Origin of the sequence: Ruegeria sp., assembly GCF_965199275.1 — a bacterium.
In the GTDB taxonomy this organism is placed as follows: domain Bacteria; phylum Pseudomonadota; class Alphaproteobacteria; order Rhodobacterales; family Rhodobacteraceae; genus Ruegeria.
On record NZ_CBDAQX010000023.1, the window covers coordinates 1 to 55711 of the forward strand.

55 protein-coding genes and 5 pseudogenes (1 of these 60 cut by a window edge) are annotated in these 55711 nt (G+C 57.8%); 26 read left to right on the forward strand and 34 right to left on the reverse strand.

Annotated features, from left to right (window positions below; genetic code table 11):
• Positions 1-562: Hsp33 family molecular chaperone HslO (locus tag ACOERD_RS22655; protein ID WP_419740572.1), on the reverse strand; the 562-nt coding region annotated here is incomplete at its 3' end.
• Between the two features lie 76 nt (positions 563-638).
• Here ACOERD_RS22655 and ACOERD_RS22660 point away from each other — a divergent pair.
• On the forward strand, positions 639-1082 hold the full coding sequence (locus tag ACOERD_RS22660) for an NUDIX domain-containing protein (RefSeq protein ID WP_170470733.1): 444 nt from the start codon (positions 639-641) through the stop codon (positions 1080-1082).
• Positions 1083-1181: 99 nt separating this feature from the next.
• Here the strand turns inward: ACOERD_RS22660 and ACOERD_RS22665 are convergent, their stop codons facing one another.
• Positions 1182-2393: a PP2C family protein-serine/threonine phosphatase gene (locus tag ACOERD_RS22665; protein ID WP_419739465.1), complete on the reverse strand. Its 1212-nt coding sequence runs from the start codon at positions 2391-2393 to the stop codon at positions 1182-1184.
• A 217-nt stretch (positions 2394-2610) separates the two neighbouring features.
• Here ACOERD_RS22665 and ACOERD_RS22670 point away from each other — a divergent pair, with 217 nt between their 5' ends.
• Positions 2611-2940: an Hpt domain-containing protein gene (locus ACOERD_RS22670; protein WP_419739459.1), complete on the forward strand. Its 330-nt coding sequence runs from the start codon at positions 2611-2613 to the stop codon at positions 2938-2940.
• Here ACOERD_RS22670 and ilvA read toward each other — a convergent pair.
• Both ilvA and ACOERD_RS22680 read right to left on the reverse strand, forming a co-directional pair.
• Positions 2937-4163: a threonine ammonia-lyase IlvA gene (gene ilvA / locus ACOERD_RS22675; RefSeq protein WP_419739458.1), complete on the reverse strand. Its 1227-nt coding sequence runs from the start codon at positions 4161-4163 to the stop codon at positions 2937-2939. The two genes, ACOERD_RS22670 and ilvA, sit on opposite strands and share 4 nt — an antisense overlap.
• Before the next feature lie 56 nt (positions 4164-4219).
• The gene (locus ACOERD_RS22680; protein ID WP_419739457.1) at positions 4220-5038 is read right to left on the reverse strand and encodes a hypothetical protein; all 819 of its coding nucleotides are present in this window, start codon (positions 5036-5038) and stop codon (positions 4220-4222) included.
• 91 nt (positions 5039-5129) lie between these two features.
• Here ACOERD_RS22680 and ACOERD_RS22685 point away from each other — a divergent pair, with 91 nt between their 5' ends.
• Positions 5130-6356 (forward strand): argininosuccinate synthase, encoded by a 1227-nt coding sequence (locus ACOERD_RS22685; protein ID WP_170640891.1) that lies wholly within the window; start codon positions 5130-5132, stop codon positions 6354-6356.
• A 139-nt stretch (positions 6357-6495) separates the two neighbouring features.
• Positions 6496-6777: an SCP2 sterol-binding domain-containing protein gene (locus ACOERD_RS22690; protein WP_170550796.1), complete on the forward strand. Its 282-nt coding sequence runs from the start codon at positions 6496-6498 to the stop codon at positions 6775-6777.
• Here ACOERD_RS22690 and ACOERD_RS22695 read toward each other — a convergent pair.
• From ACOERD_RS22695 to ACOERD_RS22705, 3 genes and pseudogenes are all read right to left on the reverse strand, one after another.
• Positions 6774-7115 (reverse strand): carboxymuconolactone decarboxylase family protein, encoded by a 342-nt coding sequence (locus tag ACOERD_RS22695; RefSeq protein ID WP_419739456.1) that lies wholly within the window; start codon positions 7113-7115, stop codon positions 6774-6776. The genes ACOERD_RS22690 and ACOERD_RS22695 overlap by 4 nt on opposite strands.
• Positions 7116-7126: 11 nt before the next feature.
• Positions 7127-7888: an amino acid ABC transporter permease gene (locus tag ACOERD_RS22700; protein ID WP_419739455.1), complete on the reverse strand. Its 762-nt coding sequence runs from the start codon at positions 7886-7888 to the stop codon at positions 7127-7129.
• Between the two features lie 6 nt (positions 7889-7894).
• Positions 7895-8254, reverse strand: a pseudogene (locus ACOERD_RS22705) (amino acid ABC transporter ATP-binding protein); the annotation flags it as partial.
• Between the two features lie 116 nt (positions 8255-8370).
• Here ACOERD_RS22705 and istA point away from each other — a divergent pair.
• From istA to ACOERD_RS22720, 3 genes and pseudogenes are all read left to right on the forward strand, one after another.
• Positions 8371-9879, forward strand: coding sequence for an IS21 family transposase (istA, locus tag ACOERD_RS22710; protein ID WP_419737605.1), 1509 nt, complete (start codon positions 8371-8373; stop codon positions 9877-9879).
• Positions 9866-10597: pseudogene (gene istB / locus ACOERD_RS22715) on the forward strand (IS21-like element helper ATPase IstB). The gene istA and the pseudogene istB overlap by 14 nt, the downstream one beginning before the upstream one ends.
• Before the next feature lie 182 nt (positions 10598-10779).
• Positions 10780-11046, forward strand: a complete 267-nt coding sequence (locus ACOERD_RS22720) for an amidohydrolase family protein (protein WP_419739454.1) — start codon at positions 10780-10782, stop codon at positions 11044-11046.
• A 122-nt stretch (positions 11047-11168) separates the two neighbouring features.
• Here the strand turns inward: ACOERD_RS22720 and ACOERD_RS22725 are convergent, their stop codons facing one another.
• On the reverse strand, positions 11169-12350 hold the full coding sequence (locus tag ACOERD_RS22725) for an ISNCY family transposase (protein WP_419737631.1): 1182 nt from the start codon (positions 12348-12350) through the stop codon (positions 11169-11171).
• A gap of 177 nt (positions 12351-12527) precedes the next feature.
• Between ACOERD_RS22725 and ACOERD_RS22730 the strand changes: the two genes are divergently transcribed.
• On the forward strand, positions 12528-13259 hold the full coding sequence (locus ACOERD_RS22730; RefSeq protein WP_419737869.1) for an ISAs1 family transposase: 732 nt from the start codon (positions 12528-12530) through the stop codon (positions 13257-13259).
• Entirely contained in the window at positions 13174-13656 is a 483-nt protein-coding gene (locus ACOERD_RS22735; protein WP_419737870.1) for an ISAs1 family transposase, read from the forward strand. The genes ACOERD_RS22730 and ACOERD_RS22735 overlap by 86 nt, the downstream gene beginning before the upstream one ends.
• 21 nt (positions 13657-13677) lie before the next feature.
• Here the strand turns inward: ACOERD_RS22735 and ACOERD_RS22740 are convergent.
• Positions 13678-14079: pseudogene (locus tag ACOERD_RS22740) on the reverse strand (ATP-binding cassette domain-containing protein); the annotation flags it as partial.
• Positions 14080-14201: 122 nt separating this feature from the next.
• On the opposite strand from ACOERD_RS22740, the gene ACOERD_RS22745 reads away from it, so the two are divergent.
• Complete coding sequence (locus ACOERD_RS22745; RefSeq protein ID WP_419740573.1) at positions 14202-14972, forward strand: transporter substrate-binding domain-containing protein; 771 nt, start codon at positions 14202-14204, stop codon at positions 14970-14972.
• Positions 14973-15132: 160 nt separating this feature from the next.
• Positions 15133-15804, forward strand: a complete 672-nt coding sequence (gene msrA, locus ACOERD_RS22750) for a peptide-methionine (S)-S-oxide reductase MsrA (protein ID WP_419740574.1) — start codon at positions 15133-15135, stop codon at positions 15802-15804.
• Here msrA and ACOERD_RS22755 read toward each other — a convergent pair.
• Both ACOERD_RS22755 and ACOERD_RS22760 read right to left on the reverse strand, forming a co-directional pair.
• Positions 15801-16673: a ribokinase gene (locus tag ACOERD_RS22755; RefSeq protein WP_419740575.1), complete on the reverse strand. Its 873-nt coding sequence runs from the start codon at positions 16671-16673 to the stop codon at positions 15801-15803. The genes msrA and ACOERD_RS22755 overlap by 4 nt on opposite strands.
• Positions 16670-18931, reverse strand: a pseudogene (locus ACOERD_RS22760) (NADP-dependent malic enzyme). Before ACOERD_RS22760 ends, ACOERD_RS22755 begins: the two are co-directional and overlap by 4 nt.
• A gap of 161 nt (positions 18932-19092) precedes the next feature.
• On the opposite strand from ACOERD_RS22760, the gene mutS reads away from it, so the two are divergent.
• A complete protein-coding gene (gene mutS, locus ACOERD_RS22765; RefSeq protein ID WP_419740830.1) occupies positions 19093-21705 on the forward strand; it encodes a DNA mismatch repair protein MutS in 2613 nt (870 codons plus the stop codon).
• Between the two features lie 58 nt (positions 21706-21763).
• Here mutS and ACOERD_RS22770 read toward each other — a convergent pair whose 3' ends face one another.
• Both ACOERD_RS22770 and hrcA read right to left on the reverse strand, forming a co-directional pair.
• Positions 21764-22327, reverse strand: coding sequence for a nucleotide exchange factor GrpE (locus ACOERD_RS22770; RefSeq protein WP_170470713.1), 564 nt, complete (start codon positions 22325-22327; stop codon positions 21764-21766).
• 10 nt (positions 22328-22337) lie between these two features.
• The gene (gene hrcA / locus ACOERD_RS22775; protein WP_419740576.1) at positions 22338-23402 is read right to left on the reverse strand and encodes a heat-inducible transcriptional repressor HrcA; all 1065 of its coding nucleotides are present in this window, start codon (positions 23400-23402) and stop codon (positions 22338-22340) included.
• A 112-nt stretch (positions 23403-23514) separates the two neighbouring features.
• Between hrcA and rph the strand changes: the two genes are divergently transcribed.
• From rph to ACOERD_RS22795, 4 genes are read left to right on the forward strand one after another with little or no spacing between them, the layout of a single operon-like run.
• Positions 23515-24228, forward strand: coding sequence for a ribonuclease PH (rph, locus tag ACOERD_RS22780; RefSeq protein WP_419740577.1), 714 nt, complete (start codon positions 23515-23517; stop codon positions 24226-24228).
• Positions 24225-24839, forward strand: coding sequence for an RdgB/HAM1 family non-canonical purine NTP pyrophosphatase (gene rdgB / locus ACOERD_RS22785; RefSeq protein WP_419740578.1), 615 nt, complete (start codon positions 24225-24227; stop codon positions 24837-24839). The genes rph and rdgB overlap by 4 nt, the downstream gene beginning before the upstream one ends.
• A complete protein-coding gene (hemW, locus tag ACOERD_RS22790; protein ID WP_419740579.1) occupies positions 24829-25983 on the forward strand; it encodes a radical SAM family heme chaperone HemW in 1155 nt (384 codons plus the stop codon). The genes rdgB and hemW overlap by 11 nt, the downstream gene beginning before the upstream one ends.
• Positions 25984-25986: 3 nt before the next feature.
• On the forward strand, positions 25987-26340 hold the full coding sequence (locus ACOERD_RS22795) for a YbaN family protein (protein WP_419740580.1): 354 nt from the start codon (positions 25987-25989) through the stop codon (positions 26338-26340).
• On the opposite strand, the gene ACOERD_RS22800 is transcribed toward ACOERD_RS22795, so the two are convergent.
• The 7 genes from ACOERD_RS22800 to ACOERD_RS22830 all read right to left on the reverse strand — a co-directional run bounded on the left by ACOERD_RS22800 (position 26330) and on the right by ACOERD_RS22830 (position 33705).
• Positions 26330-27226, reverse strand: a complete 897-nt coding sequence (locus ACOERD_RS22800; RefSeq protein ID WP_419740581.1) for a ParB/RepB/Spo0J family partition protein — start codon at positions 27224-27226, stop codon at positions 26330-26332. The two genes, ACOERD_RS22795 and ACOERD_RS22800, sit on opposite strands and share 11 nt — an antisense overlap.
• Before the next feature lie 20 nt (positions 27227-27246).
• The gene (locus tag ACOERD_RS22805) at positions 27247-28050 is read right to left on the reverse strand and encodes a ParA family protein (protein WP_419740582.1); all 804 of its coding nucleotides are present in this window, start codon (positions 28048-28050) and stop codon (positions 27247-27249) included.
• Positions 28043-28654, reverse strand: a complete 612-nt coding sequence (gene rsmG / locus ACOERD_RS22810; protein ID WP_419740583.1) for a 16S rRNA (guanine(527)-N(7))-methyltransferase RsmG — start codon at positions 28652-28654, stop codon at positions 28043-28045. Before rsmG ends, ACOERD_RS22805 begins: the two co-directional genes overlap by 8 nt.
• Positions 28651-30519, reverse strand: coding sequence for a tRNA uridine-5-carboxymethylaminomethyl(34) synthesis enzyme MnmG (mnmG, locus tag ACOERD_RS22815; protein ID WP_419740584.1), 1869 nt, complete (start codon positions 30517-30519; stop codon positions 28651-28653). Before mnmG ends, rsmG begins: the two co-directional genes overlap by 4 nt.
• Positions 30520-30531: 12 nt before the next feature.
• Complete coding sequence (mnmE, locus tag ACOERD_RS22820; RefSeq protein ID WP_419740585.1) at positions 30532-31818, reverse strand: tRNA uridine-5-carboxymethylaminomethyl(34) synthesis GTPase MnmE; 1287 nt, start codon at positions 31816-31818, stop codon at positions 30532-30534.
• A gap of 30 nt (positions 31819-31848) precedes the next feature.
• On the reverse strand, positions 31849-33120 hold the full coding sequence (gene rho, locus ACOERD_RS22825; protein WP_170462843.1) for a transcription termination factor Rho: 1272 nt from the start codon (positions 33118-33120) through the stop codon (positions 31849-31851).
• 135 nt (positions 33121-33255) lie between these two features.
• Positions 33256-33705 (reverse strand): CopD family protein, encoded by a 450-nt coding sequence (locus tag ACOERD_RS22830; protein ID WP_170720518.1) that lies wholly within the window; start codon positions 33703-33705, stop codon positions 33256-33258.
• 404 nt (positions 33706-34109) lie between these two features.
• Between ACOERD_RS22830 and ACOERD_RS22835 the strand changes: the two genes are divergently transcribed.
• Genes ACOERD_RS22835 through dnaQ form a run of 4 tightly spaced genes read left to right on the forward strand, consistent with a single transcriptional unit; the run spans position 34110 to position 36844 of the window.
• Positions 34110-34709 (forward strand): Maf family protein, encoded by a 600-nt coding sequence (locus ACOERD_RS22835; RefSeq protein WP_419740586.1) that lies wholly within the window; start codon positions 34110-34112, stop codon positions 34707-34709.
• Positions 34706-35539: a shikimate dehydrogenase gene (locus tag ACOERD_RS22840; protein ID WP_419740587.1), complete on the forward strand. Its 834-nt coding sequence runs from the start codon at positions 34706-34708 to the stop codon at positions 35537-35539. Before ACOERD_RS22835 ends, ACOERD_RS22840 begins: the two co-directional genes overlap by 4 nt.
• Positions 35536-36129 carry a dephospho-CoA kinase gene (gene coaE, locus ACOERD_RS22845; protein WP_419740588.1) on the forward strand — a complete coding sequence of 198 codons (594 nt, stop codon included), beginning with the start codon at positions 35536-35538 and terminating at the stop codon, positions 36127-36129. The genes ACOERD_RS22840 and coaE overlap by 4 nt, the downstream gene beginning before the upstream one ends.
• The gene (gene dnaQ, locus ACOERD_RS22850) at positions 36122-36844 is read left to right on the forward strand and encodes a DNA polymerase III subunit epsilon (RefSeq protein ID WP_419740589.1); all 723 of its coding nucleotides are present in this window, start codon (positions 36122-36124) and stop codon (positions 36842-36844) included. Before coaE ends, dnaQ begins: the two co-directional genes overlap by 8 nt.
• A 27-nt stretch (positions 36845-36871) precedes the next feature.
• Here the strand turns inward: dnaQ and secB are convergent, their stop codons facing one another.
• Together secB and ACOERD_RS22860 are read right to left on the reverse strand one after the other, a co-directional pair.
• On the reverse strand, positions 36872-37381 hold the full coding sequence (gene secB / locus ACOERD_RS22855) for a protein-export chaperone SecB (RefSeq protein ID WP_170380195.1): 510 nt from the start codon (positions 37379-37381) through the stop codon (positions 36872-36874).
• Between the two features lie 54 nt (positions 37382-37435).
• Entirely contained in the window at positions 37436-37936 is a 501-nt protein-coding gene (locus ACOERD_RS22860) for an FxsA family protein (RefSeq protein WP_419740590.1), read from the reverse strand.
• Positions 37937-38044: 108 nt separating this feature from the next.
• On the opposite strand from ACOERD_RS22860, the gene ACOERD_RS22865 reads away from it, so the two are divergent.
• Genes ACOERD_RS22865 through ACOERD_RS22875 form a run of 3 tightly spaced genes read left to right on the forward strand, consistent with a single transcriptional unit; the run spans position 38045 to position 40325 of the window.
• Positions 38045-38704 carry a Tim44/TimA family putative adaptor protein gene (locus ACOERD_RS22865; protein ID WP_170380193.1) on the forward strand — a complete coding sequence of 220 codons (660 nt, stop codon included), beginning with the start codon at positions 38045-38047 and terminating at the stop codon, positions 38702-38704.
• On the forward strand, positions 38701-39738 hold the full coding sequence (locus tag ACOERD_RS22870; RefSeq protein WP_419740591.1) for a murein transglycosylase A: 1038 nt from the start codon (positions 38701-38703) through the stop codon (positions 39736-39738). The genes ACOERD_RS22865 and ACOERD_RS22870 overlap by 4 nt, the downstream gene beginning before the upstream one ends.
• A complete protein-coding gene (locus tag ACOERD_RS22875) occupies positions 39738-40325 on the forward strand; it encodes a Smr/MutS family protein (protein ID WP_419740592.1) in 588 nt (195 codons plus the stop codon). Before ACOERD_RS22870 ends, ACOERD_RS22875 begins: the two co-directional genes overlap by 1 nt.
• A gap of 52 nt (positions 40326-40377) precedes the next feature.
• On the opposite strand, the gene ACOERD_RS22880 is transcribed toward ACOERD_RS22875, so the two are convergent.
• Both ACOERD_RS22880 and hslU read right to left on the reverse strand, forming a co-directional pair.
• On the reverse strand, positions 40378-41475 hold the full coding sequence (locus ACOERD_RS22880) for an alpha/beta hydrolase (RefSeq protein WP_419740593.1): 1098 nt from the start codon (positions 41473-41475) through the stop codon (positions 40378-40380).
• 112 nt (positions 41476-41587) lie between these two features.
• On the reverse strand, positions 41588-42895 hold the full coding sequence (gene hslU, locus ACOERD_RS22885) for an ATP-dependent protease ATPase subunit HslU (protein WP_419740594.1): 1308 nt from the start codon (positions 42893-42895) through the stop codon (positions 41588-41590).
• Positions 42896-43095: 200 nt separating this feature from the next.
• Between hslU and ACOERD_RS22890 the strand changes: the two genes are divergently transcribed.
• The gene (locus ACOERD_RS22890) at positions 43096-43497 is read left to right on the forward strand and encodes a DM13 domain-containing protein (RefSeq protein WP_419740595.1); all 402 of its coding nucleotides are present in this window, start codon (positions 43096-43098) and stop codon (positions 43495-43497) included.
• Between the two features lie 105 nt (positions 43498-43602).
• Positions 43603-44844, forward strand: coding sequence for an MFS transporter (locus tag ACOERD_RS22895; RefSeq protein WP_419740596.1), 1242 nt, complete (start codon positions 43603-43605; stop codon positions 44842-44844).
• A gap of 37 nt (positions 44845-44881) precedes the next feature.
• On the opposite strand, the gene ACOERD_RS22900 is transcribed toward ACOERD_RS22895, so the two are convergent.
• Together ACOERD_RS22900 and hslV are read right to left on the reverse strand one after the other, a co-directional pair.
• Positions 44882-45235 carry a hypothetical protein gene (locus ACOERD_RS22900; protein WP_170640841.1) on the reverse strand — a complete coding sequence of 118 codons (354 nt, stop codon included), beginning with the start codon at positions 45233-45235 and terminating at the stop codon, positions 44882-44884.
• Positions 45232-45789: an ATP-dependent protease subunit HslV gene (gene hslV / locus ACOERD_RS22905; RefSeq protein ID WP_170640839.1), complete on the reverse strand. Its 558-nt coding sequence runs from the start codon at positions 45787-45789 to the stop codon at positions 45232-45234. The genes ACOERD_RS22900 and hslV overlap by 4 nt, the downstream gene beginning before the upstream one ends.
• 197 nt (positions 45790-45986) lie before the next feature.
• Here hslV and ACOERD_RS22910 point away from each other — a divergent pair, with 197 nt between their 5' ends.
• Entirely contained in the window at positions 45987-46181 is a 195-nt protein-coding gene (locus tag ACOERD_RS22910; RefSeq protein ID WP_419740597.1) for a DUF1127 domain-containing protein, read from the forward strand.
• 57 nt (positions 46182-46238) lie between these two features.
• On the opposite strand, the gene ACOERD_RS22915 is transcribed toward ACOERD_RS22910, so the two are convergent.
• The 8 genes and pseudogenes from ACOERD_RS22915 to tsaE all read right to left on the reverse strand — a co-directional run.
• The gene (locus ACOERD_RS22915; protein ID WP_170380184.1) at positions 46239-46601 is read right to left on the reverse strand and encodes a Lin0512 family protein; all 363 of its coding nucleotides are present in this window, start codon (positions 46599-46601) and stop codon (positions 46239-46241) included.
• Positions 46598-46948: a Lin0512 family protein gene (locus ACOERD_RS22920; RefSeq protein WP_170747547.1), complete on the reverse strand. Its 351-nt coding sequence runs from the start codon at positions 46946-46948 to the stop codon at positions 46598-46600. Before ACOERD_RS22920 ends, ACOERD_RS22915 begins: the two co-directional genes overlap by 4 nt.
• Before the next feature lie 68 nt (positions 46949-47016).
• Positions 47017-47358, reverse strand: a pseudogene (gene trxA / locus ACOERD_RS22925) (thioredoxin); the annotation flags it as partial.
• A gap of 39 nt (positions 47359-47397) precedes the next feature.
• Positions 47398-50757, reverse strand: coding sequence for a double-strand break repair helicase AddA (gene addA / locus ACOERD_RS22930; protein ID WP_419740598.1), 3360 nt, complete (start codon positions 50755-50757; stop codon positions 47398-47400).
• Positions 50754-53678, reverse strand: coding sequence for a double-strand break repair protein AddB (gene addB, locus ACOERD_RS22935; protein ID WP_419740599.1), 2925 nt, complete (start codon positions 53676-53678; stop codon positions 50754-50756). Before addB ends, addA begins: the two co-directional genes overlap by 4 nt.
• Complete coding sequence (locus ACOERD_RS22940; RefSeq protein WP_419740600.1) at positions 53671-54357, reverse strand: nucleotidyltransferase family protein; 687 nt, start codon at positions 54355-54357, stop codon at positions 53671-53673. Before ACOERD_RS22940 ends, addB begins: the two co-directional genes overlap by 8 nt.
• Complete coding sequence (locus ACOERD_RS22945; protein ID WP_419740601.1) at positions 54354-55358, reverse strand: aminoglycoside phosphotransferase family protein; 1005 nt, start codon at positions 55356-55358, stop codon at positions 54354-54356. Before ACOERD_RS22945 ends, ACOERD_RS22940 begins: the two co-directional genes overlap by 4 nt.
• On the reverse strand, positions 55355-55711 hold the 3' portion of the coding sequence (gene tsaE / locus ACOERD_RS22950; RefSeq protein ID WP_419740602.1) for a tRNA (adenosine(37)-N6)-threonylcarbamoyltransferase complex ATPase subunit type 1 TsaE. 117 nt of this gene lie beyond the right edge of the window; 357 of the gene's 474 nt are visible here — the last part of the coding sequence; its start codon lies beyond the right edge, outside the window; the stop codon is at positions 55355-55357. The genes ACOERD_RS22945 and tsaE overlap by 4 nt, the downstream gene beginning before the upstream one ends.

The following is a 55711-nucleotide window of genomic DNA, read 5'->3' on the forward strand; positions in this document are numbered from 1 at the left end:
TGCCGCCTGCGCGCCAATGCTCACCCACACCCGGTTCAGTCGATTTGCCGAAGCTCAGCGAGAACCGGGTCGGCAACTGCTCGGACTGCGCAAAATAGGCTTCGGCGCAGGCACTGATCGAGCCTCCGGCCAGCGGAGTGATGCCCTGATAAGGCTGTGTGCCTTCGCCCTGGTCGATCATGATCGCAAAATAACCCTCGCCCACCTGATCGAAGGGCGCGCCATCGGTCAGACGATCGCGGTCGAAACTAGCGTAAGCGCGGATGCGGGCCGGTTCGCCCTCTTGCTGTGGCGCGTAGTAGTCGGTGGCAATCATGCGCACCGGACCCTTGGACTGCACCTGCAACGACAGCTTCCAGCGAAGCGAGACCGTCTGGCCGATCAACGCGGTCAGCAGGGCCATCTCGGCCACCAGGGCCTCAACCTTTTCCGGATAGTCATGCTGTTTCAGGATGCCGTCCAGCACGCCATCCAGACGGGCCACACGCCCGCGCATGTCCGATACATCGAGTTGAAAGGGCAGGACGGTATCGTCCCACGCGATTTTTGTTCCAAGAGACATGGGGTTTCCTTACACGCCAAGGGTTGGCATACCGGCACCATATAGGTCGCAGAGATTGGGTTGTAAGGGGCCATACATGATCAGACGGTTCGGCGAAAGCCCTGAACCCGGGCGCAAGTACACCCGGCGGGTCGGAGTCTACGCTTTGCTGCCCCGCGCCGGGCACCTTCTTCTGACCTGCCAGACCGAACCGGGGCCGGATCTACAATTGCCTGGTGGTGGAATTGATCCGGGCGAATCGCCTACAACCGCCCTGCACCGGGAAGTGTTCGAGGAAACAGGCTGGCTGATCGCTGCACCCCGTCGAGTCGGCGCGTTCCGTCGGTTCACTTATATGCCGGAATATGACCTTTGGGCCGAGAAGATCTGCCTGATCTATCAAGCGCGTCCGGTACGTCGTTTGGGGCCACCACCCGAGCCGTTCCACGAAGCGCTCTGGATGCACGCCGCCGATGCGGTTGAAACGCTGGGCAACGATGGCGATCGCCATTTCGCGACGTTGCATCTTCGCGGGCTTTAGATCGTTTCGGGTTAAACCTGCGACGCGAAACCCTGCCACGCTTTCAGCGTTTTCGGGACATTTGTTTCACTTGATGATTCAGGTAAAATCCAAAACGCTTTAGGCCCCATTATATTCGAAGAACACGGCCGAGACATCGTCGCCCATACCGCTTTCAGGTGACATCACCTGTGTCAGGCGCCAGAACAGATCGTCCAAAAACTCAGGCTCACCGCGACCCGCCGCACAGTCGAGCGCCATGTCCCGCAAGCCGTCGTCATCCAGCATTCCGCCTTCAGCCAAAGCGCATTCCGTGAACCCGTCTGAATGCAGTAACAAACGGTCCCCCGGCTCCATCTTCGTCTCAATCTGCTGAAACTTCACATCCGGGATCAACCCGATGGGTAGCCCACCTTCGCCCAGAAACTCGGTCGTGCCATCGCGTCGCAGCATCAACGGATGTGGATGCCCGGCCTGAACCATCCTGATATGCCCGTTGCGCAGATCTACAATGGCATAGACCATAGTAAAATATTCTTCGATCCCGGCATCCGCCAGCAATCGGGAATTCAGCATCCCCGCGACTTCCTCCGGGGGAAGCAAAGCGTAGAATTTGTCAAAACGCTTTTCCATTGCGACGTTCTGTTCGAAATGTTTGCTGGACAGATAGCCGCCCAACCGCGCCGTCATCATCGCCGAGGTGATGCCGTGACCAGATACATCAATGCTGTAGAACCCAAGGCGGTTCGGACCGGGTGAGAACATCCCCACCAGATCGCCCCCGATATGCCCGCAGGGTTTCAACAACAGACTGACACGCGATTTACCGAATTCTTGCGTAAGGTCCGGCACCAGCGATTCCTGTATCTTGCGGGCTTGGATCAGGTCCTTGTCGATGGCCTCATGCGCCAGTTTCAATTCTTGGAGGGCGGATTCGATCAGTCGGTTTTTCTCTGACAACTCACGCTGCATATCCAGAATTCGCGCCCCAGCCGAGATACGCGCGCGCAGCTCATCCGCCTCAAGCGGTTTGATCAGGAAATCATCCGCGCCCGCATCCAGACCCCGCGCCACCTCCTGCTTTTCACTTTTTGAGGTGAGCAGGATGAAATAGCTATAGTGTTCGGCCTCAAGCGCGCGGAAGGCGCGGCAAAACTCAAGCCCGCTCATCCCCGGCATGACCCAATCGCTGAGCACAAGGTCTGGCGCGGCTTCGGTGCAGATATCTATCGCCGCCTCGCCATTGTCGGCCTCAAGAACCTCAAAACCCCATTTCTTGAGCGAGGCCACCAGAATGCGCCGTTGCAGGCGGCTGTCATCTACCACCAGCACCCTCCGGATTGCACCGAAGTCCAGATCGGATCTGGTTTCCTCAAGACTTGCCGCTGGCACTCTGCAACCCCACACGCTTCCTTTTATCGGGATGGTGCGACCCTACGCGTCTGGGGCTTAACATCGAGTGAAGGCCAATTGAGGCCGACGCTTAACCTGACATTTACTCAAGCCGGGCTACCAAGGATCCATTCAATTCCGATGCAGGACGCGACCCATGATCCACTGGCCCCGAGTTCGACAGCTCCGTGACGAGGTTGGCGCTGATGAGTTCGACGAGGTTGTCGAGATCTTTCTGGACGAGGTACAAGAGGTCATCGCCCGCGTGCATGCAGACACCGCGCGACAGGATCTTGAACAAAACTTGCATTTCCTGAAAGGAAGCGCCCTGAGCCTTGGGTTCGAGGTGTTCTCGAAGCTCTGTCAGGATGGCGAAAGGATGGCCGCCTCAGGTGAGGCGGCAAAAGTCGATCTATCCGAAATCCTCGCCGTGTTTACTGCGTCGAAATCAGTGTTTCAAACCGAACTTAAAGACAATTTGCACTAGATCACAAACTGTGCCAGCGTCTCATCCTCGGTGATGTCGGTATAGGTGAACCCGGCCTCATCTAGGTGCGCAAAGAGGCGGGCGAAGTTCTCAGGTTTGCGAGTCTCGATCCCGATCAATACCGAGCCGAAATTGCGCGCCGATTTCTTCATGTATTCGAACCGGGCGATATCGTCTTCGGGTCCGAGGATGTTCAAGAACTCTTTCAACGCGCCGGGGCGCTGCGGCAAGCGCAAGATGAAGTATTTCTTGACCCCGGAATAGCGCTGCGCGCGCTCCTTGACCTCGGGCAGGCGCTCAAAATCGAAATTGCCGCCAGAGGTGACACAAACAACCGTTTTGCCACGGATAAAGCTTTGCACATCAGCAACCGCCTCGATCGCCAAGGCACCGGCGGGTTCCAGAACGATGCCTTCCACGTTTAACATTTCGATCATAGTGGTGCAGATGCGATCCTCGGACAGGACCAGCACATCCGATAAGTGACGGTCTTTCAACAGCTCAAACGGCTTGGCACCGATCTTGCCGACCGCCGCGCCATCGACGAAATTGTCTACGTGATCCAAGGCAACCGGATGCCCTGCAGCCATTGCCGCGTGCAGACAGGCCCCACCTTTGGGTTCGACAAACAAACAGTGGGTCCGATCGCCGAACCAGGTTGCCACGCCGGACGACATGCCACCTCCGCCGACCGGCAGGATGACATGGTCGGGCATGCGGCCAAGCTGTTCCTCAATCTCGACCGCAAGTGAGGCCTGGCCTTCGATCACATCCTCATCATCGAACGGCGACAGGAAATGCCCGCCCTCCTTTGCGCACCAAGCTTGTGCCGCAGCAAGCGTGTCGTCGAAGTAGTCACCGCTGAGGTGAACCTCGATATTGTCGCCGCCGAAAATACGGGTCTTCTGGATCTTCTGCTGAGGCGTGGTGACCGGCATGAAGATCACCCCCTTCACATCCAGATGCTTGCACATGAAGGCCACACCCTGCGCATGGTTTCCCGCGCTGGCACAGACAAACAGATCCTGCCCCTGCTGCTTGCGCATGGCATTGAAGGCGCCCCGGATTTTGTAGGAACGTACCGGGCTGAGGTCCTCTCGCTTGAGCCAGATATCTGCACCGTAGCGGTCAGACAGATGGGCATTCCGCTGCAAAGGCGTTGCCGGAAACACAGAGCGCATCGCCTGTTCGGCAGCGCGGGCACGGGTCATGAAATCGCTCATGCCGGTTTCAGTGGCTTATCCTAGGCAAAAGGGCAAGGAATACATGTGTGTACGAATTACGACAGCGCGCGTTTTTCGATGAAGACGCCATATAACGTTGTCAGGATGCTGACATTGATCAATGGCACGATCAGCATGCTGGCGAAAACCACCACCAAAGCGCCAATCACCGGGATGATTAGAAGCGCCGCGAAAAGAAGCTGAAGCACCATCTGGAACAACACCAGCAACACAACCAGCGCCACTATGGTGCCGTTCGCTCCGTCAGTTGCCCGCCACGCATCCGACAGTTTCAACGGTTCGCCTATTGCTGCGGCGGGCATGATCGGGGACACCCGGTAAAAGGCCACGGATAGGCCCACAACAACCAGAAGCCACGCCAAAATGCCCATCGCAGCCGAGGCCTGCGTCAAAAATCCGATGACAAGCATTGCCGGGATCAGGACGACTACACCCAGCAAGGCCAGCATCACCATCCGCCTAATGTAAGCGAGCATTCGATCCGATCTGAACGCGGGCAGAAAACCGGCCGGGTATTCTTCGAGCAGCACAAAGCGATGCCAGGACACGACAATCCAAACCATGATCGCAAACAGGGATGCCAGCACGCAGAACAGGAACGCTGTGACCGCGCCTGGCGATGCTGCATCCGGCAGACCGTTTGGCTCGGTCGAGATATCTTCGAACGAAATACCAAAAAGGAGGCTGAATGCGATGATGGCCAAACCGCCGATCAGCGCGGGGATCAGCGTAATCTGAATCGCCTGTTTCAGATTCCGCAAAACCATCTTGATCGAATGCATGAAAATCCCGAACGCCAACATCTGGAAATACCCCTGCTCAACCATCTCTTGTTCTTTGTCCGGCCGTTTCACCCCAATTCCCGGCCTGCGTCAATCCACACAGCTTGCCCCCGCCCACAAAACCCGTTAGGGGCCAATCGTCTTGCGAATAAGGGGAAGTCAGATGTCCGCGCCTAAGAAAGTTGTTCTGGCCTATTCCGGTGGCCTTGATACCTCGATCATTCTGAAATGGTTGCAGACCGAGTATGGTTGTGAAGTCGTCACCTTCACTGCCGATCTGGGTCAGGGTGAGGAACTGGAACCCGCCCGCCAAAAGGCCGAGCTGCTGGGGATCAAGCCCGAAAACATCTATATCGAGGACATCCGCGAGGAGTTCGTGCGCGACTTCGTCTTCCCAATGTTCCGCGCAAATGCGCAGTATGAGGGTCTGTACCTGCTGGGCACCTCGATTGCGCGGCCTCTGATCTCGAAACGTCTGGTTGAGATTGCCGAAGCCACCGGCGCTGACGCTGTCGCACATGGCGCAACCGGCAAGGGCAACGATCAGGTCCGCTTTGAACTGGCTGCTTACGCACTGAACCCCGACATCAAGGTCATTGCTCCGTGGCGTGAATGGGATCTGACCAGCCGCACCAAACTGCTGGAATTCGCCGAGCAGAACCAGATCCCGATTGCCAAGGACAAACGTGGTGAGGCGCCGTTCTCGGTCGATGCCAACCTGCTGCACACCTCCTCCGAGGGCAAGGTTCTGGAAGACCCCGCAGATATGGCGCCCGATTATGTCTATCAGCGCACCGTTCACCCCGAGGACGCGCCCGATCAGCCCGAATTCATCGAGATCGGTTTCGAAAAAGGTGACGCCGTCAGCATCAATGGCGAGGCGATGAGCCCGGCCACCATCCTGACCAAGCTAAACGAATATGGCGGCAAGCACGGCATTGGCCGTCTGGACCTGGTCGAAGGCCGGTTCGTGGGTATGAAGTCGCGCGGCATCTATGAAACTCCGGGCGGCACCATCTTGCTGGAAGCACACCGTGGGATCGAATCCATCACCATGGACCGTGGCGCGATGCACCTGAAAGACCAGCTGATGCCGCAATATGCCGAGCTGATCTATAACGGCTTCTGGTACTCGCCCGAACGCGAAATGCTGCAGGCCGCCATCGACAAAAGCCAAGAGCATGTCACCGGAACCGTGCGCGTGAAACTGTATAAAGGTCTTGCCTCGACCGTGGGCCGCTGGTCCGATCACTCGCTGTATTCCGAGGCGCATGTGACCTTCGAGGAAGACGCTGGTGCCTATGATCAAACCGACGCCGCAGGCTTTATCCAGCTGAACGCGCTGCGTTTGAAACTGCTGGCAGCGCGCGACAAACGTCTGTCCAAGTAACCTGACAATCAGTTTAGAATTCAAAACCCCGGCAATCACACGGTTGCCGGGGTTTTCTTTTGCCCACCAGACCCAGCGTCATGCTTGCCGGATGTGGGGCCATGTCTTTACGCATACGTCAAGTTTGAAAGGATACACCATGCTGCAAGAGATCGCCGACGGAATTCAAAAAGGACTGAATGGCAAAAACTTTGACGGCTCGCTCAAGTTCGATTGTGGCGACGCGGGTGTAATCGTGCTGGCCGACAATCAGGCCACCACGCAGGATCAGGATACCGATTGCACCATCCGTATCTCGCAAGACAACCTGACCAAGCTGCTGACCGGCAAGCTGAACCCGATGACAGGCGTTGCTTTGGGAAAGCTCAAGATCTCGGGCAATATGGGTGTGGCGATGAAGTTGGGGCAGCTTCTGGGTTAGTCGCCTTCCGAGAACACATCAAACGCCTTCAGCGCCTTTGCGCTGTAGGCAAAAGACGGGCCTCCGCCCATATAGGTCGCCATCGAGAGCGCCTCGCACAGTTCCTCGCGGGTGGCGCCGAGACGCACCAGTGATTTCACGTGAAACCCGATGCAGCTATCGCAACGTGTGGCGATAGCAATGCCCAGCGCGATGAACTCTTTGGTTTTTTCGCTCAAGGCACCGTCGGTTTTGGCCGCCTTGCCCATCATCCCGAAGCCGCGCACCGTATCGGGCACCTCTTTCGAGAGGGTACCGATATTGGCCTCGGTCTCGGCCATGAAGTCTTTCCAGTCCATACTGTGTCTCCTTATCCGCGTTCGTCCGCGCCCATGCGGCGTTCCAGCCAACGTACCCCGGCGCTGATGATCAGAACCAGGATCAGGTATTCAAATATCAGCAAGGTGTAGATTTCCAGCGGGCGGTATTCCGTCACCACCAGTTCATTCGCGCGGCGGGTCAGTTCCTGCATGCCGATGACACTGGCAAAGGCGCTCATCTTGACGATGTAGATGAACTGGTTGGCCAAGGGCGGCAGGATGCGCCGGATCGCTTGTGGCAGGATCACGTAGCGCATGGTTTGCACGTAGTTCAGCCCGATGGTCTGGGCCGCCTCGCGCTGGCCGCGTGCGATGGATTGGATACCGGCGCGGTAGATCTCGGCCGTGAAGGCACTGTCGGAAATCGCCAGGGTGATGATCGCGCCCCAGAAAGGATCAATCGGGATGTTCAGGCCCATCGACTGGAACACGATCGGCAGTCCGTAGAACACCCAGAACAGCATGGGCAGCAGTGGAATCGCGCGAATGAACTCGACATAGACCCTGTTCAGCAGCCGCCAGCCGCGTTTCTCGGACAGTCCGGGCAAGGCAACCAACAGGCCGATCACAATTGACAGCGCCGCCGCGATCAGAGAGATCAGGATCGTCGCGCCCATGCCCGAGATCAAGAATTTCACATTGGTCCAGCCCGAGTCAGTCCTCGGGTCGATAACATACCAGCCCCATGTCTGGGATGAGGAACAGCCTGCCAGCAGCAGAAGCGGTATGAGGAGAAGTGCTTTTTTAATCATGCCCACTCAGTGCTGCAATATCTGGCTGAGGAACTTGCGACACCGCTCCGAGGTCGGATTGGTGAAGAAATGCTCTGGCTTGCCCTGCTCCACGATCTCGCCCTGATCCATGAAGATCATCTTGTCGGCGACTTTGCGGGCAAACCCCATTTCATGAGTGACCACGACCATGGTCATGCCTTCATGCGCCAGCTCAACCATCACGTCCAGCACCTCGGCGATCATTTCCGGATCGAGAGCCGAAGTCGGCTCATCAAACAAAAGTACTTTCGGCTCCATGCACAGGGATCGGGCGATGGCGACGCGCTGTTGCTGGCCGCCCGATAGTTGCGTGGGGCGTTTATCCGCCTGATCGGGGATGTGGACTGTAGAAAAGCGTGCAATTTTGACCCCCTAAGCGGGGAAATCGGCGTCCAAATTTGACCCCTCCCTATGGTTGTAGACATCCTTTTCATTGAGCAGTCGATGGAGAGGCAAGCGGGATGATTTGCGTGGAAACTATTAGAAAAGTGCGTCGCTTACACCTGATCGAAAAAAAGAGCATCAAGGAAATTTGCCGTTCGCTCAATTTGAGCCGTGCAACGGTTCGAAAGATAATCCGATCGGGAGTGACGGAGTTCAAATATGAGCGCAAATCGCAGCCATACCCGGTGCTCGGGCCTTGGCGCGCGCGTCTGGATGAAACGCTTGAGGAGAACGAGGCGCTTCCGAAGAAACACCGCAAGCGGATGACCAAAATCTGGAAGGAACTCTCCGATGATGGTTTTGGCGGCGGGTATGACAGTGTTCGACGCTACACAAAGAATTGGCGCATTGCGCACGGCCGACAACAGGCGCAGGCGTTCATCCCGCTGATCTTTGATCCTGGGGAGGCGTACCAGTTCGACTGGAGTGTGGAGACGGTTTTGATGGACGGTGCACTCACGACCGTGAAGGTTGCCCATTTCAAACTTTGCCATAGCCGCATGCCATTCTCCATTGCCTATCCGCGCGAGACGCAGGAGATGGTCTTTGATGCCCACGACGAGGCCTTCAAATTCTTTGGTGGAGGCTGCATCAACGGGATCTACGATAACATGACGACCGCCGTCGATGCGATCCTGTCGGGCAAGGAAAGAAAGTTCAACAAGGCATTCTCCCGGATGTGTTCTCATCATCTGGTGAACCCGATCGCCTGTACGCGCGCGGCCGGTTGGGAGAAGGGTCAGGTTGAGAATCTGGTCAAGGAGAGCCGCGCCTATAGTTTTACACCGCGTCTGGAGGTGGCCGACTTCGATGAATTGAATGCCCGGCTGCAAAAAGACGCGATCAAACGCGCAAAAGAACTGCGGCATCCGGAAAACCTGGAGGTGACGGTCTGGGAGGAGTTCCAGCAGGAAAAGCCGCTGCTGACGCATCTGCAGAAGCCCTTCGTCGGGTTCCGTGAAAAGACGGTCGCCGTGAGCCGAACCTGCCTGATCAACTTCGAAAGAAACAAATACAGCGTTGAGGCAAGAGCTGTTGGACGTCAGGTCCAGTTGCAGGTCTACGCCACGCGGATTGTCCTGCGCCAAGACGGTGAGATTGTCGGAGAGCACGAACGGTGCTTCGGCCGAGGAAAAACGATCTTCAACCCTTGGCACTATGTGCCCGTCCTCAAGCGCAAGCCTGGCGCTCTGCGCAATGGAGCACCGTTCCGTGACTGGGACCTACCACCGGCAATGACGCAGATCTGGACCCATCTGCGGGGCACATCCGACGGAGACCGGCAACTTGCCGATATTCTTTTCGCTGCTTACCAGCACGACATTGATGTGGTCGAGGCTGCCTGCGAAGAAGCTCTAAAATCTGGCCTGCGCAAGGCCGATGCGATCCTGAACATTGTCTCTCGGCGCACCAATCCCCCGCCGCCAAAGGCGATTGAGCCGCCTGCCCACCTGCAGCTGAAAATGGCACCGATCGCGGATTGCGCTCGCTATGACAGGCTTGGAGGCTCCCATGCAACTGCGTAAGGAAATTCTCGAACTTGCCCGTCAACTGAAGTTGCCAGGCATCGTCAACTGCTTTGACGAAGTGATGCAGGCCGCAGCCAAAAACAACTGGCGGCCCCAACAGGTCGTGGCCGAACTCCTCACGGCCGAACTGGCCGAAAAGACTGCGCGCTCGATCCGGTATCAGATGGGTGCCGCAAAGTTCCCGGTCTGCAAGTCCTTACCTGAGTTCGACTTCACGGTCAGCCCCGTCAACGAGGAAGTCGTGCGCAATCTTCATGACGGCGATTTTATGGACCAGGCCAGGAATGGCGTGCTGGTCGGTGGAACCGGATCGGGCAAAACGCATCTCGCAACAGCGATCGGGGGCCACGCGGTCAATAACCGCCGGCGGGTCAGGTTCTTCAGCGCTGTGGATCTCGCGAACAAGCTGGAGGCTGAACATCGCGAAGGCAACGCCGGGCGGCTCAGCGAGTAGCTGATCCGCGTCGACCTCGTGATTATAGACGAACTCGGTTATCTGCCGTTCGCAGAGTCTGGTGGACGATTACTCTTCCATCTCATCAGCAAACTGTACGAGCGAACGTCTATTCTGCTAACAACCAACCTCGCATTTGCTGAATGGCCGAGTGTGTTCACAGATGCCAAAATGACCACTGCTCTCCTGGATCGACTGACACACCATTGCGATATCATCGAAACCGGGAACGAAAGCTGGCGAATTAACCACCGCGACTAACCTCGAAATCGGGGAATAAATTCAAAACAGACAGCAGGTCAAACCTTCAGTCGAGCTACGCTCTCTTTTCGGTTTGACCTGCTGTCCACCCCCTCCTGAATCAACCTAAACACGACCCCCTCAACGCCCCTCTTAGCTCCAAGGGGGGTCAAATTTGGACGCCGATGGGGGGTCATTATTCAATGCCGATTGACAAAGTTGGGAAGGTCGCCGACTTCGTCATCCTTTCGGACGATCCGACAGCGGTGGACCCGGAAACTCTGGCCGAGCTTCGGGTTCTGGTGACCGTGAAGAACGATACAGTTGTCTACGAAGCTGAAGAAGGCGTTCGAGAAGGAAAGCTGGACGTCTCGCCCTTTTCTAGCGATCCGGTTGTGGCACATACCTTCCTGCACGCGATTTATCAGGGGATGAAAGTCGAACAACCTTGGCTGTCGAGAACATTCTGAATTGTCCGGTGTAGGTAACATGCCAATTGTCCGCTTCAGTTGATTGCGCGGTGGCCCAATTCGGAGGGAGCCGTAGGCGACCGTAGATTTGGGCCACCGCGTTCGCGCCACGTCGAAGCGGGTCACGCGACTTTGTGTTTGCTATCCTCCTGTGTGATGGGTGATCCGTCAGGCTGGTAGCGGCCAATGCATCTCGGGCCGTGGAAGATGACCAGTTGACCATCGGGGTATTCGTGGACCCTGACCTTCGCCTTGACGAAATGATGACGGTGCCTGTCTGCCGCGATCTGCATGACCAGGCCCTTGTAGCGCACCGTATTGTCGTTGCCGACGACGCGGTCTTCCTGCACACACAGGGTGTCGCGCACATTGCCTGTAAACGGCACGAAGGCCGAGGTCGTATCCTCCGGCTCCTTTGCAAACAGGGCATTGTGTTCGGGAAGATAGACCTCTTTCAGGAACTGATTGGCCTCTTCAATGGTTGTGATCCCATGGGACCGCAGTTCCTGCGGCAATCGGTTCTGGAACGTGCCAAACATGCGTTCAGACCGTCCACGGGCCTGCGGTGAATAGGCCGGGATCAGCTCAATGCCGAGTTGCTGCAAGGCGCGCCCGACCTGGGTCAGATTGTCCTTGTCCACTTTGCCGCCCGCTTCGGGCGTATGCCAGTAATGAGAGCCCCGATCGGCATAGAGCGAGCAAAACAGACCTTGCGCCTCGATCACCTCTGTCAGCCCCTGAAAACTGCTCATCGTCCCTTCTTCCTCGACAAAGAATGCCGAATAAACCCGGTTGGTGGCATCGTCCATGGTGACGATCAGATCCCACCACTGACCCGGAACCCATTCATGGCTGGAGCCGTCCTGATGCAACATCATGCCAACCATCGGACGGCGGGGCCGCTTGCGCCGATGGGCACCTCGTCGGGGTGCTGCCTGAACCCGGCCGTGGCGCTGCAGTGTAAGCCGCACCCAGTTGTAGCTCTGTGTGAAACCATGGTGGGCCACCAGCTTCTCGTGGAAATGCTTCGGCGTGTAATCCCAGTACTTGGTATCAAACAGTTCAAGCATCTCCATGACCTTATCCGTGGCAACACGATTGTTGGCCAGTTTGCCAAGCCGACGGTCGTACAGACCTTCTGCACCATCCGCCTCAAATCGATCCTCCCAACGCCTGACGGTGCGCACGGATACACCCAGTATCTCAGCCGCCTGTTCTTGCGTCAGCTTGTTCGCGCTTCGCCGCGAATACACATCTTCAAACTTCATCAGTCGAACTTCCTGTAACACTTCTGCTCGGTTCATAACGCCTCCTCTCAGAGACAGAATAGAACCGGACAGATCGCATGTTACATACACCGGACATATCGCGTGTTAGCGACATCATTATTCAGGGCTATTTACCAGACGTCAAAAAGCGCTTGCAAATCATTTGATTGAGTGAATCTATTCTATGGATGTGAGGTACAGGAGGTTTCAGCGATGGTATCGGTTCGTTCAGTATTGCGTCAAATTCCCGACCCGCGCGGTAAAAAGGGCCGTCAACACCCACTTGAAGCGCTGGTCGGGTTGATGCTTCTCTCCATGCTCAGTGGGCGCAAGGGTATGATGGCGGCGTTCCGCCTTGGTCGTACGCTCACGCCGCGTCAACTCATGCGCTTGGGGTTCCGTCGCGGGCGCGCGTCACCCTGCCATGCAACGCTAACGGAAACGCTACGTATCCTCGACCCGGCTACCCTGGCGCAGGCGTTTGGGCGGCTTACGGCACCAGCACAAGATGATGAAGCTCACCATCAGATCGCCATTGATGGCAAAACTCTACGCGGCAGCAAGGACGCGGCAGGCAAGGCGGAACATGTGTTGTCGGGGTTCTGCGCGACGCTTGAACAATCCGTCGGACACACATCATCGCGTGGCAAGGGCATGGAAATACCTGATGCCCTGCGGCTGCTGAACCAGATTGACCTTGCGGGACAGATCGTCACCGGGGATGCCATTTTCTGCCAAAAAACAGTCACTTCCAAAGTTGTGGAGAGGGGTGGCGATTACGTGTTCCCTGTAAAGAACAATCAGAAAGACCTGCGGGGAGAAATCGAAACGGCGTTCAAGACGCCGGTTTTTCCCCCTGTTGGAATGGCGGGAGACGCCGCAATCGGGGCACGGCAGAATCGACCAGCGTTGCATCGAACTCCTTCCCGTCGAGGCATTGAGTGAGCACATGCGCAAGCAGTGGCCAACGATCCGCAGTATCGCCTGCATCAGCCGAACCCGCGAGCATATCCGCGCCGGGCAGATTACCAGAACACAGGCCGAGACAGTGTATCTCATCACCAGCCTGACGCGGCCCAAACCCAAAGACATCCTGCGCCTGAACCGTAACCATTGGCGCATCGAGACCATGCACCGCGACAAGGATGTCACTCTGGGAGAGGATCGCTACACCAACCGATCTGACAACGCGCCACGCAATATCTTTACCCTTGTCAGCGCGACCAGAACCTTGCTCAAGCGCATATCGAAATCACCAACAAAGGCTATCGAAATGATGCAGGACAACCGCGCAAGGGCTATCAGAATCGTCACAGATCAACCCAAAAACACCTTTCTCTGAATCGCCCTGATCATTATTCAATGCCGATTGACAGATGTGGACGCGCTCAAGATAATGGCGCGCGCGCTCTTCGGCCTGCGCTCGGCTCAGGCCCCTCGCCTTGATGGGGCCAAGTGTCAAGTTGTCTAGAACGCTCAGATGCGGGAACAGGTTGAACTGCTGAAACACCATGCCGACCTCGGACCGGATCGTGGCTGCGGATCTGGCGTCATCCTTCAGCTCGACGCCGTCAATGCGGATCGTGCCTTTCTGGTGTTTCTCCAATTGGTTGATACAGCGCACGACCGTGGACTTACCCGAGCCGGACGGCCCGCAGATCACAACCTTTTCACCACTATTGACCGTGAGGTTGATATTCTTGAGGACATGGAACGTATCGAACCACTTGTTCACATCGACAAGCTCGATGGCGGGGTCTGGCATTGGTCGATCTGTCCCTAGTTTGCGCGGGTGGATTGATTTATTGGGCCTGCGCCCCCTATCCCGCTTAAAACAACGAACTATATATGGCAGCAAGTCCCAGCTGCCACCAACAGGAGAATTAAATGAACACAATCTGGAGAGCAGCCGCTGCCGCTGCGCTTGGTCTGGTCTTGTCAGGCGCAGCCCAGGCGCAATCGGCACTGAACGAAATCCTGGATTCCGGTGTGTTGAAGGTCGGCACGACCGGTGACTGGAACCCGATGTCCCTTCGGGATCCGGCCACCAACAGCTACAAAGGCTACGACATCGACATCATGAACGAACTCGCCGCCGATTTGGGAGTTGAGGTCGAATACGTCCCGACCGATTGGAAAACACTGGTGAACGGCGTTGTGGCGAAGAAATACCACCTGACCGGCTCGGCCTCGATCTCGCCGCCGCGGATGAAGGTTGCCGGATTCTCGGACAGCTATATCTCGTTTGAGCTGTTCCCATACACGACCAAGGACAAGGCCGACAAATTCGACGGCTATGAGTCGATCAACCAGCCGGGTGTGACGGTCGCAACAACGCTGGGCACAACCTTTGAGAAGCGCGTCCGCGAGTGGTTCCCGAATGCCGAGATCAAAGTGGTCGAAGCCCCCGCACGTGGTTTTCAAGAAGTGATCGCCGGACGGGCCGATGTGTTCATCACATCGAACATCGAAGGCTTCACCTTGGAAGAGAAGTTCCCGATCGAGCGTGTTAAGAACGCCGGACCACGTTCCCCTTCACCCATCGCGATGATCCTGCCGCAGGATGATCAGGTCTGGATCAACTACGTGAACAACTGGATTGAGGTGAAGAAAGCCCAGGGCTTCTTTGAGGAAAACCAAAAGAAATGGGGTCTGTGAACCTGCCAACGCCCGGCCCCACGGCCGGGCGTTTTCTTGCCGGTCGCGTGGGTAAACAGGTCAGTCAATAAACTCAGGTCACCAGCGCGTGACATTCCATGTCAGGCAATTGCAACTTGTTAGAACACCGGTCACCTTGAGTCTCGGAAGGAGACATACCATGACCCGGACTGCATATCTCGACTACCTAAAACCCGCCCTGTTGTTCACCTTGATTGCACTGGCCGCAACCTTGCGCGCCGTTCCGGCCCCGGCTGCAGGGACCGAGACCCTGACGGTTGCCGGCGGATGTTTCTGGTGTGTTGAATCCGATTTCGAATCCGTACCCGGCGTCATAGGCGCCGTGTCCGGGTTCACGGGTGGTTCTGTCTCGAACCCGACATATGATCAGGTGACCAAAGGCGGCACGGGCCATTACGAGGCGGTTCAGATCACGTTTGATCCCGCGCGCGTCTCACGTGAAACGCTTCTGAACATGTTCTTCCGTTCGGTCGATCCCACAGATGCGGGCGGTCAATTCTGCGACCGTGGTGACAGCTACCGCACGGCGATCTTCGTCTCTAACGCAGGGGAAAAAGCGCTTGCGCAACAGGCAAAGACCAACGCGCAACGAGCGCTTGGCCAAACGGTCGTCACCCCGATCCTGCAGGAGGGCGCGTTTTATCCGGCCGAGGCATACCATCAGGACTACTACAAAGGCGACAAGCTGGTCTTCACCCGCTTTGGCCCTAAGCGTCAGAGGAATGCCTATAAAGCCTACCGCAATGCCTGCGGTCGGGATACTCGGGTGAAGCAGCTTTGGGGAAGTGACGCGCCCTTTGCCGGATCTTAATCCAACTGCGCGTCCCGGACTTCCCTCAGATCCGGAATGACATCTGCAGTGCCGTGCCGCGTGACCATCAAGGCCGCGGCGCGGTTCGCTTGTAGAATGGCCTGTTCCATCGGCATGCCACGGTCCATCCCGGCCAGAACATAGCCGGTGAATGTATCCCCCGCGCCCGTCGTATCCACGGCCTGCACCTTATGCGCGGCGAATTCCACGGGATCACACCCCTGCTGCAGATATCGCGCGCCTTTCGATCCAAGCGTAACGATCACATGGCGTACCGGCAGTTCCGCTGCATCCAGCCCGGTTTCCTGCTGTAGTTGCTCGGCCTCGACTTCGTTGAGGATCAGGAAATCCAGATAGGGCAAAACCTCTTGTACCGATTGCGCCTGAAACGGCGCGGCGGCGTAGCAGACGGTCAGGCCAAGCTCATGCCCTAGACGAGCCGCTTCGACCTGAGCGTTGGTTTCGTTCTGTAAAACCAGAATATCCCCGGTATTGGCCGAGGCCAGCGCCTGCCCGATCTGCGCGCTGTCCAACGCATGGTTGGCACCGGGGTAGAGGATGATCAGGTTCTCGCCCTGCGCGTCCACCCCAATGATCGCGTGACCGGTCGGCACATCCACCTCGGCAATGAACCGCGTGTCGACGCCATATTCCGTCAGCCGATCCTTGGCCCAGCGCCCATCCGGACCGACAGCACCGATATGGCTGACCCGAGATCCCGCGCGCGATCCGGCAACGGACATATTGGCCCCTTTGCCGCCGAGAAATCGCTCAAGCCCGTCTGCCGCCAAGGTCTCCCCCGCCGCAGGCAAGTGCGGCAGGCCGTAAACCATGTCAGCATTGATCGAGCCCAGGTTCCAGATCGTCATGACTTGCCAATATCGCAGGAGGCCAGAATGGCCATGTTCAGGATATCATTGGCCGTCGATACGGTCGAGCAGATCTGGATCGGCTTTTCGACGCCAGACAGGATTGGGCCGATCACGGTAGCTCCGCCCATTTCCTGCATCAGTTTGGTCGAGATCGAGGCCGAGTGCCGCGCGGGCACGATCAGGATATTGGCCGGGCCGGTCAGGCGCTGGAACGGGTACCCGGCCTGCTGATCTACGTTCAGGGCAACATCGACGGTCATCTCGCCTTCGTATTCGAAATCAACGCCGCGCTGGTCCAGAACCGCAGGCGCGCGGTGCATCTTTTCGGCCCGCTCCGAGACCGGATAGCCAAAGGTCGAGAAGCTGACAAAAGCCACGCATGGTTCAAGCCCCATATGGCGAGCCACGTCGGCCGAGCGTTCAGCGATATTGGCCAAATCGTTCTCATCCGGTCATTCATGGACTAGAGTGTCACCGATCAGAACAATGCGCCCCTTGTGCAGCAACGCCGTCACGCCAGCTGCGCCATGAGCAGCGTCCGCGTCGAAGACATGGTTGATCCGGTCCAGCACGTGGGCCGATTTGCGTGTCGCCCCCGTCACAAGGCCGTCGCCATGCCCATGCGCCAGCATCAGTGATGAGAACACATGCCGGTCCCGGGCCGCCAAACGGTGGATATCCTTGGGGCTAAAACCTTTGCGTTGCAAACGGTTATACAGGAAATTCGAATAGGTCTCGAGATGCGCGGTGTTGGCGGCGTTCACCACCTCAAGCTCACGCACCGCATCGCCAAGACCAGCTTCTTCCAGCTTGGTTTTCACATCATCAGGACGCCCCACAACCAGCGCCTTGCCAAAGCCCGAGCGCTGATAGGTCACCGCCGCGCGCAACACGCGCGGATCGTCGCCCTCTGCAAAGATCATGCGGCTTTGTGCCTGGCGGGCACGGGCGTTCAGGCCGCGCAGGATGCTGGCGGTCGGGTCCATGCGGGACTTGAGGCTCAGCTCATAAGCCTCCATGTCGATGATCGGACGGCGGGCCGCTCCGGTATCCATCCCGGCCTTTGCGACCGCCGGAGGGATGCGGTGGATCAGGCGCGGGTCAAACGGCGTCGGGATGATATAATCGCGACCAAAGGTCAGCGACTTGCCGTAGGCCATGGCGACCTCGTCCGGCACATCCTCACGCGCCAGACGGGCCAGAGCATGGGCACAAGCGATCTTCATCTCGTCATTGATGGCGCGCGCGTGGATATCAAGCGCACCGCGGAACAAGTATGGGAAGCCCAAAACGTTGTTCACCTGGTTGGGATAGTCGCTGCGCCCGGTGGCAACGATCGCGTCAACGCGGACCTCATGCGCCTCTTCCGGCGTGATCTCAGGATCCGGGTTCGCCATCGCGAAAATCACCGGATTGTCGGCCATGCTGGCAACCATATCCTGCGTCACAGCCCCCTTGACCGAAACGCCCAGGAATACATCCGCACCCTTCATAGCATCTTCAAGCGACCGCAAATCGGTTGAGATCGCATGGGCCGACTTCCACTGGTTCATACCCTCGGTCCGGCCCTGATAGATCACGCCTTTGGTGTCACAGACAATGCAGTTCTCATGTCGCGCACCCATCGACTTGAGCAATTCGATACAGGCGATGCCCGCAGCACCCGCTCCGTTCAGAACGATCTTAACGTCCTCAATTTTCTTGCCCGAAATATGCAGCGCGTTCAGCAGACCCGCTGCACAGATCACCGCCGTGCCGTGCTGATCGTCATGGAAGACGGGGATGTCCATCTCTTCCTTGAGGCGCTGTTCGATGATGAAACATTCCGGCGCCTTGATGTCTTCGAGGTTGATGCCACCAAAGGTCGGCCCCATCAGACGCACCGCGCGGCAGAACTCATCCGGGTCTTCGGTGTCCAACTCGATATCGATCGAGTTCACGTCGGCGAACCGTTTGAACAGAACGGATTTCCCCTCCATCACCGGTTTCGACCCCAACGCGCCGAGATTGCCAAGACCCAGCACGGCGGTCCCGTTTGAGATCACAGCAACAAGATTGCCCTTGTTGGTATAATCATACGCCGTTTCAGGCGCTTCGGCGATGGCTTCACATGGCACCGCCACACCCGGGCTATAGGCCAGCGACAGATCGCGTTGCGTGGTCATGGGAACAGTGGCCTGCACCTCCCACTTGCCGGGGGTCGGGTCGAGGTGAAAGGCCAGCGCCTCTTCTTTGGTGATCTTCGCTTTGGGCATCTTAAATGTCGTTTCCATGACTTCGGGGCTGATGCGTCATAGCGCAGGCGCGCGCGCGCCTCAACGAGAATGAGTTTTCGGCTTTTACAGAAGATGGGGGATTTGTAAGGTCACGTCCGGAACACGCCAGAAGGGGGCCGCTTTTGTCCACAGTCACGCCGATGATGGCGCAGTATCTCGAGATCAAAGAGGCCCATGCCGACGCCCTGCTGTTCTACCGTATGGGCGATTTCTACGAGATGTTCTTCGAGGACGCCGTCAACGCCGCCGAAGCGCTGGACATCGCCCTGACCAAGCGCGGCAAACACAATGGTAACGATATCCCGATGTGTGGTGTCCCGGTGCATGCGGCCGAGGGTTATTTGCTGACCCTGATCCGCAAAGGGTTCCGCGTGGCCGTTTGCGAACAGATGGAAAGCCCAGCTGAAGCGAAGAAAAGAGGCTCTAAATCGGTGGTAAAGCGCGATGTCGTGCGTCTAGTGACGCCCGGCACGCTGACCGAAGACGCCCTGCTGGAAGCCCGCCGCCACAACTTTCTGGCCACTTATGCCGAGGTCCGTGATGAGGCCGCACTCGCCTGGGCCGATATCTCGACCGGGGCGTTTCACGTGATGCCTTTGACCTCCGTGCGCCTCAGCCCAGAGTTGGCACGTTTGGCGCCATCCGAGTTGATCGTTGCCGATGGGATGGAGCAATCGCTGAACGAAACCGTCCGCGATCTGGGAATCTCGCTGACGCCTGTTGGACGGGCCAGTTTCGACAGTACCGCGGCGGAAAAACGCATCTGCGGGCTGTTTCACGTGGGCGCGCTGGAGGCGTTCGGCTCCTTTGGACGGGCCGAAGTGTCGGCCATGGGTGCCCTGATCGACTATCTTGAGATCACGCAGAAGGGCAAACTGCCCCTGCTGCAAACACCCTTGAAGGAATCCGAAGACCGCGTGGTGCAGATCGATGCGGCCACGCGCCGCAATCTGGAACTAACCCGATCTCTGTCGGGCGGTCGCGCCGGATCGTTGTTGTCGGTGGTCGACCGCACCGTCACACCCGGCGGGGCACGATTGCTGGAACAGCGCCTCTCAAGCCCGTCTCGCAATCTGGATGTGATCCATTCCCGTCTCGACGCCGTCAGCTTTGCCGCCGAAGACAGCCTGATCTCCTCGGACCTGCGCGAGGCCCTGCGCAAAACCCCAGATTTGGACCGCGCCCTGTCTCGCCTGTCGCTTGAACGTGGCGGGCCTCGCGATCTGGCCGCCATCCGCAACGGCCTGACCCAAGCCGCTGCAATTGCGGGCATTTGCGAAGGGCAGGATCTGCCGGTCCTGCTGACAACCGCCTTACAAAACCTTGTTGGCTTTGACGACCTCCTGAACCTGCTGGATGAGGCTTTGGTGGCCGAACCGCCCCTGCTGGCCCGCGACGGTGGCTTCATTGCCCCCGGCTTTGACCCCGAACTGGACGAAGCGCGCACCCTGCGCGACGAAGGCCGATCCGTCATCGCCGGGTTTCAGCAGAAATATGCGGAACACACCGGGATCACCTCGCTGAAGATCAAGCACAACAACGTGTTGGGCTATTTCATCGAAACCACGGCCACTCATGCCGAGAAGATGCTGAACCCGCCGTTCTCCGAGACCTATATCCATCGCCAAACCACCGCCAATCAGGTGCGGTTCACGACGGTCGAACTCTCGGAGATCGAAACCCGTATCCTGAATGCTGGAAACTTGGCGCTTGAGATCGAGAAGCGGCTCTACAAAAGGCTTTCTGACGAAATTCTGGCCCTCGCCGCCCGCCTCAACCAAGCCGCCCGAGGACTGGCCGAGCTAGATCTGACCACCGCGCTGGCCGATCTCTCACGCGGTGAGGCTTGGTGTCGCCCGCAGGTAGATACTTCGCGCGCCTTTGCGGTTCAGGGGGGACGCCACCCTGTGGTGGAACACGCTCTACGCCAGCAAAGCGGCGACGCCTTCATCGCCAATGACTGTGATCTGAGCGCCGAAGACGGGGCCGCAATTTGGCTGCTGACCGGTCCCAACATGGCCGGTAAATCAACCTTCCTCCGCCAGAACGCCCTAATCGCCCTGCTGGCCCAAATGGGCAGCTACGTCCCTGCGGAACAGGCCCATATCGGCCTTGTCAGCCAGCTTTTCAGCCGGGTCGGAGCCTCTGACGACTTGGCCCGAGGTCGCTCGACCTTCATGGTCGAGATGGTCGAAACCGCCGCTATTCTGAATCAGGCCGATGACCGCGCCCTCGTCATTCTGGATGAAATCGGTCGCGGCACCGCCACCTATGACGGCCTCTCCATCGCCTGGGCCACGCTAGAGCACCTACACGCCGCCAACCAATGCCGGGCTTTGTTTGCCACGCACTACCACGAACTCACCGCGCTTGCTGGAAAGCTCAAAGGCGTCGACAACGCCACCGTCACCGTGAAGGAATGGGAGGGCGAGGTCATTTTCCTGCACGAGGTCCACAAAGGCGCCGCCGATCGGTCTTACGGTGTGCAGGTCGCCCAACTGGCGGGTCTGCCTGCCTCAGTCGTCGAGCGTGCCCGCATCGTGTTGGATCAACTGGAAAAAACCGAGCGTGAGGGTGGTAAACAAGAATCCCTGATCGACGACCTCCCGCTTTTCTCAGCCGCGTCACCGCCGCCGCCTGCACCGAAAGCCTCACCGGTCGCGGACATGCTGAACGACATCCTCCCGGACGAGCTGACCCCGCGCGAAGCCCTCGACCTGATCTACAAACTGAAAGAGGCGGCCAAATCCTGACCGCCCCTTCTTCTGTTCAAAAATACCTCCGCCGGAGGCTTGGCCTCGCAGAGGTCAATCAGCTCGCAGGTGTCGACGACACACCAACCTGCGCCGGGCGCAGCAAACGGTCGTGCAACATAAACCCTTCTGCTGACACCTGAATGATGTCCCCAGCGCGCGTTCCCGGCACTGGCGCTTCAAACATCGCCTCATGCACGTTCGGATCGAACCGATCCCCAACCTCCGGCGTGATCACTTCAATCCCATGTTTCTGGAACACGTCTTTCAGGGCGCGCATGGTCAGCTCGACACCTTCCAGCAAACCAGCAGCCACTTCTTTTTGCTCATCAGTCGCGGCCTCAAGCGCGCGTTTCATGTTGTCATAGACCGGCAGCATGTCGCGGGCCAGTTTCGACCCACCATATTGCTCCGCGTCCCGGCGGGCCTTGTCGCCACGCTTGCGTGCGTTTTCCGCATCAGCCAAAGCGCGCATGAACTTGTCTTTGTAGTCATCCCGCTCGGCGCGCAACTCATCCAGTTCCAGCGCCTCGTCGCTGATCTCAGCGAACTCTTCGGCCAATTCTTCCGCTTCGGCCGCCATGATGTCGTCCAGAAATTCTTCGTTCTTGGGCTCTGCCATCTCTTACCCTCTAGCTCCGGTCGGATATCAGCTTGCCGACCAGTTGCGCCGTATAATCCACGATCGGTACGATCCGTCCATAATTCAAACGTGTGGGCCCGATGACCCCAACCGCACCAATTATCTTACGATCAGCGTTCATATAAGGAGACACCACCAAAGAGGAACCCGAAAGTGAGAAAAGTTTGTTCTCGGAGCCAATAAAAATGCGTACACCCTCGCCTTCCTCGGTCAATTCAAGGAATTCGGCGATGTCGCGCTTGCGTTCCAGATCATCGAACAAGGTGCGAATGCGGTCCAACTCCTCAGCCTCACCCGAATCTGCAAGAAGATTCGCCCGACCACGCACGATCAGACGGGCCGAGTCGCTTCCATCCCCGTCCCAGGCCGCAATCCCGCTTTCCACCATCTCTCGGGCCAGAATGTCGATCTCTTGTTTGCGGGCATCAATCTGCGACAGCATCTGAAGGCGCACTTCGCTGAGCGTTCGCCCCTCGATCAGCGCATTCAGGAAATTCGCGGCCTCTCGCATCGAACTGGGCGTCTGACCCGGTGGCGGCGTGAACAGCCGATTTTCGACATGCCCATCCGAGAAAACTAGAACCACCAGCGCCCGATCATGCGCCAATGAGACAAACTCGATATGCTTGGTCTCGGCCTCGTGTTTTGGCGTCAAAACCAGTGATGCGCCATGTGTCACGTGTGACAAGGCCGAGCCCACGCGATCCAGCATTCCGCCTACATCACCCGCGTTAGAGCCTAAAGTCTCATCCAGTTTCTGCCGATCATCGGCGCCCAGATCTCCAACCTCAAGCAAACCGTCCACGAACATCCTTAGCCCCTGCTGCGTCGGAATTCGTCCTGCAGACACATGAGGGCTGTCGAGCAGACCCAGAAACTCAAGATCCTGCATCACATTGCGCACGGTCGCTGCGCTGACTTTTTCTGAGAGAGTCCGCGTCAAGGTGCGGCTTCCAACCGGCTCACCGCTTTCCAGATAGCTGTCGACGATCAGCCGAAACACCTCACGCGACCGGTCGTTCATCTCTGACAGAATTCTGCTGGCTTCGCTCATTCTCGGTCCCCTGCTGGACTGCCATTAAATCGCAGGTAAATGAAAGGTCAATCGGGGTTGCATCGTAATGCCGCAGGACGTTATCCCCAACCTAGCAAACAAAGGAATTCCCATGCGACCCTCAGGACGTGATCTAAACGAAATGCGCGCCGTTTCAATCGAGACGGGCTTCACCAAACATGCCGAAGGATCTTGCCTGATCAAGATGGGCGACACCCACGTGCTGTGTACTGCCACGATCGAGGATCGCGTACCGCCCTTCATCAAAGGCTCGGGCCTTGGCTGGGTCACCGCCGAATACGGCATGCTACCCCGCGCAACCAACACCCGGATGCGGCGTGAGGCGGCCTCGGGCAAGCAAGGTGGTCGTACCGTAGAAATCCAGCGCCTGATCGGCCGCGCCCTGCGCGCCGGCGTCGACCGGGTTGCATTGGGTGAGCGTCAGATCACTGTGGATTGCGATGTCATCCAGGCGGATGGCGGCACCCGCTGCGCCTCGATCACCGGCGGCTGGGTCGCGCTGCGGCTGGCTGTGAACAAGCTGATGAAAGCGGGCGATGTGATCTCGGATCCCTTGGTAGACCCTGTTGCGGCGGTATCTTGCGGAATTTACGCCGGTCAGCCAGTGCTGGACCTCGACTACCCCGAAGACAGAGAGGCGGGCGTGGACGGCAACTTCATCATGACCGGCTCGGGCAAACTGATCGAAGTCCAGATGAGCGCCGAAGGCTCGGTCTTCAGCCGCGCGCAGATGGATCAACTGATGGATCTGGCCGAAAAAGGCGCGGGTGAGCTGGCTGCCGCCCAAAAGGCAGCCACCGCATGACCCGCAAGTTCGACGGCGACAGGCTGTTGGTCGCCACACATAACAAAGGCAAGCTTGAGGAGATGGCGCATCTCCTCAACCCCTTTGGCGTGACCGTGGTTAGCGCGGCAGAAATGAACCTGCCCGAACCGGACGAGACTGAAGATACCTTTGTCGGCAATGCCCGGATCAAAGCGCATGCTGCCGCCAAGGCCACCGGCCTGCCTGCCCTGTCGGACGATTCCGGGATCACCATCGACGCGCTGGACGGCGCGCCGGGCGTCTATACGGCCGATTGGGCCGAAACCGACAATGGCCGCGATTTCATGATGGCCATGACCCGTGCACATGACGAACTGGAGGCCAAGAACGCAGCGCATCCGCGCACCGCGCAATTTCGCTGCGCGCTGGTTCTGGCCTGGCCCGACGGTCATGACGAAGTGTTCGAAGGCATCGCACCCGGTCATCTCGTCTGGCCAATCCGAGGTAAGGACGGCTTCGGGTATGACCCTATGTTTGTCCCCGAAGGTCACGACATTACCTTTGCCGAGATGGATCGTTGGGAAAAGAACAAGATCAGCCATCGCGGCCGCGCGGTGGAGATGTTCGTGAAGGGCTGCTTTGGCGGATGATTGGCGCAACGGGGGCTTTGGCCTGTATGTGCATTGGCCCTTTTGCGAGGCCAAGTGTCCCTATTGCGATTTCAACAGCCATGTTTCTAAAAGTATTGATCAAAAACAATGGCTTGATGCTTATCTAGCCGAACTGCGCCGATCAGCCGGTGAAACGCCCGACAGGGTTCTCAATACGATCTTCTTTGGCGGTGGCACCCCGTCACTGATGAACCCCGACACCGTTTCAGCCGTGATTGACGAAGCCCGCAGCCTCTGGCGGCCCGCCAACGATATGGAAATTTCGCTCGAGGCCAACCCCGGCTCGGTCGAGGCCGGGCGCTTTGCCGCCTATCGTGACGCTGGCGTCAATCGGATTTCGATGGGTGTGCAGGCGCTGAATGATGAAGACCTCCGTCGCTTGGGTCGCATCCATACGGTCGCCGAAGCACGCGCGGCCTTCGACATCTCCCGCACCTGTTTCGACCGCGTCAGTTTTGACCTCATCTATGCGCGCCAGTACCAGACGCTTACTTCTTGGCAGGCCGAGTTGACCGAGGCCCTCTCTATGGCCGTCGATCACCTGTCGCTCTATCAGCTGACGATCGAGGAGGGCACCGCCTTTGGGGATCGCTATGCGGTCGGTAAATTGCGCGGTTTGCCCGAGGATGACCGCGCCGCCGATATGTATCTGGCCACGCAAGAGATCTGCGAGGCGCACGGCCTGCCAGCCTATGAAATCTCCAACCATGCCCGCCCCGGGTCCGAGTCTCAGCACAACCAGATCTATTGGCGTTACGGCGACTATGTTGGCATCGGACCCGGCGCGCATGGTCGTGTCACTTTGAACGGACGTAAATTCGCGACGGAGACCCATTTGTCGCCAAATACCTGGCTAAATGCGGTTTCCAACGGATCCGGAGAAAGTGATCGAACCGAGGTTCTTCCGGTGGAACAGGCAGCTGAATACCTTATGATGTGTCACCGACTGGCTGAAGGCCTGGATATGGAAAGGTTCAGCACTCTCTCCGGTCATCCGCTTCCCCAATACAAGCTCGACTCTCTCACCGACCTTGGCATGATCGAGCTGTCAGACACGCGCCTGAAAGCAACTAAAGATGGGCGTGCCGTTCTAAATGCGGTGATCCGCGAGTTGTTGGAGTAGCCGATGCAGTACCTCTGGGCCGGTCTTGGTTTGTTCTGCGTCACGCTCGCCATGGTCGGAGTGGTCTTGCCGCTTCTCCCAACCGTTCCATTTTTGCTGCTGGCCGCGTTTTTCTTTGCCCGCTCATCGTCCCGGCTGCACAACTGGCTTCTGACCCATCAGGTTTTTGGCCCGATGATTATCGATTGGCAGAGTTCCGGCGCGATCCGTCCGAGCGCAAAAAAGGCGGCCACCGTGTCGGTGGCCGCCGTCTTTGGCATTTCTGTTCTGTTGTCTTTGCCATCCTACGTCCTGATCATTCAGGCCGTGGTTCTAAGCTGCGTTATGATCTTTATCTGGACCCGCCCTAACGGCTGAGTTTGGCGCAAAGATCGTCCAACTGGTCCAGGTTCTCATAGGTCAAAACAACCTGACCCGTTTCTGTCCCGGCCTTATGGTTGATTGCAACCTTCATAGCCAAAATGGCTGAAAGGTCTTTCTCTAACGCGCGGGTATCTGCATCTTTGCCTGCATTCAGATCCCGAGACTTCGGAACGGGACGATCACCTGCGCCCTGCTGGTGCTTTTTCACCAGGGCTTCTGTGGCTCGCACCGAAAGCCCCTCTTTCACGACCTGTTTGGCCAGCTCGGATGGATTCTCGGCTGTGATCAAAGCTCGTGCATGGCCTGCGGATAATTTCCCTTCGATCACAAGGGCTTGCACATCCATCGGTAGAGATAAAAGCCGTAAGAGGTTAGCGATATGGCTGCGACTTTTACCCAAAGCCTCGGCCAGTTTCTCCTGTGTGTGACCGAAACGATCCATGAGCTGCTTGTAACCAGCGGCTTCTTCAACGGAATTCAGATCCGCCCGTTGGATATTCTCGATAATTGCAACTTCAAGAACCTCCGTATCATCAAAATCACGAATAATAACTGGAATATCATGCAGTTGCGCCATTTGCGCGGCGCGCCAACGGCGTTCCCCCGCAACGATTTCATACTCTCCAGCACCGATCGACCGCACGATCAACGGCTGGATGATTCCCTTTTCCTTGACCGAGGACGCCAGCTCATCCAACTGCTCTGGCTGGAAAGTCCTGCGCGGCTGGTTCGGGTTCGCCTTCAGCTTTTCGATTGGTACCGTCATATCCGGCCGGCGCGGCTCAACCGGTGAGCGTCCATCCGTTTCCTGCGTGACATCCGCCATAAGAGCCGACAGACCACGACCAAGACCCCTGGGTTTCGCTTTTTTGGCGCTCATGTCGCCCTCCTCATTGTCGCTTAAGCGACGACTTTGTTGTTCTTGTGCATGACTTCGCGGGCCAGATGACGATATGCCATCGCCCCAAGCGAGCCCGAGTCATATTGCAAAACTGGCAATGCGTAAGACGGCGCCTCACTGACCCGCACATTTCTGGGTATCTTGGTCTTAAAAACCATCTCACCCAAATTGTCACGTGCGTCTTTCTCGACCTGACGGGACAAGTTGTTGCGGTTGTCATACATGGTCAACACAATACCTTCGATTCTCAGATCTGGATTCGCCGTTTGGCGAACCTCTCGGATCGTCAGCATCAATTGAGATAAACCCTCCAGAGCAAAGAATTCACTCTGCAATGGAACAAGAACCGAATGCGAGGCAACCATTGCGTTCACGGTCAGCAGGTTCAAGGACGGAGGGCAATCAATCAAAACGAAATCCAGTTCAAACCCGTCTATTGAGGTTTGTCGCAAAGCGTCATGCAATAAGTAGCTGCGTTTTTCGTTTGAAATGAGTTCGATATCCGCCGAACTCAGATCGACAGTGGCCGGAATGACGAAAAGACCACCTATCTCTGTCTCTTGTATGACCGCCTCTAGCGGTGCGTCGTCCAAAATAAGATCATAAGTGGTCCAATCTCGGTCTTCGACACCCAATCCAGTCGACGCGTTGCCCTGCGGATCGAGATCAACAACCAGAACCCGGCAGCCAGCTTCGGCCAAACCCGCAGCCAGATTTATCGCCGTCGTGGTTTTCCCAACTCCGCCCTTCTGATTGGCAACCGCAATTATCCGGGGCCCTGAAGGACGAGAAAGATCAACCACGAGATACTCCTTTGATTTTAAGGATTACGGCTTGGGGCTCTGTTAGACTTGTAATCGGCTCAACATCGAATTTCCATTCTTCCTGAGCCTCTGACAGTTCTTTTTTCCAGTTCGCGCCTTTCGGCAACAAAGCAGTGCCGTTCTCGCTTAAATGCCTGTCACAAAAAGAAAATAATGTTCGCAGATCTGCCAAAGCACGGGCCGATAGAATATCAGCTTCAAGTGGATCAACGGATTCGATTCGTTTTGAAATGACCTGACACGTCACCCCACATTCACGTGCAACGTTCCTCAGGAATGCTGATTTTCTCTGATCACTTTCGACGAATTGGAAACGGGTGTTTGGCGACTCTTCCAGTGCCATAATCGCACACACCATCCCCGGAAATCCGCCTCCGGCTCCGATATCAACCCATCTGTCTGCGGTGGTTGCACATCGGAATACCTGGACGGAATCCAGAATATGTCGATCCCAAATATCCTCCAGACTGTTTCTTGAAACCAAGTTAATCTTGGGATTCCAGCGTTTCACCAGCTCCACATAAGTTTCCAGCCGGTCGAATGTTTCACGTGAAACATCGAACTTGGAAAAATCAGGCTTCATGCTTGTTTAACTTTTTGTTCGCGCCGAAGTTTTGCCAAAACCAAGGTCAAGGCCGCGGGTGTAACGCCTTCTACCCTACTGGCCTGAGCAATATTCCCGGGTTTTGCCTGAGACAGCTTTTGCTTCATTTCAGATGAAAGCCCATCCAAAGCAAAATAGTCGAAATCCCGGGGAATCTGATAGGCTTCGTCCCTCTTCATCGCTTCGACATCCCGCTGCTGCCGTGCGATGTAGTTTGCGTATAGCGCATCCCTAGTGACCTGAAGCCGGATATCTGGCGTCACCGTGTCCAGTTCGGGTATCAACGGCAGCAGGTCCTCAAAACCCACATCCGGAAAAGCCAAAATCGCCATTCCATCACGCCTATTCCCATCCTGATTGACATTGATGCCAGCGGCCAAAACTTCTTTTGGCGTATAGGTTTTTTCGCTCAAAAGCGATTTTGCGTCACTCAGTTGGTCCATCTTTTCTATGAAAGCTCGTCCACGCCTACTTCCAACACAGCCCAACTGCAATCCAATTGGGGTCAAACGCTGATCTGCATTATCTGCTCGAAGTGACAATCTGAATTCCGCACGAGAGGTGAACATCCGATACGGTTCCGCAACGCCTCGGGTGGTAAGATCATCTATCATGACACCGATGTAACTATCGACACGGGTGAAATGGATTGGCTCCTTGCCCTGAACAGCCAAAGCCGCATTGAGGCCAGCAACCATACCCTGAGCGGCAGCCTCCTCATATCCTGTAGTTCCGTTGATCTGACCAGCTAGATATAGGCCTGGAACCTCGGGCAAGGCCAAAGAAGCTGACAAGACACGAGGGTCAATATAGTCATACTCAATGGCGTAGCCAGGCTGCAGGATATCAGCATTCTCCAGACCTTTGATCGAACGAACATATTGTAGCTGCACATCTTGCGGCAGAGACGTTGAAATACCGTTGGGGTATATCGTGTGATCATTCACCCCTTCGGGCTCAAGGAAGATCTGATGCGAGTCTTTCTCTGCAAACCGAACAATCTTGTCTTCGATCGACGGGCAATATCTTGGGCCAACACCATCGATGTGCCCGCCATACATCGCTGACTTACTTAGGTTCTGTTCAATTATTTCATGTGTCTGAGCGTTCGTATGAGTAATCCCACACGAAATCTGAGGCGCAACAACGGATGTCGACAGGAACGAGAACAAGGTTGGTTCGTCGTCGCCATCCTGGCGTTCCAAACCTGACCAATCTATTGTGCGCCCGTCCAACCTCGGTGGGGTTCCCGTTTTCAAACGTCCAGTCGGAAGATCATACGCGTCCAAGCGCTCCGCCAATCGGATGGAGGGACGATCCCCCATGCGACCTCCGGGTCGCGAGACGCCTCCAATGTGAATTACACCTCGAAGGAACGTGCCGGACGTAAGAATGACGGACTTTGCCGAGATTTCTGATCCGTCGCCCAACTTAACTCCAGCGACACGATCCTGTGTCATCAGAAAGTCTACGACTTCACCAACAATAACAGACAGGTTTTCTTGCCTATCCGTTTCCTTTTGCATCGCGGCTCGGTAAAGCACCCTATCCGCTTGCGTCCTTGGGCCCTGCACTGCTGGCCCTTTTCGGCGGTTCAGCAGCCGGAACTGGATCCCTGCTTGGTCTGCAACACGTCCCATGACGCCGTCCAGGGCATCTATCTCGCGAACCAAGTGGCCTTTACCCAATCCTCCGATTGCAGGATTGCAGGACATCACACCGATATCTGCGGCTGATAGCGTGACCAATGCTGTCGAAACACCCATTCGGGCTGCAGCATGCGCAGCCTCGGTGCCCGCGTGCCCCGCGCCAATGACGACTACATCGAAGTCTGAATGTTTCACGTGAAACACTCCCTATTTTCCCAGACAGAAGCTCGAGAATATTTCATCTAACAGATCCTCGACACCTATTCTGCCCACCAAAGATTCAAGTGCGCGGACCGCAGTGCGCATCTCTTCTGCTGCTATATCATACAGGTCCGGACCCGATTCCAGAACCGACATTGCCGCAGTCAGTGCGTCCAATGCTTTAGTCAAAGCAATGCGATGGCGTTCTCGTGTCGCAATACCATGACTAGTGGTACGATTACTCAGTACACGCGATATGTTGGATATCAGCTGATCAATCCCTTGCCCGGTTTTACCTGAAACTCCACCGTCTTGGGGACTACGAAGATCCGCTTTCGGTGCCACCTGAATATCATCTGGCTGAATATCAACACCAAGATGCAACGGTTCGTCAGACAGGAACACACGCAGATCAGCAGCTTCAGCGCGTTTCTTAGCTAGTGCGATACCAAGGCTTTCAACGTGGTCGTCCGTATCGCGCAGACCGGCGGTGTCCAGTAGTGTCACCGGAAGTCCTGCCAGATCCATACGAACCTCAATGACGTCCCGCGTTGTCCCCGCATATTCTGATGTAATTGCAGCGTCTCGCCCAGCCAAAGCATTCAGCAAGGTAGACTTACCCGCGTTGGGAAGGCCGACGATTGCAACTTCGAACCCGGTTCGGATGCGTTCTGCTATCTGAACGCCATCTGCTTCGCGCTTCAAGTCCGCCATGACGCCCGAGATCAGGTCGCGCACTTCGGGGGTGACGTCGGTTGGAACCTCTTCATCTGCAAAGTCGATCACGGCCTCTAACAGAGAGGCAGCTCGGATCAGGTCACTCCGCCATCGCTCGGCCAGATTTCCCAACTCACCAGCGAGGATTGTTTGCGCCTGTTTGCGTTGGGCTTCCGTCTCGGCGTCGATCAAATCAGCAAGGCCTTCGACCTGGGCCAAATCCATCTTGCCGTTTTCCAACGCGCGGCGGGTGAACTCCCCTGGATCGGCAAGGCGTAGACCATCCGTTTCCGACAAGCAGCGCATGACAGCATTAACCGAGGCCGTACTTCCGTGAATCTGCAACTCAGCTACATCTTCACCGGTGAAGCTAGCCGGAGCCTTGAAGGTCAGCACCAGACCATCATCCAGACGAGCACCGTCAGCATCCATAAGAGTTCGCAGAGACATCCCACGCGCCGGAAGCGCGCCGCCAGTCATCCCGGCCGCGGCACCATGCGCGTCAGGACCAGAGAGGCGGATGACCGCCACCCCTGCTTTGCCTTGCGCGCTGGCCAAGGCGAATATCGTATCCATTCGAAGGCCTCGCGTCAGTTAAGACCTGTGTCAGGTGTTCATCGAATCGAAGAACTCGCCGTTTGTCTTCGTCTGTTTCAGCTTGGACAACAGGAACTCGATCGCATCGGTCGTGCCCATCGGGTTGAGGATGCGGCGCAGAACGAAGGTCTTGGCCAGATCGCCCTTGTCGACCAGCAGGTCCTCTTTCCGGGTCCCGGACTTGAGGATATCGATGGCCGGGAACACGCGCTTGTCTGCGATCTTGCGATCCAGAACGATTTCCGAGTTACCCGTGCCTTTGAATTCTTCGAAGATCACTTCGTCCATCCGGCTGCCGGTATCAATCAGCGCGGTGGCGATGATGGTCAGCGAGCCACCTTCCTCAATGTTCCGCGCAGCACCAAAGAACCGCTTGGGCCGTTGCAGAGCATTCGCGTCCACACCACCGGTTAGAACTTTACCCGAGGATGGGACCACAGTGTTAAATGCTCTACCAAGTCTTGTGATCGAGTCGAGGAGAATAACAACATCTCGTTTATGTTCAACCAAACGCTTGGCTTTTTCGATCACCATCTCGGACACGGCGACGTGGCGCGTTGCAGGTTCATCGAAGGTCGAGGACACGACCTCACCCTTCACCGAGCGCTGCATGTCGGTCACCTCTTCCGGGCGTTCGTCGATCAGCAGGACGATCAAGTAGCACTCAGGGTGGTTCTGTTCGATCGAGTGCGCGATATTCTGCAGGATCACCGTCTTACCGGTCCGCGGAGGTGCCACGATCAGCGACCGCTGGCCTTTACCGATGGGTGAGACCAGGTCGATCACACGGGCCGACTTGTCCTTGATGGTCGGGTCCTCTATCTCCATTTTCAGACGCTCATCCGGGTAGAGCGGCGTCAGGTTGTCGAAGAGGATTTTGTGCTTGGCCTTCTCAGGATCTTCAAAGTTGATCTTGGTGACCTTGGTCAGCGCAAAATACCGCTCGCTATCGTCGGGCGCTTTGATTTCGCCTTCAACGGTGTCACCAGTGCGCAGCGAGTGCTGACGGATCATGTCAGGCGAGACATAGATGTCGTCCGGACCCGGCAGATAGTTCGCCTCAGGCGAGCGCAGGAAGCCGAAGCCGTCTTGCAGGACCTCAAGCACACCGTCACCGCCAACAGTCCAGCCCTCATCCGCGCGTTCGCGCAGAATCTGGAACATCATCTCGCCTTTACGCATGGTCGAGGCGTTTTCGATCTCCAGCTCTTCGGCCATTGCCAGAAGGTCTTTGGGGCTTTTGGCTTTCAGGTCGGCCAGATTCAGGGATTCATTGGACATGATGCATACCTTCACCGCGGACTGCGGTTCGAAGTGGAATTTCAGTACGGAAAAGACGCCGCCCGGACGGGCGTGTTGACCCCTACATAGTTGTGTCAATCTGCGGAGTCAAACAGGCCCTTGCTGGAACGGCCCTCAGAACTTCAGAATGACCGCTAGAACGATGACAACCATCAGAACGGTCGGAACCTCGTTCATCATGCGATACTGCCGCCCAGTGAGCTTATTTCGCCCCTCAGCGAAATCCTTGCGGCGGGCCAACAGCCAATGATGAAACCAGGTCATACCAATCACGGCCGCACCCTTGAGCCAGGGCCATGCAAAATCCCAGCCGACGATGCCCGGTGTGAACACCATGATCAGACCACAAACCCATGCCACGATCATCGCAGGGCGCATGATCACACGCAGCAGCTTCTCTTCCATTTCGAAGAAGATGGTCTCAGCCCCGTTAACCGCTTGTGCTTTTTCTACGTGATAGACGAACAGACGGGGAAGGTAGAACAGTCCTGCCATCCACGAAATTACCGCCATGATGTGAAGGGACTTCACCCACGGGTAAATCGTGAAAAGAAGATCGGTCATCTCGGCTCCGGGTGCTGCTCGGAACTCTCCCTAATAAAAAAATAAGAAAGAAGAAAGGAAGATGGTTTTGTAGAGTGGGTAAAATCCGTGGATTACTTTTTTACCCATTGGTTTTCCCCAGGTGGACAGTTTTGCACGTGATTTGAGTGATTCTGTGAATTTGAAAAATAACTATTATAAAACAGTATCTTAACTCAAAATTCCGAGGATGCATCTGGGGATAACACCTTGAATAAATCCAGATTTCCCAGTTATCCGCTGTTTCCCAGTTATCCTTACCCTGATTGGATGATGTTTGAGCGACTCAGGGAAGTTTTTCGCGAAATTCCCGGGCTTGCGTGTCAATCTGAAAACCATACAAAGCGTCCAAGACCGCTCAACTATTTGCCCACGGGGTTGTCCACATGTCTGTCCCCATTGTCCTGGCCTCAGGATCCTCTATTCGCGCGCAGTTGCTGGAGGATGCAGGCGTGCCTTTCTCTGTTCAGATCGCGCGCGTGGACGAGGATAGCATAAAGCGTGCCTTGTTGGCTGAGGACGCCTCGCCGCGTGATATTGCCGATGCGCTGGCGGAAATGAAAGCGCGTAAGGTGAGTGACAAGACGCCCGGAGCGATGGTGCTGGGCTGCGATCAGGTTTTGGATTTCGATGGGCAGCTGCTGTCGAAGCCTCAGACGCCTGAGGATGCCTTTGCCCAGTTGAAAATGATGCGGGGCAAGCGGCACATGTTGCTTTCCGCGGCAGTGATCTATCAGGATGGAGAGCCGATCTGGCGTCATGTCGGTCAGGTGCGCTTGCGGATGCGGATGAGCTCGGATGCCTACCTGAGAGACTATGTCGACCGCAACTGGGACAGCATCCGCCACGCGGTGGGTGCATATAAGCTTGAGGAAGAAGGCGTGCGCCTGTTCGCAACCATTGACGGTGATTACTTTAACGTTTTGGGTATGCCACTGTTGGAGCTGCTCAACTATCTGGCTGTCAAAGGGGTGATTGATCAATGACGGACCACAAGATTCCTCTGGCCGGAGTGATCGGGCACCCGGTGGGCCATTCCCGCTCGCCCAAATTGCATGGGCATTGGCTGAAGACCTACGGGCTAGAGGGGCACTACGTCCCCATGGATGTCGCTCCGGCTGATCTGGAGACCGTTTTGCGCACCCTGCCCAAGGCCGGTTTTGTGGGAACAAACGTGACGGTACCGCATAAAGAGGCTGCCTTGCGTATTGCAGACCACGTCTCGGACCGGGCGACCGTGATCGGGGCCGCGAATACGCTGGTTTTCCGCGAGGATGGCTCGATCCATGCGGACAACACCGATGGCTATGGGTTCATGGAGAACCTGCGCGCTGGGGCACCGGATTGGAACGCCAAGGATGGCCCTGCCGTGGTCTTTGGCGCAGGTGGAGCGGCGCGCGCCGTGTTGCAGGCGCTGGCGGATGCAGGCGTGCCCGAGATCCTGCTGACCAACCGGACCCGCACCCGTGCCGATCATCTGAAAGAAGAATTCGGCCAGCGCATCACCGTTGTGGATTGGGTGCAAGCTGGCAACGTGATCGAAAACGCTGAGCTTGTGGTCAACACGACCTCTTTGGGCATGCAGGGTCAGCCCGAACTGCGGGTGCCATTGGATGGTTTGCAGCCGGGCGCGGTAGTGACCGATCTGGTCTACGCGCCGCTCAAAACCAACCTGCTGAAAACAGCGGAAGAGGCCGGATGCACCGTGGTCGATGGTCTGGGCATGCTGCTGCATCAGGCGGTTCCGGGCTTTGAACGTTGGTTCGGTGTGCGCCCCGAGGTCAATGACGATTTGCGCGCGGCCGTTCTGGCATGAAATTTGCGCTTGGCCTGACAGGCTCAATCGGGATGGGCAAAAGCACCACGGCGCAAATGTTCGTCGATGAAGGCTGCGCGCTTTGGGATGCGGATGCGGCGGTGCATCGTCTCTATGCCAAAGGTGGCGCGGCGGTTGGACCCATGGGTGACGGTTTTCCGTCGGCTATCGTAGAGGGCGCGGTCAGCCGCGAGGCATTGAAACGGATTATCTCCGAAGACAGTTCTGCGTTGAAACGGATCGAAGGGATCGTTCACCCTCTGGTCGCCGCAGATCGCGCCGCATTTCGCGAAAGTGCCGCGGCCGATATTCTGGTGTTCGACATCCCTCTTCTGTTCGAAACGGGCGGTGAGGCTGCGATGGATGCGGTCGCCTGCGTTCGGGTATCGCCTGATGAACAAAAACGCCGTGTGATGGAACGCGGTACAATGTCCGAAGCGCAATTCGAACAGATCCGCGCCAAGCAAATGCCGAATGACGAGAAATGCGCGCGCTCAGACTATGTGATCGACACCGACACTCTGGACCATGCCCGCGCGCAGGTGCAGGATGTGATCAGGCAGATACGGGCGGGGATGGCTGATGCGTGAGATTGTACTCGATACCGAAACCACGGGCTTTGATCCTGAAAGCGGTGACCGGATTGTCGAGATCGGCGCGGTCGAGCTGTGGAACCACGTGGCCACGGGCGAGACCTATCATGTTTATATCAACCCGGAACGCGGCATGCCGGAAGAGGCGTTTGGCGTGCATGGTATCGGCCCTGACTTGCTGGAAACCCCGCGCCCGCCCGAAAAGGGTGAGGTGACGCTGAAAGACAAACCGGTTTTTGCGAAGGTCGGTCAAGGGTTTCGCGAGTTTGTCGGCGACGCGAAATTGGTGATCCACAACGCCTCGTTCGACATGAAGTTCCTGAATGCCGAGCTGAAATGGATGGGCCTGCCGCCGATTCCGATGGATCAGGCGCTCGATACGCTCGCCATTGCGCGCAAGCGGTTTCCGGGCTCTCCGGCGTCGTTGGATGCGCTGTGTAGGCGGTTTAATATCGACAACTCAAACCGAGTGCTGCACGGCGCGCTTTTGGACTCGGAGATCCTGGCCGAGGTTTATCTAGAGCTGATCGGCGGACGCCAACCGGATTTCGGCCTGTCTACCTCGGCCGCGTCCGGCGCAGGTGGGGCAGATGACTGGCGTCCGACACCACGCGCGACGCCGCTGCCATCCCGGATCACCGAGGATGAGCGCGCAGCGCATGACGCATTTGTCGAGAAACTGGGCGAAAGCGCCCTGTGGACCCGCGCCTGATCCGGTCAGGCACGGGGCTCAAGGGATTTAGGCGTCGGTCTGCTCGGCCTGTTCCGCCTGAGCGGCCTGACGGCGCATTAGCTCGTTGCGGTAAAGTGCAACGAAATCAATGTTGTCCAGGTTCACCGGCGGATAGCCACCATCGCGGGTGACGTCGCTGACGATACGGCGCAGGAACGGGAACAGCATGCGCGGGCATTCGATCATCAGGAACGGGTGCAGCTGATCTTCTGGCACGCCTTCCACGTGGAACAGCCCGCAATAGTCCAGCTCACATAGGAACAGGACATCGTCCATGCCTTTGGCTTTCGAGGTCAGCTTCAGCTTGATCGAAACTTCGTACTGATGCTCGACCTGACGCTTTTTCGCGTCCAGGTTTACCTGAACCTGAATCTCGGGCTGTACGTCACCGGACACGCCTTTTTGCGCCATGACGTTTTCAAAGGACATATCACGAATGAACTGTCCCAGAACGCGCATCTGAACCTGAGGGGCGGCTTGAGCCGCAGTGTTTTCTGCAGCGTTTTCTTCGGCCATGGATCTACTCCAAAAATGAAATTCGACACTGCTTAGCAAGTTGCGCGCGGCACCTCAATGCTGGTGGGGACCTTCCACCCATTTTGACGGTTTCGAGGTGTCTTTACGCGGGCGCACCTCGGTAAACTCGCCGTCAATCACGTCGCCTTGTTCAAACGGTTCGCGCGGCTGTTGAAAGCCCGCGCCCGGCCCCATCTGGAACTGGGTCACGGTCACCTTGGACTTTAGATAGCGGAAAACAGCGATCCGCACGCTGGGGATTAACAGTGCAAACCCAACGGCATCGGTGAAAAAACCGGGTGTCAGCAGCAACGCTCCGGATAAAAGGATCATTGCGCCATGGGCCAAGGGCTCGGTTGGGTCGTCCAGAGTGGCGAAGGATTGCTGCAATTGCCCCAGCGCCATGCGACCTTGTGTCCGTACCAATGTGGTGCCCAAAACCGCCGTCAGAACCACGATGGCAAGGGTTGGCCACAAGCCGATCAGACCGCCAACCTGGATGAACAGGGCGATCTCGAGGATCGGAACCAATAAAAATGCCAAGAACAGGTACATTTGCGTTATCCTTTACCTATGGCCGAACTGTGGACTTGCCACCAACTGTCACCTACATAGTGGCAGGAGGCCGCGTACACAAAGTCTCGGTTCTGAAAAGAGGATGAAATGAACGAACCCATGATCCAGTTGCTGGTACTGGCCGGAATTGCCGTTTTCCTGATCCTGCGTTTGAAAAGCGTGCTGGGAACGCGTGAAGGTTTCGAAAAACCCCCTGTTCCGCATCAGCCCGATGCGGGTGCGTCCCGTCGTGATTTCGAGGTGATCGAAGGCGGTCCGGATCATGACATCACCGACCACGTCCCCGAAGACAGCGAGCAAGCACAGACCCTGGCCGCGATGAAGCGGGTCGAGCCCAGTTTCTCGGTCAGTGAATTTGTTCAGGGCGCCCGTGGTGCCTATGAGATGATCGTGATGGGGTTTGAAAAGGGCAACCTGGATGAGATCCAGCCCTTCCTGGCCGAAGATGTGTTCGAAACCTTCGTCTCGGTTGTATCCGCGCGCGAAGATCAAGGCCTGACCATCGAGGCGGAGTTTATCGGCGTGCGCGAAACCACCCTGACCGATGTGTCCTTTGACAAGGATACGAATGAGGCCGAAATCACCATGAAATTCATTGGTGAGCTGACCTCGGTCGTGCGGGATCGCGGCGGTGACATTATCGAAGGCAACCCGAACACCGTGAAACGTCAAAAGGACAGCTGGACCTTTGCCCGCGTGATGGGCAAGGACGATCCAAACTGGCTGCTTGTTGCCACGGACGCATGATTGCCACGCTCCGGTCGCTTATTCTGGTGGGTGCGATGACCACTGCCAGCGCCGCCGGAGCCGAGGCGACGCGATCCGTCCTTTCGTTTGACGACCTTCAGGGCTGGGCCGAGGATGACCACGGCGCGGCCCTTTCCGTTTTTCTGAACACCTGCGGTGATCTGGACGACCCGGATTGGCGTGCGCTTTGCGGTGTCGCCCGGACCTATGAAGAGGATGCCGCCCGGTCCTTCTTTGAACTCTTCTTCCGACCCGTGTTGGTTGAGGATGGTAAGGACGGTCTGTTTACCGGGTATTTTGAACCCGAACTTGACGGCTCCAGAACCCGGACGGATCGGTTCAAGTACCCGATCTACAAGATGCCGCCCGAGGCGCGGGATGGGCCGTGGCTTAGCCGGCGCGAGATCCTGACCAGTGATGTGATGCAGGGCCGCGGGCTTGAGATCGCGTGGGTCGATGACCCGATTGAGCTGTTCTTTCTGCAAATTCAGGGCTCTGGCCGGGTACGCCTGACGGATGGCGGTGCATTGCGTGTGGGATATGGCGGCGCGAACGGGCAGCCCTACCGGTCCATCGGGGTTGAGTTGGTCCGGCGCGGCGCTTTGGGTGCCCACGCGGTCAGTGCGCAGATGATTCAGGCCTGGGTACGCAAAAACCCCGAGGCTGGGGCTGAGCTCTTGTTTCACAACCCCTCATACGTGTTCTTTCGCGAGGTCAGCCGGGTTGCACCGGAACTGGGGCCTTTGGGCGCCATGAACCGCTCGATCACGACTATGCGCAGCATCGCAGCTGATCCGGCCTACACGCCGCTGGGTGCCCCGGTTTGGGTTGAGAAAGACGGTGCAAAGCCCTTGCGCCGTCTGATGATCGCGCAGGATACCGGCGCGGCGATCAAGGGCGCGCAACGCGCTGATATCTTCTTTGGAACCGGCGATGAGGCCGGGCAAGCTGCCGGTCGGTTGAAGGACCCCGGACGCATGATTGTTCTACTACCGATCCAGCGTGCCTATGCCATGGCGACGGATGACTACTAATGACCCGGCGCAAACTGACCAGCGATGAGATCGAGCTGTGGCGCAAGGTCGCTAAACAAGCTGAGCGGCTGCACCCCGAGATCCCTCAGACCGTGCATCCGACAACTCTGCCCAAACCCACGCCCAAGAAACTGCCAAAACCGCGGATTGAGGCGTTTGAGCTGGGGCAGAACCAACCTCCCAAGCCTTCTACCAACCGGTTGAAGCCGTCGATCACCGAGACGCTTCGAGCCGCTCCCGTTCAGATGGACACCAAGGCTTTTGGACGTATGAAACGCGGCAAGCTCAAACCCGAGGGCAAGCTTGACCTGCATGGGATGCGGATTGACACCGCGCATCCAGCGCTCGTGCGCTTTGTGCTAACGGCGCAAGCGCAGGGTAAACGCTTGGTTCTGGTGATCACGGGCAAGGGGAAAGACCGTGATGAGCCAGGCCCGATCCCGACCCCGCGCGGTGTGTTGCGCAATCAGGTGCCGCATTGGCTTTCGATCCCGCCTCTGGCGCACGCGGTGATGCAGGTGACACCTGCGCATATCAGTCACGGCGGGGATGGTGCCTACTACGTTTATCTCAGACGTGTCCGCTAGGCTTCGCCCACCGACCGAAAAAGTTAGAGACCCTCTGGTAAACCCTTGAATCCTACTGAGTAGCGACCTGCGCCTGTCCGGTCTCAGACAGAACAACCTCGGTCGCACCCGAGGGGTTGCGTTGATTGTTGGGGATCAAATAATCGATGCCCCGGCGTCGGTTTCCAAGGGTGTTTCCAACACGCCGCGCCGAACTGAGCAGCGACAGCAAGGCGGGTGAGGTTGCAGCAACGAAATGCGATGACTCGGCATCGCTGTTGAACGCGGTCGCGTCGATCACCTCGATCGGATAGTCGGCCAGCGCCTCGATGGTGCTGATATTGCCCAGCCGTTCACTCCCCGGTGTGCCACGAATCCGGGCCGAGATATTCAGGATCTTGTCCTTTTGCGATACCATCACGACAAAAGGATCGGGCGGAGTTTTTATGCTGTCCATTTGCGAGCGAAACACGTCAATATCCAGATCGGGTGAGATCAGGAATACGCCATCAAGGTTGCGCCGTGACCAGCCGGGCGAGCGTAGCTCGGCCTGACGCATCATCTCCATCGATAAGGCACCGCCCATGGAGTGGGCAACCAGCACAACCCGTTTCACGCCGATGGATTTCAGGTCGCGGATTGTCTTCTCTAGCCCGTCGCGGGCAAACAGCATGCTATCCAGATCATAGGCATACCCAGCCCCGCGGGCCTGACTGGGCCAGGAATAAATCAGGACCGATCCGGGAATGTCCAGATCATGCGCCAACTGCGCCGCGCGAAACGCTGTCTCGGTATGGGTCGAGTTATACCCGTGCACAAAGATCGACACATCTTCCTCTCCACGCAGCTGGTTTGCCAGCTCACGTGGGCCGGACAGGTCCGTTGTGTTGGCCAAAACAAACTGCTTTTCCGGTTTCGGATTTGCATACGAAAACTCCAACGTGCCGGGAGTGCGGTTTGGCGGGATCGAAACGGTCATTTTGTGGTATTGAACGCGCTCGCCGCGATCGGCGTTGAACGTCCCGTCGGGGTTCCGCCCCCGGGTTGTGGCCGCGTAGACGGTTTCTGCGGATCCCACATTCAACGCGGATGGCACTGTCACCTGCGCAGTTCTGTCGACGCAAGCGCTCAGTGTAGCAACAGCAAGAAAGGCAATACTCAAACGCAACACGGCTCAACCCTCAAAGAAACAGAGTTTGAGTCACGGTTACCAGTTTCTGGTGCAAGGTCCAGCCGGAACGAAAATTCGCCGCCAAATCGGCGGCGAAATATAGCTGGATTTGTTACAACACGTAACGGCTGAGGTCAGTTGATTTCGTCAACTCACCCAGATTGTCATCCACGAATTGCGCGTTCACCGTTATCTCGGTCCCGGCCTGATCGGGCGCGGTGAACGAGAGTTCTTCGAATACACGCTCCATTACTGTGTAAAGCCGCCGGGCGCCGATGTTTTCAACACTCTGGTTCACATCCGCCGCGATCTTGGCCAGCGCCGCGATGCCGTCATCGGTGAAGCTGACGGTAACCTCTTCGGTGCCCATAAGCGCGGTGTATTGGAGGGTCAGCGCGTTGTCCGTCTCGGTCAGGATGCGCACGAAATCTTCTTCTGTCAGCGCGCGCAGCTCCACTCGGATCGGCAGACGGCCCTGAAGCTCGGGCAGCAGGTCCGAAGGTTTGGCAATGTGGAACGCACCCGAGGCGATGAACAGGATATGGTCGGTTTTCACCGGGCCATGTTTGGTGGACACGGTCGTGCCCTCGATCAGAGGCAGCAGATCGCGCTGGACCCCTTCGCGGCTGACATCGCCACCGCGCGCTTCCGCGCGCGCGCAGACTTTATCGATCTCGTCCAGAAACACGATGCCGTTCTGTTCGACCGACTCCAGCGCCACGCGGTTGACGGTTTCATCATCCAGCAGCTTGTCGGCCTCTTCCCCGATCAGTAGGTCATAGCTTTCGGCCACGGTTACTTTCTTTTTCACCGTGCGGCCGCCGAAGGCCTTGCCGAAGATATCGCCCAGATTCATCATGCCCATCTGGCTGCCGGGCTGGCCGGGTACGTCAAACATCGGCATCGGGTTTGAGGTGTCAGATAGCTCCAGCTCGATCTCTGTGTCGTCCAGCTCACCCGATTTCAGCTTCTTGCGGAACATTTCACGGGTCGCTTCGCGTGCATCGGTGCCAGCGATGGCTTCGATCACGCGATCCTCCGCGGCCTGATGGGCGCGGGCCTTCACATCTTCGCGCATGTACTCGCGGGTCTGGATGATCGCGGCATCGGCCAGATCGCGCACGATCTGTTCCACATCACGGCCGACATATCCGACTTCAGTGAACTTGGTGGCCTCGACCTTGATGAAGGGCGCGCGGGCCAGTTTGGCCAAACGGCGGCTGATTTCGGTTTTTCCGACGCCGGTGGGGCCGATCATCAGGATGTTCTTGGGGTAGACCTCATCCCGGATATCATCGGCCAACTGCTTGCGTCGCCAGCGGTTGCGCAGAGCCACGGCCACGGCGCGTTTGGCGTCTTTTTGCCCGATGATGAAGCGGTCCAGTTCCGAGACAATCTCGCGCGGGGTCAGGTCGGTCATAAGTGTTTTATCCGTCTGTTTCGAAGCGGAACCTAATCATACGTCGCGAAAACACAAGCCGATCACGAAAACATCACGACAACTCACAGAAGACACACGGATATTCGTAGTGATGTGAATCGCCATGCGAGGGTCGCGTGCGGCATAAAAAATGGCGACGGGCACACAGGCCCGCATCTATCTTATGGAGATACCGCATCATGATGACTCGTCGTTCTCTTTTTGTGAAAGCTGCTGCCACCGGCGCGGCCCTTACCTTGGCTAGCACCAACAATGCTGTGGCCGGTGGAGCCAAAAAGAAAGGCACGTTCGAGGGCCGTTCGAACCACATCACCACCGGTTCGGTAAAACTGGTCAAGGATGGCGACCGCTACATCGTTGAACTGGGCGAGGACTTTTCGCTGGACAACGGCCCCGACCCGCGCGTCGCATTTGGGAAAGACGGCACTTACGCCCCTGACAGCAAACTCGGCGCGCTGCTGCACCTTGCAGGTAAGCAATCCTATGCAGTCCCGCCGACCATGGATGTGTCGGGATACAACGAAGTATACATCTGGTGCGAGGTCGCCGGAGTACCTTTGGGCGTAGCATCGCTGAAGTAATCGCGTCGTCAGAGGCCGGGTTCTCCGGCCTCTGACACATCGTTAGGTAACGGCACAACTGTCTGCTACACTCGCCCCAAGTTATTGGAACCGGGGGCGTTTTTCATGACTAAGATTGCCAAGATCACCCTGCTGTTTGTGGTGTTTGTGGACCTTATCGGACAAGGGCTGGTCTTTCCGATCATCAACTCTCTGATCATGGAGACGAAATCCGGGTTCCTGCCCGAAGGCACACCCGACGGACGTCGCCATTTCTACTATGGGTTGGTGATTGGGTGTTTCTTCCTGTCGTGGTTTCTTGGGGTCGTTTACGTCTCGAAGGTCTCGGATTCCATCGGGCGCAAGAACGCGCTTCTGGTCTGTCTGGGCGGAGCGTTGGCTGGCTACGCCATTACCATCGCCTCGCTCTACCTCGACAGTCTGTTGCTGCTGATCCTGGGCCGGTCGATCACTGGCTTTACGGCGGGCAATCAGCCCATCGCGCAGGCGGCGATGATTGATGGCAGCACTGATGCTGCCGACCGTGACCGCAATATGGGGTATATCGTAACCGGCGTCAGCTTTGGCCTTGTCGGAGGACCGATCATCGGCGCCGTACTGTCGGATTCCGCCCTGTTGGGTAGTTTTGCCACGCTCAGGACACCCTTCTATGGCGCCTTTGTTCTGGTGCTGATCGCCATTTTCCTGGTGCTGGCCTTCTTCAAGGACACCCGCAGCGAACGCGCGCCCTTTGTCTTTCGCCCGCGCGATATCACCGACAGCCTGATCGCCGTGCGCGGCCATCCGATGGTTCTGAAAATCCTGCCGGTCTATTCCTTCTTCATGATCGCCAACGTCACCTTTTATGTGTTCGTCGACAATTTCCTGACCAGCCGGTTCGGTTTTGGCGTGATCGGAGGCAGTATGGCCATGGTCGTCATCGGCTTTGCGCTGGCCTTTTCCAGCACCTTCCTTGTGAAACCCGCGCAAGAGAGGTTCAGCAAGCACAAGATCATCTATGTCTCACTGATCACGATGGTGATCTGCGGGCTTGCCTTTGCCTTCAGCCCCAGCGGCGCGTTGAGTTACATTCCGGTCTTCTTCTTTTACTTCTTTTTTGGTGTTTCATACCCGACCCTTCTGGGCCTGTTTTCATCCAGCGTCAGCGAGGCGGATCAGGGTTGGGTGATGGGCGTGACCACCGCAGTCTTCTGCCTGGCCGGAGGGATCATGTCCCTGATCGGCGGTGGGCTGATGAGCATCGACATCCGCGTGCCCTACTACATCGTGATCATTGCCGCGATCTTCGGCGTGATCGGGATGCACCGCCGATGGAAAGGCAAAGAGATCAAGGCGCTGTTAGCCTAGCTGCTGACCGGCGGTTAATCGAAAGCTAAGAAGGCCGCTAGTCTTGATCCTCCTCGATCTCCTCTTCGTCCAGTTTGCGTTGACTCTCGGGGAGCGGCGCTCTTTCTATGAGCGCCCATCCTTCTTTCTTTGATTTCTTCAAAACGGTGCCTCGAGCGCCCAGCTCAATCAAAAGCGATCGTGTTTCATCTTCGGTGCACCCAATCGTCCTGCTGAGCCGTTCCAAAGATTTGAATTTGTACTTTGAGTCCTTCAACATGGATTTCAGGAGCTTTTTTCTAGGCTCTTTCCATTCCTTGTTGTGCTTTCGGCTCCGGTATTCGTCGAGGACAATAGGACCAACAATGCCGCCAATCAGACCGCCGAATATGGCTGCGAGAACCGCGCTCATGACGCAATCGTCTCAACGGTCAGATTGCCGTTGGTATAGACGCAAATGTCGGCAGCAATCGCCATTGCCTCGCGCGCAACCGTTTCGGCAGGCTTGTCGCTGTCCATCATCGCGCGCGCAGCGGCGAGGGCGAAGTTGCCGCCTGATCCGATGGCGGCCACGTTGTGCTCCGGCTCCAACACGTCTCCTGCCCCGGTGATCACCAGTAGGTCCTTGCCATCGGTGACGATCAGCATCGCTTCGAGCTTTTGCAGGTATTTGTCGGTACGCCAATCCTTGGCCAGCTCGACCGAGGCGCGGGCCAGTTGGCCGGGGGTGGCTTCGAGCTTGGCCTCCAGCCGCTCGAGTAGAGTGAACGCATCCGCCGTCGATCCGGCAAAGCCTGCCACGACCTCGAATCCACCGGGTGACAGGCGGCGGACCTTGCGGGCGGTGCCCTTGATCACGGTCTGGCCTAGGCTGACCTGTCCGTCGCCGGCAATCACCACCTGGCCGTCTTTCTTGACGCCAATGATCGTTGTGCCATGCCAACCGGGAAAATCGCTGTCTGCCATCAGGGCCTCCGTTCATCACTGGCACCCTATATGGGCCGGAGCCAGCGCCAACGCAACTGTTCACAAACTGCCCAAAAGATATGCAAGAAACGCAGATCGGGTCTACCAGACTGGCAATTGTGAGACTCAGACCCCTGCACTACATGAGGCTTACAACCGACATTGGGTCGGCTGTTTCAGTTTGAAGGACTGCGCAAATGGCAAATACTGCACAAAACACTGCGCCGCTCGGAGCAGCTACCATCCTGCACGTAGTGGACGCGTTCACTGTGGCTTTCGAAAAAGCGGTTGATTGGAACGAAACTCGCAAGACACGCAAAGCGTTGTCGCAACTGAGCGACGCTCAGCTGGAAGATATCGGTCTGACCCGTAAAGACATCATCACCATCTGATCCGTTTCAGATCAGCCGTAGTAAAGATGAGCCGCTCGTCCGAGCGGCTTTTTCTTTTCAAACCAGCCTGTATTTGCCAGACATATCAGGCAGATAGGCCTCAACCGCTGCGGTTGCGATGACGTGGCGGGTGCCTGCATCACTGTCCTCGACGTCCAGCCCGCCCAACACAGCCCGTACCTCGGCCCTGCCCCGTGGCAAATCCTGCGCGACCAGATCGCAATCCACGGCCTCGGGCTGTTGCACCCCAATTGTCACCACGACGCGCATCTCTTTGTGGTCCACGCCTAAGCGCGAAAACAGAGTGATCGAGGAATGATGCAGCGCGTCCTGCACCGCCCGCCGTGCGGCCTTGGTATAGTCCTGACCATAGAGGTCGTTGCCGATGCCCATCTCAAGAATGATACGTTTTTCACTCATTGCGCGGGCTCCATGTCGAATGAGACGATGATGGCGGCGTTTGCGATCACTGTGTGGCCATGGGCGTGCGGTTTTTCGATGTCTAGCCCACCGCGGGTGACCGTGATGTTCGGCTGACCATAGGGAAACACGGCCTTCAGCGCCTCGCGGTCCACTTTATCGGGTTGCTGCACGCCGACCTCGGCATCAATGATCATCGCCTCTTTGGGAAAATCGAACAGCTCAGCCATATTGACCGAATTGTGCCACAGCGCATCCTTGATCGCGCGCAAGGCGGCCTCGGTATAGTCCTCACGCCGCAGGGACGTGCCCATACCAAATTCCACAAGTACTCGTGTTTTTGCCATCAAAGCCTCCGGTCATAAAAAAGGCGCCCGGTTCGGGGCGCCTTTGATCATTCGCATTCCAATCCGGATCAGATGGATTCGTCGATCCAGCTTTGCAGCGCAGCTTTGGGTGCCGCTCCCGCGCGGTTCGAGACAACCTGACCGTCCTTGAAGATGAACAGCGCGGGGATGCCGCGCACGCCCATCGCAGCGGCTGCGTTCGGGTTGCTGTCCACGTCCACCTTGGCGATTTTCACCTTGTCGCCATACTCAGCGGCCAGTTCTTCCAGAGCGGGGCCGATCTGTTTGCAAGGACCACACCATTCCGCCCAGAAGTCCACAACCACGGGAACGGTCGAGTTCTTGACTTCGGCATCAAAGGTATCGTCGGTAACGGCTACGGTCGACATATTCTGTCTCCTGAATGGGGTAAACTCGGGAAAGGAACGTAGGTGCCGCGTCGGGTAAGGTCAAGATATCTGGGCGCGGGTCAGCGATTGCGTCACAAGATCGTGTGGCAGCCACATCAACGCGGCCGTCCGCGTCCACAGGATGGCGGTACGAATGGTTTTGTCCGGGTAAATCTGACTTAACGCCTGCGCATAGGCCCCCATCTGCCGCAACAGGCCTTCGGGGCACGATTCAGCCTCGTCGGACACCGTGGCATTTGTTTTAAAATCAATCACATGCACTTCGGTATCCGTTATGATCAGCCGGTCGATGACACCATGCATCCGCCTTCCGTTCAGTTCGGCTGAAACGGGGACCTCGGCCAGCGCATCCGACGCGAAGACTGGTTTCAGGTGATCCGCTGTCAGGACGTTGGTGACCTCAGACAACAACTCGGCCCTCGCCTGATCTTGCATATCAGGTAGAACCCGAGCGCACAGCATAGGCCAATCTTCCCGAGACGCGCTGGGAAGATGTTCCAGCAGCAGGTGCAAACGTGTTCCACGCAGCTTTGCGGCCTCTTCATCCTGCCCCGCATCACCGGGCAGCGCCTTTGCCCCGCCAAGGTCCGAGGGGCTGAGGGAATCTGCTTCCGAGGGTGGATCCTCGGCGGGATGCTGAAAATATGCAGGCAGGTCCTGACTTGCCTCGGCGTGTTCGTTGCGTTCGACCAGCGGCAACCCCTCCCAATCGCCATGGGCCAGTCGCCGTGTCTGCGACCCCTCTATCTGTGTCGCGCCCGCGCGCTCCATTGCGGCCTCGACCATCTGATACCAGCTGGTTCCATCCTTTCCGACATCCCCAGCAGCGGCCACGATCAACCACTTTTCTGCCCGTGTTAGAGCCACATACAGCAATCGAAGGCGTTCATTCTCCTCACGGTTCCGAGCCTCTTCGCGGGCGGTTGAGATCAGCTTGGGCGAGACATCGGCGGGAACCTTCCACAGGGGCGTTCCATCAGCCACCATGATCTCGGCATCGCGCGGGGCCTGCCGTTTGTCGGTATCCGGCAGGATCACGATCGGCGCTTCCAACCCTTTTGAGCCATGCACGGTCATCACGCGGATCATGTTTCCCACGCCGCTCATCTGGCGTTTGATCTCCAGATCGTCGGTCTGCATCCAGACCAGAAAGCCAGTCAGGCTGGGAATATCGGTTCGCTCATAAGCCAAAGCCTGCGAGAGCAGCGCGTTGATCCCATCCTCGGCCTCGGCCCCCAGCCGACCCAGCAGTTTTCGCCTCCCGTCATGGCGGGTCAGGATACGCTCGATCAGGTCGTAAGGCCGCAAAAAGTCGATCTGTCCACGCAGATCGTTGAGGATCGCAAGAGTTTCGGGAAACTCGTCCGAGCGATTGCGCAGCGCGGCCCACAGGAATTTCTCTTGCCGGCGATGGGCCAGATCGAACAGAGCCTGCTCGGTCCAACCGAACAGAGGGGATTTCAGGACCGTCGCCAGCGACAGGCTGTCTTCGGGCGTGGCCAGAAAGCTCAGTAGTGCCGCCAAATCCTTCACCGCCAACTCGGCGCCGACTTTCAAACGGTCGGCCCCGGCGATGGGCAGATGTAGGGCTTTGCAGGCGCGGATGATCTCGGCAAACAGGTCCGAGCGGCGCTGGACCAGGATCAGGAAATCCCCCGGCTGAACTTTGCGGCGCACGAATGTGCCGGGCGTTTCGCCGTCTTCGGGGATTGTGGCCCCAGTGTCGATCATGTGCTTGATAGTCTGCGCCACCTGCTCGGCCAGAATGACGGTATGATGGCGCGACCCGGGCCGATCCACCGGATCAGTCCAATAGCCATCCTCGTCATCCTCGACCTTTTCCACCACGGGCCAGAGGTCTACGCGTCCAGGCAGATCTGCCTTGAAAGCGCGGTGCTGGCTTTCCTTGTGAAACCCGGCCTCGGCCTGATTTTCGAACAGAAGATCAACCAATGACAGGATCGCACTGGAGGATCGGAATGAGTATTCAAGCGTCGAATCCCACAGTTTAGAGCCTGATTCTTCCAGCTTTCGCCCAAATTCGGCCTGCATACGGTCAAAGGCCTGCGGGTCAGCGCCCTGGAAGGAATAGATCGATTGTTTCTTGTCACCAACCACAAAGATCGTGCGTTCAACCTCGGATCGGGCCCCTTCCCCGCTGGTAAATTCTTGCGCCAGCTTCTCGACCACGTCCCATTGATCCGGGCTGGTGTCCTGCGCCTCGTCCACCAGAATGTGGTCGATGCCGCCGTCCAACCGGTACAAAACCCATTCGGCCACCGCCGGGTCGTTCAGCACCTGCCGCGCGCGGAGGATCAGATCGTCAAAGTCCAGCCACCCACGCAGCTGCTTACGGCGTTCATATTCCGGCAGGAAGGCTGCAGCGAAGCGATGCAAAACGGTGGTTTTTTGCGCAGCGACCAGAGCCAGCCGTTGTTCGCGCGCGGCCTCAACCCGAAACATCAGCGATTCCAGCTGTGGCATGCGGTCCGCCAGAGCGCCTTCGCGCAGGGCTTTGGTCGGGAAACTGTTGATCTTGGCGGTAAACGGCTCCTTCGCTCCTTTGCCCGTCAGCAAGACGCCTTCCAGTGTTGGCAGATGAGCCAGTTTTGCCTCGGTGAACGCTGCGAGTTTTGCGGCGGCCTTGGCGTTGTTGCCACCGCTTTCGATCAGCGCGGGCAACATGGATTGGATTAGATCAACCTCGCCCCCCAGAAACACCTGTGCCGACAGGTTGTCGTCGTCAAAGCCTTCCGGTAAGCCAAACCGCTGAAGCAGATCCGCACGATGCAAGGGCTGCGCGAACAGGTTCCGCTTTTGAGTCACTGCTGCGGTCAGCCTGTCGAACCCGGTATCAGTGACGAACCGCGCAATATCCTCGATCAAACCGGCCTGAGGGCCCTCGGCGAAATCCTCGATGATCTCTTCGCGCAGCAATGCGGCGGCGCGATCCTCCATCTCGGCAAATTGAGGGCTGACACCGGCCTCAAGCGGGAAGCGACGCAGCAGTGAGGCGCAAAAAGAGTGGATGGTCTGGATTTTCAACCCGCCCGGGGTCTCAATCGCGCGGGCAAACAGGGTACGTGCCTGCGCGAGACGGTCCGAGTCGATTGCGCCTTCGACGCCTAGATCCGTCAGCTGCGCCAGCAACGGCGCGTCCCCCAGCATCGCCCATTCCCCAAGCCGCTTGAACAGCCGGTTCTGCATCTCGCTTGCGGCAGCCTTGGTATAGGTCAGGCACAGGATGTGCTGCGGCTGCACCCCGCTCAGCAGCAGCCGCGCCACGCGGTCGGTCAGCACGCGGGTCTTGCCCGACCCGGCATTCGCCGCCAACCAGGTCGAAGCATCGGGGCGCGCGGCCTGCACTTGCCGCTCGGTGGCATCGTTGCGGGCGCTCATGTCAGATCCTCAGGCAGGGTTTCGGCAGTGCGGTCCCATTCGCCGAACCGGGCCAGATGATCGTAGTCGCCAATATCGGTGTCCTTGTGCAGCATGCGGCGCGATGAGAAGCCTTGATCAGGCTCTAAATAAGCAGAAATCAGCTCTTTCAGCTCAGCCAACACCTTGTCCGTGGGTTCTTTGGCAAGCGGAGCCGCGACCTCTTTGTAACTGCCGCCCATACCGATGAAGATCGCCTCGGCCACGTCGTTGGGGTCGATCCCTTGGATGGCGCCCTGCTCAGCCATGGCGGCTTCGATCAGTAGCTGTTTGTCGAACTTTGCCTGCTGGCTTTCGGTCGGAGGCGCGCCGGTTTTGTAATCCACAATCCGCAACGCGCCTCGGCTGTTGCAATCGACCCGGTCGGCACGTCCGACGATGGTGAAATCCAGAGGCTCCAACACCAGCTTCATCGCGGCCTCAAACGCCACCGGGCCACCGTCGCCCCGGCGATTGACCTCGGCACTCAGAAAATCGTCGGCGATCCGTTCCAACCGTGCCAGCCAAAGTTTGCGGGCAGTCGGCCAGGCGACATGAGCCTCAAGCATGTCATGGGCGCGTTTTAGGAAGTTCTCGCGGGTCAGCAAGGCGGTATCCAGCACGCTGTCCTTGACGAAATGCTCCAGAATTTCATGGATCACGATCCCGCGCAGCAACGCATCGGGGGCCTGCACCAGCGAATCGAGCGGCTTCAGACGCAGCACATGTTTGGCGTAAATCGCATAAGGGTCGCGGATCAGGCGTTTGATCTCGGTGACTGAAAGGCGTCGCGGTCGGGCGATGACCGGAGGTCTGGGCGAGGGGCGATGCGCCGCCTCAATCCGAGGGGCTTGCTCCAGTGTTTTAGCCCAGTTCAGATAGGTCCGTCCCCGCGCGCGCATATCTGCGAGGGCCGTCTGGCCGCCTTGGTCGGGCAGGCCTTGCAACAGGTTCGTCAACCGGTTCAGCCAGCGCGAAGGCACGGTTTCCGCATCGTCCGAGCGGATGGCGCGGGTCAGCCAGACCTCGGGCGCGCCGATGGCCTGTTGGAAGTCATGCGCTGAAAGCCCAATCCGCCGTTCGGGCAGCAATAATCCCGCCCTGTCGCGCATCTGGCGATTCAGCCATGGGTCTGGCGCTGGGGCTTCGGGCCAGCTGCCCTCGTTCAAACCGCCGAGGATCAGCAGATCTGCACCCTGCACCCGGGCCTCGAGCGTGCCCCAGATCATGATATGCGGGTGCGGGGCGTCGCGGTCGCGGACCTCTTCTCCGGCCAAAAGCGCGCCTAGCAGATCGGCGAAGTTATGCGCGGTCATGGGACCGCCGTGATGCGCCTCATCCCGCAGATTGGTCAACACCGACAGGGCCTTTTGGCCCGCGTTCTTGTCCCACAAGGTGCCTTGGTCGCCTGCATGTCCGGCCGAGATCGCCTCGGACAGAGACAGCAATCGGTCGACCCATTCGGACAGGGGGAGTTCCCCGGTGATTTGCTGATCGCAGAAATGCGCGCTGACCCAGCTTACCCATCCTTCGGGCGCTTCAGTGCGGATCGCGGATGCGTTCAGACTGTTTTGATCCGGGAATGGAGGGCCATTGCGGCGCAGGTCCAGCTCGAGATCGCGGGTATGCAGCAGATGAGCCCCCCGTTCACCCCCGTCATGGCACAGAGGATGTTTCAGCAGCGTCAGCAGCGCCTCACCCTCCAGGCGACGCGCAAAAAGGCCCGCCACATGGCGCAGAAACCGGCCGGGCGGAGACAATTGCAGCGGAAGACCAGCACTATCATCGGGTAGGATGTTCCAGCGATCCAATGCCGCGCTGACCTGCCGGGTCAGCATCCGATCGGGTGTAATCAAAGCGGCGGTCTGGCCCGTTTCGGCCGCCTGCCGTAGGCGAAGGGCGATGGCGAGGGCCTCGGACCGGGGCGAGTCTGCCTCGACTAGTGTCAGGTCGCGCGTGGCCTGGTCCAACTCGGTCAACTGTGGGCCTTCGGACATCCACGCGTCGGTGATAGGGGCAGGGCGCAAAGCCAGCGAAACCAATCGGTTACGCGCGGATGAGGGCGATTGTTCATCCGTCCAGGGCAGGATCTGGTCATGCTCCAACCCCAGCTCTCGCATCAATTTGCGGAACCGATATTGCGGGTGATCCTCAGAGGTCAGCGCCTCGTCCAGACGGTTCCAAACGGCACGCGGCTGGTCGAAATCATAGCCCGGCAGGATCAAGGCCCCTTGCGGCAGGCGTGCGACGGCTTGCATCAGCATTAGCGTGGTACCACGCGATCCGGTCGAGCCGGCCAAAATGACGGGATGTTGTGGCGGAGCCTCCTGCCAGCGGTCGATCAGGTTTTCGACCACTCGACGTTGCCGCGCCTGTGCGTCCATCGCCTGATCGCTTGCATCGACAAAATGGTCTGCGATTCCGATAAACGCCTGTGCGCGGGCCCAATGGCCGGACATATCGCTGACATCCAATTGGCGGATTGTGTCTGGCGACACGCCCTCGCCCTGCATCTCATCAATCAAGGCGGCAAGGCTGTCGGATAGGTCGAACAGCGAGGCCCGTGCGGCCAGATCAGGCTGTTGGTCGAGCAGTTTTGAGATCAGCTGGGTCAGCTCCAACCGCCGCCTCAGCGCGGGTATGGCGGGCGGAATCTGTGCCAGATCAACGCTTTCGCCCAGATCGGTGACCAGAAAAAGCTTGGGCAACAGGCAGGGCGGCCCCTGATCGAACAGGTCGCGCACTCGTCGGGCCATGCGGCGCGTGTTGATCACCAATTGCACACGGGCCAACGCCTCGGGCGGGCCGGAGGCACGCTGTCGTAGCCCGGCAACAAGCGCTTTGGGAAAATCTGTGCCCGGAGGAACGGCGAACACCCGTGGATGAGCGCTGAGGTCAAACATCCGCCAGCATCCCCTCAGCCAGAACGATCCCTTCGGGGCGTCCGACATCGCACCAACGACCGGGATACTCCAGCGCAAACAGGCGGTTGCGGTCGTGCATCTGGTTCCACAACAGGTTTAGCGAGAAGGCCTGTTCTGCGATGTGCCGCAGTCCGTCGGTTTTCAGAATCTGCACGCCGCCATAGACCAGACCCGGACCTCGCGTGATCCGGCCGTCGGCATCAGCGGTAAAGTCCCCTTCGCCCGCATGCCCGATGGTTTGACCAATCGGGACGCACATCAAAAGCGCATCCATCCGGTCCGGGTCCCATGACTGTTGCAGTAGGCTCAGCGGGTTGGGACCGGCCCAGATCGCATCGGTGTTCATGGTGAAAACCGGGCCTGTGCCAAGCAGAGGCAAAGCCGCCCGCAAGCCGCCGCCGGTTTCCAGAATCTCGGGTGTTTCATGCGAAAGCAAGATACCTTTGGGCGCTAGATGCGCCTGCAACTGATCGGCGTGATAGTGGAGGTTTGCAACCACACGGGACGGATGAACGGCATCCACCAGCGCAAGCGCGTGGTCGATCAGCGGGCGCCCGGCGACCTCAATCAGAGGTTTTGGCCGGTCCTTGGTCAGCGCGCCCATCCGGGTGCCGAACCCGGCGGCAAACAGCATCACGGCATCGGGAGATTGGCTCATGACGCTTTCAGCCTTGCGAGGTTTTCTGCGGTTGGTTCAGGCAGGGCGTCGCGCAGGATACCGGCAACCGGGATCAGCGCGGGATGCTCCAGATCGCGCATCAGATGCGCCCATGTGGCGGGGATCAGCTCGACGTAATGTGGCTTGCCATAATCCGTGGCCAGCCGGGCGAAAACACCCAGAATACGCAGGTTTCGTTGCGCGCCCAGAACGCTGTAAGCGGTCCGGAAATCATGGTCATCCATGCCGGAGGCCGCGATATAGCGATTGACCATTTGCATTTCGATTCCGGTCGGCACGGTCCTGCGCACATCCTGCAAGAGCGAGACCAGATCATAGGCCGGGTGCCCAAGCATCGCCAGTTGGAAGTCAAGAAGCCCGACGCGCTGCACGCCCTCACGTTCTGGCAGCCAGATCAGGTTTTCGGCGTGGTAATCCCGCTGCACGACGACTTTGGTGCTCGAGGTCTCCTGCAGCAGGATATCGGCAAAGCGCAGCTCGAACCTTTCCTGCGCGTCTTCATCATGGTCGCCCAGAATGGCCTGCGCGTATTTCGTGAAGGCCAGAGCGGCCAGTTCGGTCATCAAAGTGGGGTCGTATGAGGGTAGGGGTAGGATCGGGGCCTCATGCAGGTGCAGAAGAACATCCGTCGCTGCCTCATATAGGAGGCGTTCCTGGCTCGGGTCCTTGGTCAGAACGCGTGAAAACAGATCATCGCCCAGATCCTCCAGCACCAGAAACCCGTTCTGATTGTCTTCGGCGTAAATCTCGGGTGCGCTGAGGCCCACCGCGCGCAGATGGTTCGCGATCCGGACGAAGGGTTCGACATCCTCTCCGCGATCCGGCGGGGCGTCCATCAGAACCGCCGTGCGACCGGTCGCCGGATCTGTCAGACGCTCATACCTGCGGTTCGAGGCGTCGCCGGCCAAAGGCGCGCGCGTGGCATTGGCCCATGGCGTCTGTGCAATCAGGGCCTCGGCCAGCACAGTGCGATCTGTCATAGAGTATTCTCCAGTTTCCCAAGCCATTTCGGATCAGACCAGAATAGGGTCAGATGGCGTGTCTCGGTTTCGACCGGGTCGGTTTGGAAGGCAAGCGTCAATGCGGTTTCGGGGGTCAGCGGCCCAAGTTTGTCGGGCCATTCCACAAGACATAGGGCTGTGTCGAAAGCTTCGGTCAGGCCTAGCTCGTCAACCTCATCCACCGAGGTCAGCCTGTAAAGGTCGCAATGCCAGATCTCGCCGATCTGCGTGTCATAGGCCTGCACCAGTGTGAAGGTGGGCGAGGGCACATCCTCGGGCGGGTTCATCAGTGATTGGATGAGGCTACGGGCAAAGTGGGTCTTGCCGCTGCC

What these genes read in the sequence shown, in the direction of transcription:
- ACOERD_RS22660 (WP_170470733.1), top strand. Translation starts at nt 639, where the DNA reads ATGATCAGACGGTTCGGCGAAAGCCCTGAACCCGGGCGCAAGTACACC.
- ACOERD_RS22670 (WP_419739459.1), top strand. Translation starts at nt 2,611, where the DNA reads ATGATCCACTGGCCCCGAGTTCGACAGCTCCGTGACGAGGTTGGCGCT.
- ilvA (WP_419739458.1), bottom strand. Translation starts at nt 4,163, where the DNA reads ATGAGCGATTTCATGACCCGTGCCCGCGCTGCCGAACAGGCGATGCGC.
- ACOERD_RS22685 (WP_170640891.1), top strand. Translation starts at nt 5,130, where the DNA reads ATGTCCGCGCCTAAGAAAGTTGTTCTGGCCTATTCCGGTGGCCTTGAT.
- ACOERD_RS22690 (WP_170550796.1), top strand. Translation starts at nt 6,496, where the DNA reads ATGCTGCAAGAGATCGCCGACGGAATTCAAAAAGGACTGAATGGCAAA.
- ACOERD_RS22695 (WP_419739456.1), bottom strand. Translation starts at nt 7,115, where the DNA reads ATGGACTGGAAAGACTTCATGGCCGAGACCGAGGCCAATATCGGTACC.
- ACOERD_RS22700 (WP_419739455.1), bottom strand. Translation starts at nt 7,888, where the DNA reads ATGATTAAAAAAGCACTTCTCCTCATACCGCTTCTGCTGCTGGCAGGC.
- istA (WP_419737605.1), top strand. Translation starts at nt 8,371, where the DNA reads ATGATTTGCGTGGAAACTATTAGAAAAGTGCGTCGCTTACACCTGATC.
- ACOERD_RS22720 (WP_419739454.1), top strand. Translation starts at nt 10,780, where the DNA reads ATGCCGATTGACAAAGTTGGGAAGGTCGCCGACTTCGTCATCCTTTCG.
- ACOERD_RS22725 (WP_419737631.1), bottom strand. Translation starts at nt 12,350, where the DNA reads ATGAACCGAGCAGAAGTGTTACAGGAAGTTCGACTGATGAAGTTTGAA.
- ACOERD_RS22730 (WP_419737869.1), top strand. Translation starts at nt 12,528, where the DNA reads ATGGTATCGGTTCGTTCAGTATTGCGTCAAATTCCCGACCCGCGCGGT.
- ACOERD_RS22745 (WP_419740573.1), top strand. Translation starts at nt 14,202, where the DNA reads ATGAACACAATCTGGAGAGCAGCCGCTGCCGCTGCGCTTGGTCTGGTC.
- msrA (WP_419740574.1), top strand. Translation starts at nt 15,133, where the DNA reads ATGACCCGGACTGCATATCTCGACTACCTAAAACCCGCCCTGTTGTTC.
- ACOERD_RS22755 (WP_419740575.1), bottom strand. Translation starts at nt 16,673, where the DNA reads ATGACGATCTGGAACCTGGGCTCGATCAATGCTGACATGGTTTACGGC.
- mutS (WP_419740830.1), top strand. Translation starts at nt 19,093, where the DNA reads ATGATGGCGCAGTATCTCGAGATCAAAGAGGCCCATGCCGACGCCCTG.
- ACOERD_RS22770 (WP_170470713.1), bottom strand. Translation starts at nt 22,327, where the DNA reads ATGGCAGAGCCCAAGAACGAAGAATTTCTGGACGACATCATGGCGGCC.
- hrcA (WP_419740576.1), bottom strand. Translation starts at nt 23,402, where the DNA reads ATGAGCGAAGCCAGCAGAATTCTGTCAGAGATGAACGACCGGTCGCGT.
- rph (WP_419740577.1), top strand. Translation starts at nt 23,515, where the DNA reads ATGCGACCCTCAGGACGTGATCTAAACGAAATGCGCGCCGTTTCAATC.
- rdgB (WP_419740578.1), top strand. Translation starts at nt 24,225, where the DNA reads ATGACCCGCAAGTTCGACGGCGACAGGCTGTTGGTCGCCACACATAAC.
- ACOERD_RS22795 (WP_419740580.1), top strand. Translation starts at nt 25,987, where the DNA reads ATGCAGTACCTCTGGGCCGGTCTTGGTTTGTTCTGCGTCACGCTCGCC.
- ACOERD_RS22800 (WP_419740581.1), bottom strand. Translation starts at nt 27,226, where the DNA reads ATGAGCGCCAAAAAAGCGAAACCCAGGGGTCTTGGTCGTGGTCTGTCG.
- rsmG (WP_419740583.1), bottom strand. Translation starts at nt 28,654, where the DNA reads ATGAAGCCTGATTTTTCCAAGTTCGATGTTTCACGTGAAACATTCGAC.
- mnmE (WP_419740585.1), bottom strand. Translation starts at nt 31,818, where the DNA reads ATGGATACGATATTCGCCTTGGCCAGCGCGCAAGGCAAAGCAGGGGTG.
- rho (WP_170462843.1), bottom strand. Translation starts at nt 33,120, where the DNA reads ATGTCCAATGAATCCCTGAATCTGGCCGACCTGAAAGCCAAAAGCCCC.
- ACOERD_RS22830 (WP_170720518.1), bottom strand. Translation starts at nt 33,705, where the DNA reads ATGACCGATCTTCTTTTCACGATTTACCCGTGGGTGAAGTCCCTTCAC.
- ACOERD_RS22835 (WP_419740586.1), top strand. Translation starts at nt 34,110, where the DNA reads ATGTCTGTCCCCATTGTCCTGGCCTCAGGATCCTCTATTCGCGCGCAG.
- ACOERD_RS22840 (WP_419740587.1), top strand. Translation starts at nt 34,706, where the DNA reads ATGACGGACCACAAGATTCCTCTGGCCGGAGTGATCGGGCACCCGGTG.
- coaE (WP_419740588.1), top strand. Translation starts at nt 35,536, where the DNA reads ATGAAATTTGCGCTTGGCCTGACAGGCTCAATCGGGATGGGCAAAAGC.
- dnaQ (WP_419740589.1), top strand. Translation starts at nt 36,122, where the DNA reads ATGCGTGAGATTGTACTCGATACCGAAACCACGGGCTTTGATCCTGAA.
- secB (WP_170380195.1), bottom strand. Translation starts at nt 37,381, where the DNA reads ATGGCCGAAGAAAACGCTGCAGAAAACACTGCGGCTCAAGCCGCCCCT.
- ACOERD_RS22860 (WP_419740590.1), bottom strand. Translation starts at nt 37,936, where the DNA reads ATGTACCTGTTCTTGGCATTTTTATTGGTTCCGATCCTCGAGATCGCC.
- ACOERD_RS22865 (WP_170380193.1), top strand. Translation starts at nt 38,045, where the DNA reads ATGAACGAACCCATGATCCAGTTGCTGGTACTGGCCGGAATTGCCGTT.
- ACOERD_RS22870 (WP_419740591.1), top strand. Translation starts at nt 38,701, where the DNA reads ATGATTGCCACGCTCCGGTCGCTTATTCTGGTGGGTGCGATGACCACT.
- ACOERD_RS22875 (WP_419740592.1), top strand. Translation starts at nt 39,738, where the DNA reads ATGACCCGGCGCAAACTGACCAGCGATGAGATCGAGCTGTGGCGCAAG.
- hslU (WP_419740594.1), bottom strand. Translation starts at nt 42,895, where the DNA reads ATGACCGACCTGACCCCGCGCGAGATTGTCTCGGAACTGGACCGCTTC.
- ACOERD_RS22890 (WP_419740595.1), top strand. Translation starts at nt 43,096, where the DNA reads ATGATGACTCGTCGTTCTCTTTTTGTGAAAGCTGCTGCCACCGGCGCG.
- ACOERD_RS22895 (WP_419740596.1), top strand. Translation starts at nt 43,603, where the DNA reads ATGACTAAGATTGCCAAGATCACCCTGCTGTTTGTGGTGTTTGTGGAC.
- ACOERD_RS22900 (WP_170640841.1), bottom strand. Translation starts at nt 45,235, where the DNA reads ATGAGCGCGGTTCTCGCAGCCATATTCGGCGGTCTGATTGGCGGCATT.
- hslV (WP_170640839.1), bottom strand. Translation starts at nt 45,789, where the DNA reads ATGGCAGACAGCGATTTTCCCGGTTGGCATGGCACAACGATCATTGGC.
- ACOERD_RS22910 (WP_419740597.1), top strand. Translation starts at nt 45,987, where the DNA reads ATGGCAAATACTGCACAAAACACTGCGCCGCTCGGAGCAGCTACCATC.
- ACOERD_RS22915 (WP_170380184.1), bottom strand. Translation starts at nt 46,601, where the DNA reads ATGAGTGAAAAACGTATCATTCTTGAGATGGGCATCGGCAACGACCTC.
- ACOERD_RS22920 (WP_170747547.1), bottom strand. Translation starts at nt 46,948, where the DNA reads ATGGCAAAAACACGAGTACTTGTGGAATTTGGTATGGGCACGTCCCTG.
- addA (WP_419740598.1), bottom strand. Translation starts at nt 50,757, where the DNA reads ATGAGCGCCCGCAACGATGCCACCGAGCGGCAAGTGCAGGCCGCGCGC.
- addB (WP_419740599.1), bottom strand. Translation starts at nt 53,678, where the DNA reads ATGTTTGACCTCAGCGCTCATCCACGGGTGTTCGCCGTTCCTCCGGGC.
- ACOERD_RS22940 (WP_419740600.1), bottom strand. Translation starts at nt 54,357, where the DNA reads ATGAGCCAATCTCCCGATGCCGTGATGCTGTTTGCCGCCGGGTTCGGC.
- ACOERD_RS22945 (WP_419740601.1), bottom strand. Translation starts at nt 55,358, where the DNA reads ATGACAGATCGCACTGTGCTGGCCGAGGCCCTGATTGCACAGACGCCA.